Annotated in this window: 63 protein-coding genes, 1 tRNA gene and 2 pseudogenes (1 of these 66 running past the window's edge); 27 read left to right on the top strand and 39 right to left on the bottom strand. The window is 69.2% G+C overall.

The genetic code is table 11. The annotated features are described in order from the left end of the window. Window positions 1-103: 103 nt before the first annotated feature. Window positions 104-604, bottom strand: coding sequence for a YajQ family cyclic di-GMP-binding protein (locus ABN273_RS32350; RefSeq protein WP_349452936.1), 501 nt, complete (start codon window positions 602-604; stop codon window positions 104-106). Window positions 605-876: 272 nt separating this feature from the next. On the opposite strand from ABN273_RS32350, the gene ABN273_RS32345 reads away from it, so the two are divergent. Together ABN273_RS32345 and rpmE are read left to right on the top strand one after the other, a co-directional pair. Then, window positions 877-958 (top strand) — tRNA-Tyr (locus tag ABN273_RS32345). Window positions 959-1,286: 328 nt separating this feature from the next. Continuing rightward, window positions 1,287-1,415 (top strand): annotated as a pseudogene (rpmE, locus tag ABN273_RS32340) (50S ribosomal protein L31); the annotation flags it as partial. 182 nt (window positions 1,416-1,597) lie between these two features. Here the strand turns inward: rpmE and ABN273_RS32335 are convergent. From ABN273_RS32335 to ABN273_RS32320, 4 genes are all read right to left on the bottom strand, one after another. Next, the gene (locus ABN273_RS32335; RefSeq protein WP_349452864.1) at window positions 1,598-2,017 is read right to left on the bottom strand and encodes a DoxX family protein; all 420 of its coding nucleotides are present in this window, start codon (window positions 2,015-2,017) and stop codon (window positions 1,598-1,600) included. A gap of 1,132 nt (window positions 2,018-3,149) precedes the next feature. Then, window positions 3,150-3,431: a hypothetical protein gene (locus tag ABN273_RS32330; RefSeq protein WP_349452863.1), complete on the bottom strand. Its 282-nt coding sequence runs from the start codon at window positions 3,429-3,431 to the stop codon at window positions 3,150-3,152. Next, window positions 3,428-4,270: an NAD(P)H-binding protein gene (locus tag ABN273_RS32325; protein ID WP_349452862.1), complete on the bottom strand. Its 843-nt coding sequence runs from the start codon at window positions 4,268-4,270 to the stop codon at window positions 3,428-3,430. The genes ABN273_RS32330 and ABN273_RS32325 overlap by 4 nt, the downstream gene beginning before the upstream one ends. Before the next feature lie 61 nt (window positions 4,271-4,331). After that, window positions 4,332-5,522 carry an epoxide hydrolase family protein gene (locus ABN273_RS32320; protein ID WP_349452861.1) on the bottom strand — a complete coding sequence of 397 codons (1,191 nt, stop codon included), beginning with the start codon at window positions 5,520-5,522 and terminating at the stop codon, window positions 4,332-4,334. A gap of 56 nt (window positions 5,523-5,578) precedes the next feature. On the opposite strand from ABN273_RS32320, the gene ABN273_RS32315 reads away from it, so the two are divergent. After that, a complete protein-coding gene (locus ABN273_RS32315) occupies window positions 5,579-6,553 on the top strand; it encodes a helix-turn-helix transcriptional regulator (RefSeq protein WP_349452860.1) in 975 nt (324 codons plus the stop codon). A 605-nt stretch (window positions 6,554-7,158) separates the two neighbouring features. On the opposite strand, the gene ABN273_RS32310 is transcribed toward ABN273_RS32315, so the two are convergent. Beyond that, window positions 7,159-7,557 (bottom strand): VOC family protein, encoded by a 399-nt coding sequence (locus ABN273_RS32310; RefSeq protein ID WP_349452859.1) that lies wholly within the window; start codon window positions 7,555-7,557, stop codon window positions 7,159-7,161. A gap of 93 nt (window positions 7,558-7,650) precedes the next feature. On the opposite strand from ABN273_RS32310, the gene ABN273_RS32305 reads away from it, so the two are divergent. After that, window positions 7,651-8,640 (top strand): helix-turn-helix transcriptional regulator, encoded by a 990-nt coding sequence (locus ABN273_RS32305; RefSeq protein ID WP_349452858.1) that lies wholly within the window; start codon window positions 7,651-7,653, stop codon window positions 8,638-8,640. A 315-nt stretch (window positions 8,641-8,955) separates the two neighbouring features. On the opposite strand, the gene ABN273_RS32300 is transcribed toward ABN273_RS32305, so the two are convergent. Next, window positions 8,956-10,110, bottom strand: coding sequence for a DUF5685 family protein (locus ABN273_RS32300; RefSeq protein ID WP_349452857.1), 1,155 nt, complete (start codon window positions 10,108-10,110; stop codon window positions 8,956-8,958). A gap of 357 nt (window positions 10,111-10,467) precedes the next feature. Here ABN273_RS32300 and ABN273_RS32295 point away from each other — a divergent pair, with 357 nt between their 5' ends. From ABN273_RS32295 to ABN273_RS32280, 4 genes are all read left to right on the top strand, one after another. Beyond that, window positions 10,468-10,647 (top strand): hypothetical protein, encoded by a 180-nt coding sequence (locus tag ABN273_RS32295; protein WP_349452856.1) that lies wholly within the window; start codon window positions 10,468-10,470, stop codon window positions 10,645-10,647. Between the two features lie 66 nt (window positions 10,648-10,713). After that, a complete protein-coding gene (locus ABN273_RS32290) occupies window positions 10,714-11,019 on the top strand; it encodes a hypothetical protein (RefSeq protein ID WP_349452855.1) in 306 nt (101 codons plus the stop codon). A gap of 33 nt (window positions 11,020-11,052) precedes the next feature. After that, window positions 11,053-11,919 carry a hypothetical protein gene (locus ABN273_RS32285; protein WP_349452854.1) on the top strand — a complete coding sequence of 289 codons (867 nt, stop codon included), beginning with the start codon at window positions 11,053-11,055 and terminating at the stop codon, window positions 11,917-11,919. Then, window positions 11,852-12,970, top strand: a complete 1,119-nt coding sequence (locus ABN273_RS32280) for a serine hydrolase domain-containing protein (protein WP_349452853.1) — start codon at window positions 11,852-11,854, stop codon at window positions 12,968-12,970. Before ABN273_RS32285 ends, ABN273_RS32280 begins: the two co-directional genes overlap by 68 nt. A 135-nt stretch (window positions 12,971-13,105) precedes the next feature. Here ABN273_RS32280 and ABN273_RS32275 read toward each other — a convergent pair whose 3' ends face one another. Then, window positions 13,106-13,228, bottom strand: a complete 123-nt coding sequence (locus tag ABN273_RS32275) for a hypothetical protein (protein ID WP_349452852.1) — start codon at window positions 13,226-13,228, stop codon at window positions 13,106-13,108. A gap of 161 nt (window positions 13,229-13,389) precedes the next feature. On the opposite strand from ABN273_RS32275, the gene ABN273_RS32270 reads away from it, so the two are divergent. Beyond that, window positions 13,390-13,560, top strand: a complete 171-nt coding sequence (locus tag ABN273_RS32270; RefSeq protein WP_349452851.1) for a hypothetical protein — start codon at window positions 13,390-13,392, stop codon at window positions 13,558-13,560. 209 nt (window positions 13,561-13,769) lie between these two features. Here ABN273_RS32270 and ABN273_RS32265 read toward each other — a convergent pair whose 3' ends face one another. From ABN273_RS32265 to ABN273_RS32250, 5 genes and pseudogenes are all read right to left on the bottom strand, one after another. Beyond that, entirely contained in the window at window positions 13,770-14,642 is an 873-nt protein-coding gene (locus ABN273_RS32265; protein WP_349452850.1) for an alpha/beta hydrolase, read from the bottom strand. A 253-nt stretch (window positions 14,643-14,895) separates the two neighbouring features. After that, window positions 14,896-15,146, bottom strand: a pseudogene (locus ABN273_RS59700) (IS3-like element ISMyma3 family transposase); the annotation flags it as partial. A gap of 123 nt (window positions 15,147-15,269) precedes the next feature. Then, complete coding sequence (locus ABN273_RS32260; protein ID WP_349452849.1) at window positions 15,270-15,986, bottom strand: MOSC domain-containing protein; 717 nt, start codon at window positions 15,984-15,986, stop codon at window positions 15,270-15,272. A 25-nt stretch (window positions 15,987-16,011) separates the two neighbouring features. Continuing rightward, a complete protein-coding gene (locus tag ABN273_RS32255) occupies window positions 16,012-16,200 on the bottom strand; it encodes a hypothetical protein (RefSeq protein ID WP_349452848.1) in 189 nt (62 codons plus the stop codon). A 140-nt stretch (window positions 16,201-16,340) separates the two neighbouring features. Continuing rightward, the gene (locus ABN273_RS32250; protein WP_349452847.1) at window positions 16,341-16,739 is read right to left on the bottom strand and encodes a nuclear transport factor 2 family protein; all 399 of its coding nucleotides are present in this window, start codon (window positions 16,737-16,739) and stop codon (window positions 16,341-16,343) included. A gap of 101 nt (window positions 16,740-16,840) precedes the next feature. Between ABN273_RS32250 and ABN273_RS32245 the strand changes: the two genes are divergently transcribed. Next, window positions 16,841-17,209: a winged helix-turn-helix transcriptional regulator gene (locus tag ABN273_RS32245; RefSeq protein ID WP_349452846.1), complete on the top strand. Its 369-nt coding sequence runs from the start codon at window positions 16,841-16,843 to the stop codon at window positions 17,207-17,209. Window positions 17,210-17,310: 101 nt separating this feature from the next. Here ABN273_RS32245 and ABN273_RS32240 read toward each other — a convergent pair whose 3' ends face one another. Next, window positions 17,311-17,940: a TetR/AcrR family transcriptional regulator gene (locus ABN273_RS32240; RefSeq protein ID WP_349452845.1), complete on the bottom strand. Its 630-nt coding sequence runs from the start codon at window positions 17,938-17,940 to the stop codon at window positions 17,311-17,313. Window positions 17,941-18,014: 74 nt separating this feature from the next. On the opposite strand from ABN273_RS32240, the gene ABN273_RS32235 reads away from it, so the two are divergent. Both ABN273_RS32235 and ABN273_RS32230 read left to right on the top strand, forming a co-directional pair. Next, on the top strand, window positions 18,015-18,896 hold the full coding sequence (locus tag ABN273_RS32235; RefSeq protein WP_349452844.1) for an SDR family NAD(P)-dependent oxidoreductase: 882 nt from the start codon (window positions 18,015-18,017) through the stop codon (window positions 18,894-18,896). Window positions 18,897-19,269: 373 nt separating this feature from the next. Continuing rightward, window positions 19,270-20,049 (top strand): oxidoreductase, encoded by a 780-nt coding sequence (locus tag ABN273_RS32230; protein WP_349452843.1) that lies wholly within the window; start codon window positions 19,270-19,272, stop codon window positions 20,047-20,049. A gap of 111 nt (window positions 20,050-20,160) precedes the next feature. On the opposite strand, the gene ABN273_RS32225 is transcribed toward ABN273_RS32230, so the two are convergent. Then, window positions 20,161-20,466: a hypothetical protein gene (locus ABN273_RS32225; protein WP_349452842.1), complete on the bottom strand. Its 306-nt coding sequence runs from the start codon at window positions 20,464-20,466 to the stop codon at window positions 20,161-20,163. Between the two features lie 11 nt (window positions 20,467-20,477). Then, window positions 20,478-21,125, bottom strand: a complete 648-nt coding sequence (locus tag ABN273_RS32220) for a class I SAM-dependent methyltransferase (protein WP_349452841.1) — start codon at window positions 21,123-21,125, stop codon at window positions 20,478-20,480. 114 nt (window positions 21,126-21,239) lie between these two features. On the opposite strand from ABN273_RS32220, the gene ABN273_RS32215 reads away from it, so the two are divergent. Then, window positions 21,240-21,797, top strand: a complete 558-nt coding sequence (locus tag ABN273_RS32215; RefSeq protein ID WP_349452840.1) for a TetR/AcrR family transcriptional regulator — start codon at window positions 21,240-21,242, stop codon at window positions 21,795-21,797. On the opposite strand, the gene ABN273_RS32210 is transcribed toward ABN273_RS32215, so the two are convergent. The 3 genes from ABN273_RS32210 to ABN273_RS59695 form a co-directional block, all read right to left on the bottom strand. Beyond that, window positions 21,788-22,915, bottom strand: coding sequence for an MFS transporter (locus ABN273_RS32210; protein ID WP_349452839.1), 1,128 nt, complete (start codon window positions 22,913-22,915; stop codon window positions 21,788-21,790). The two genes, ABN273_RS32215 and ABN273_RS32210, sit on opposite strands and share 10 nt — an antisense overlap. Before the next feature lie 278 nt (window positions 22,916-23,193). Further along, complete coding sequence (locus tag ABN273_RS32205) at window positions 23,194-24,045, bottom strand: cadmium resistance transporter (RefSeq protein WP_349452838.1); 852 nt, start codon at window positions 24,043-24,045, stop codon at window positions 23,194-23,196. Next, window positions 24,042-24,467 carry an MFS transporter gene (locus tag ABN273_RS59695; protein WP_502911168.1) on the bottom strand — a complete coding sequence of 142 codons (426 nt, stop codon included), beginning with the start codon at window positions 24,465-24,467 and terminating at the stop codon, window positions 24,042-24,044. The genes ABN273_RS32205 and ABN273_RS59695 overlap by 4 nt, the downstream gene beginning before the upstream one ends. Window positions 24,468-24,499: 32 nt before the next feature. Here ABN273_RS59695 and ABN273_RS32200 point away from each other — a divergent pair, with 32 nt between their 5' ends. Beyond that, complete coding sequence (locus ABN273_RS32200; protein WP_349452837.1) at window positions 24,500-25,012, top strand: isochorismatase family protein; 513 nt, start codon at window positions 24,500-24,502, stop codon at window positions 25,010-25,012. Window positions 25,013-25,112: 100 nt separating this feature from the next. After that, the gene (locus tag ABN273_RS32195; RefSeq protein ID WP_349452836.1) at window positions 25,113-25,400 is read left to right on the top strand and encodes an ISAzo13-like element transposase-related protein; all 288 of its coding nucleotides are present in this window, start codon (window positions 25,113-25,115) and stop codon (window positions 25,398-25,400) included. 34 nt (window positions 25,401-25,434) lie between these two features. On the opposite strand, the gene ABN273_RS32190 is transcribed toward ABN273_RS32195, so the two are convergent. The 4 genes from ABN273_RS32190 to ABN273_RS32175 all read right to left on the bottom strand — a co-directional run bounded on the left by ABN273_RS32190 (window position 25,435) and on the right by ABN273_RS32175 (window position 28,796). Then, window positions 25,435-26,091 (bottom strand): MFS transporter, encoded by a 657-nt coding sequence (locus ABN273_RS32190; protein ID WP_349452835.1) that lies wholly within the window; start codon window positions 26,089-26,091, stop codon window positions 25,435-25,437. A gap of 759 nt (window positions 26,092-26,850) precedes the next feature. Beyond that, window positions 26,851-27,324, bottom strand: a complete 474-nt coding sequence (locus ABN273_RS32185) for a hypothetical protein (protein WP_349452834.1) — start codon at window positions 27,322-27,324, stop codon at window positions 26,851-26,853. A 57-nt stretch (window positions 27,325-27,381) separates the two neighbouring features. Further along, the gene (locus tag ABN273_RS32180) at window positions 27,382-27,924 is read right to left on the bottom strand and encodes an SMI1/KNR4 family protein (protein WP_349452833.1); all 543 of its coding nucleotides are present in this window, start codon (window positions 27,922-27,924) and stop codon (window positions 27,382-27,384) included. A gap of 281 nt (window positions 27,925-28,205) precedes the next feature. Further along, window positions 28,206-28,796, bottom strand: a complete 591-nt coding sequence (locus ABN273_RS32175) for a TetR/AcrR family transcriptional regulator (protein ID WP_349452832.1) — start codon at window positions 28,794-28,796, stop codon at window positions 28,206-28,208. An 80-nt stretch (window positions 28,797-28,876) separates the two neighbouring features. On the opposite strand from ABN273_RS32175, the gene ABN273_RS32170 reads away from it, so the two are divergent. Next, complete coding sequence (locus ABN273_RS32170) at window positions 28,877-29,842, top strand: oxidoreductase (RefSeq protein WP_349452831.1); 966 nt, start codon at window positions 28,877-28,879, stop codon at window positions 29,840-29,842. On the opposite strand, the gene ABN273_RS32165 is transcribed toward ABN273_RS32170, so the two are convergent. The 6 genes from ABN273_RS32165 to ABN273_RS32140 all read right to left on the bottom strand — a co-directional run bounded on the left by ABN273_RS32165 (window position 29,827) and on the right by ABN273_RS32140 (window position 35,688). Next, the gene (locus ABN273_RS32165) at window positions 29,827-30,618 is read right to left on the bottom strand and encodes an ABC transporter permease (RefSeq protein WP_349452830.1); all 792 of its coding nucleotides are present in this window, start codon (window positions 30,616-30,618) and stop codon (window positions 29,827-29,829) included. The two genes, ABN273_RS32170 and ABN273_RS32165, sit on opposite strands and share 16 nt — an antisense overlap. Next, window positions 30,615-31,544 carry an ABC transporter permease gene (locus ABN273_RS32160; protein ID WP_349452829.1) on the bottom strand — a complete coding sequence of 310 codons (930 nt, stop codon included), beginning with the start codon at window positions 31,542-31,544 and terminating at the stop codon, window positions 30,615-30,617. The genes ABN273_RS32165 and ABN273_RS32160 overlap by 4 nt, the downstream gene beginning before the upstream one ends. Then, window positions 31,541-33,088: an ABC transporter substrate-binding protein gene (locus ABN273_RS32155; protein WP_349452828.1), complete on the bottom strand. Its 1,548-nt coding sequence runs from the start codon at window positions 33,086-33,088 to the stop codon at window positions 31,541-31,543. The genes ABN273_RS32160 and ABN273_RS32155 overlap by 4 nt, the downstream gene beginning before the upstream one ends. 78 nt (window positions 33,089-33,166) lie before the next feature. After that, the gene (locus tag ABN273_RS32150) at window positions 33,167-33,982 is read right to left on the bottom strand and encodes a TIGR03943 family putative permease subunit (RefSeq protein ID WP_349452827.1); all 816 of its coding nucleotides are present in this window, start codon (window positions 33,980-33,982) and stop codon (window positions 33,167-33,169) included. Window positions 33,983-33,988: 6 nt separating this feature from the next. After that, on the bottom strand, window positions 33,989-34,672 hold the full coding sequence (locus ABN273_RS32145) for a TIGR03943 family putative permease subunit (protein ID WP_349452826.1): 684 nt from the start codon (window positions 34,670-34,672) through the stop codon (window positions 33,989-33,991). Beyond that, window positions 34,669-35,688, bottom strand: a complete 1,020-nt coding sequence (locus ABN273_RS32140) for a permease (protein WP_349452825.1) — start codon at window positions 35,686-35,688, stop codon at window positions 34,669-34,671. The genes ABN273_RS32145 and ABN273_RS32140 overlap by 4 nt, the downstream gene beginning before the upstream one ends. A gap of 169 nt (window positions 35,689-35,857) precedes the next feature. On the opposite strand from ABN273_RS32140, the gene ABN273_RS32135 reads away from it, so the two are divergent. Then, window positions 35,858-36,061, top strand: a complete 204-nt coding sequence (locus tag ABN273_RS32135; protein WP_349452824.1) for a hypothetical protein — start codon at window positions 35,858-35,860, stop codon at window positions 36,059-36,061. Here the strand turns inward: ABN273_RS32135 and rpsR are convergent. Together rpsR and ABN273_RS32125 are read right to left on the bottom strand one after the other, a co-directional pair. Continuing rightward, window positions 36,037-36,264 (bottom strand): 30S ribosomal protein S18, encoded by a 228-nt coding sequence (gene rpsR, locus ABN273_RS32130; RefSeq protein ID WP_349452823.1) that lies wholly within the window; start codon window positions 36,262-36,264, stop codon window positions 36,037-36,039. The genes ABN273_RS32135 and rpsR overlap by 25 nt on opposite strands. Beyond that, complete coding sequence (locus tag ABN273_RS32125) at window positions 36,261-37,403, bottom strand: CobW family GTP-binding protein (protein WP_349452822.1); 1,143 nt, start codon at window positions 37,401-37,403, stop codon at window positions 36,261-36,263. Before ABN273_RS32125 ends, rpsR begins: the two co-directional genes overlap by 4 nt. A gap of 73 nt (window positions 37,404-37,476) precedes the next feature. Between ABN273_RS32125 and rpmG the strand changes: the two genes are divergently transcribed. The 6 genes from rpmG to ABN273_RS32095 all read left to right on the top strand — a co-directional run bounded on the left by rpmG (window position 37,477) and on the right by ABN273_RS32095 (window position 39,713). Next, the gene (rpmG, locus tag ABN273_RS32120; RefSeq protein ID WP_349452821.1) at window positions 37,477-37,641 is read left to right on the top strand and encodes a 50S ribosomal protein L33; all 165 of its coding nucleotides are present in this window, start codon (window positions 37,477-37,479) and stop codon (window positions 37,639-37,641) included. Beyond that, complete coding sequence (locus tag ABN273_RS32115) at window positions 37,638-37,883, top strand: type B 50S ribosomal protein L31 (RefSeq protein WP_349452820.1); 246 nt, start codon at window positions 37,638-37,640, stop codon at window positions 37,881-37,883. Before rpmG ends, ABN273_RS32115 begins: the two co-directional genes overlap by 4 nt. Continuing rightward, window positions 37,883-38,119, top strand: coding sequence for a 50S ribosomal protein L28 (gene rpmB / locus ABN273_RS32110; protein WP_349452935.1), 237 nt, complete (start codon window positions 37,883-37,885; stop codon window positions 38,117-38,119). The genes ABN273_RS32115 and rpmB overlap by 1 nt, the downstream gene beginning before the upstream one ends. Continuing rightward, window positions 38,119-38,418, top strand: coding sequence for a 30S ribosomal protein S14 (gene rpsN, locus ABN273_RS32105; RefSeq protein WP_349452819.1), 300 nt, complete (start codon window positions 38,119-38,121; stop codon window positions 38,416-38,418). Before rpmB ends, rpsN begins: the two co-directional genes overlap by 1 nt. Before the next feature lie 2 nt (window positions 38,419-38,420). Continuing rightward, window positions 38,421-38,588 carry a 50S ribosomal protein L32 gene (gene rpmF / locus ABN273_RS32100; protein WP_349452818.1) on the top strand — a complete coding sequence of 56 codons (168 nt, stop codon included), beginning with the start codon at window positions 38,421-38,423 and terminating at the stop codon, window positions 38,586-38,588. 420 nt (window positions 38,589-39,008) lie between these two features. Continuing rightward, window positions 39,009-39,713: a GNAT family N-acetyltransferase gene (locus tag ABN273_RS32095; RefSeq protein WP_349452817.1), complete on the top strand. Its 705-nt coding sequence runs from the start codon at window positions 39,009-39,011 to the stop codon at window positions 39,711-39,713. Between the two features lie 17 nt (window positions 39,714-39,730). Here ABN273_RS32095 and ABN273_RS32090 read toward each other — a convergent pair whose 3' ends face one another. The 7 genes from ABN273_RS32090 to ABN273_RS32060 form a co-directional block, all read right to left on the bottom strand. Beyond that, window positions 39,731-40,879, bottom strand: a complete 1,149-nt coding sequence (locus tag ABN273_RS32090; protein ID WP_349452816.1) for a hypothetical protein — start codon at window positions 40,877-40,879, stop codon at window positions 39,731-39,733. Between the two features lie 167 nt (window positions 40,880-41,046). Continuing rightward, window positions 41,047-42,057 carry a protein kinase family protein gene (locus ABN273_RS32085; protein WP_349452815.1) on the bottom strand — a complete coding sequence of 337 codons (1,011 nt, stop codon included), beginning with the start codon at window positions 42,055-42,057 and terminating at the stop codon, window positions 41,047-41,049. Window positions 42,058-42,200: 143 nt separating this feature from the next. Further along, complete coding sequence (locus ABN273_RS32080) at window positions 42,201-43,193, bottom strand: tetratricopeptide repeat protein (protein WP_349452814.1); 993 nt, start codon at window positions 43,191-43,193, stop codon at window positions 42,201-42,203. A gap of 459 nt (window positions 43,194-43,652) precedes the next feature. Beyond that, complete coding sequence (locus ABN273_RS32075) at window positions 43,653-44,246, bottom strand: oxidoreductase dimerization domain-containing protein (RefSeq protein ID WP_349452813.1); 594 nt, start codon at window positions 44,244-44,246, stop codon at window positions 43,653-43,655. Between the two features lie 43 nt (window positions 44,247-44,289). Continuing rightward, window positions 44,290-45,057 (bottom strand): FAD-dependent oxidoreductase, encoded by a 768-nt coding sequence (locus tag ABN273_RS32070; protein ID WP_349452812.1) that lies wholly within the window; start codon window positions 45,055-45,057, stop codon window positions 44,290-44,292. 11 nt (window positions 45,058-45,068) lie between these two features. After that, on the bottom strand, window positions 45,069-46,175 hold the full coding sequence (locus tag ABN273_RS32065) for a flavin monoamine oxidase family protein (RefSeq protein ID WP_349452811.1): 1,107 nt from the start codon (window positions 46,173-46,175) through the stop codon (window positions 45,069-45,071). Between the two features lie 149 nt (window positions 46,176-46,324). Next, window positions 46,325-47,353 (bottom strand): alcohol dehydrogenase catalytic domain-containing protein, encoded by a 1,029-nt coding sequence (locus tag ABN273_RS32060; protein ID WP_349452810.1) that lies wholly within the window; start codon window positions 47,351-47,353, stop codon window positions 46,325-46,327. 129 nt (window positions 47,354-47,482) lie between these two features. Here ABN273_RS32060 and ABN273_RS32055 point away from each other — a divergent pair, with 129 nt between their 5' ends. Both ABN273_RS32055 and ABN273_RS32050 read left to right on the top strand, forming a co-directional pair. After that, window positions 47,483-48,364 (top strand): LysR family transcriptional regulator, encoded by an 882-nt coding sequence (locus ABN273_RS32055; protein WP_349452809.1) that lies wholly within the window; start codon window positions 47,483-47,485, stop codon window positions 48,362-48,364. A 250-nt stretch (window positions 48,365-48,614) separates the two neighbouring features. Continuing rightward, window positions 48,615-49,397 (top strand): SDR family NAD(P)-dependent oxidoreductase, encoded by a 783-nt coding sequence (locus ABN273_RS32050; protein ID WP_349452808.1) that lies wholly within the window; start codon window positions 48,615-48,617, stop codon window positions 49,395-49,397. A 105-nt stretch (window positions 49,398-49,502) separates the two neighbouring features. On the opposite strand, the gene ABN273_RS32045 is transcribed toward ABN273_RS32050, so the two are convergent. Further along, window positions 49,503-52,256: a helix-turn-helix transcriptional regulator gene (locus ABN273_RS32045; protein ID WP_349452807.1), complete on the bottom strand. Its 2,754-nt coding sequence runs from the start codon at window positions 52,254-52,256 to the stop codon at window positions 49,503-49,505. Between the two features lie 125 nt (window positions 52,257-52,381). On the opposite strand from ABN273_RS32045, the gene ABN273_RS32040 reads away from it, so the two are divergent. Next, on the top strand, window positions 52,382-52,846 hold the full coding sequence (locus ABN273_RS32040) for an SAM-dependent methyltransferase (protein ID WP_349452806.1): 465 nt from the start codon (window positions 52,382-52,384) through the stop codon (window positions 52,844-52,846). Window positions 52,847-52,858: 12 nt separating this feature from the next. Beyond that, on the top strand, window positions 52,859-52,916 hold the start of the coding sequence (locus ABN273_RS32035) for an FAD-dependent monooxygenase (protein ID WP_349452805.1). 1,370 nt of this gene lie beyond the right edge of the window; the window shows 58 of its 1,428 coding nt (coding positions 1-58); its start codon is at window positions 52,859-52,861; its stop codon lies beyond the right edge, outside the window.

Below are 52,916 nucleotides of genomic sequence, written 5' to 3'. Positions count from 1 at the left end.
GCACGCCGAGGCACCGGCAAGCGGCGTCGCCCGCGTTTCGTGGACAACGCGCCCGACCTCGTGCCCCTGGCGTGCCCCGCACTCGGCTCCGGCTCCATGCCGGTCAGCGGTAGTTCACAAACTGGAGGGCGATGTCCAGATCCTTGCCCTTCAGCAGCGAAATGACTTCCTGAAGGTCGTCCTTCTTCTTCGAGCTGACCCGAAGCTCCTCGCCCTGAATCTGCGCCTTGATCCCCTTCGGCCCCTCGTCACGGATCATCTTGGAGATCTTCTTGGCGTGCTCCTGGTCGATGCCCTCCTTCAGGCTGACCAGCATGCGGTATTCCTTGCCCGACAGCTTGGGCTCGCCCGCGTCCAGGATCTTCAGCGACAGTCCCCGCTTGACCACCTTCTCCTTGAGCACGTCGAGCACGGCATTCGCCCGCTCCTCACTGTTCGCCTTGATCTCGATATTGTCCTGCCCAGACCAACCGATCGCGGCCCCGGTCCCCTTGAAGTCGAAGCGGTGCCCGATCTCCTTGACCGTCTGGTTGAGGGCGTTGTCGACCTCTTGACGGTCGATCTTGCTGACGATGTCGAAAGATGAATCGGCCAAAACACCCATCCTCTCAGCTGCGAAAGCACTACCCGGACCCCGCTTTCCCGCCGTACGCGAAAGGCGAAGGGCCCAGCGACCGAGCCTAGCCAGCATCGGCCCGCCGTGCAGGACACCGCCCCTTGTGCGGAGGACCATCCAGCTTTGCACCCTCCACGCCCACGGCACCTCCACCATTTCGGCACGGCCCGTACCGTGGATCCGGCTCAGGACAAACCGGTGTCACGTACACCTCGGAAGTCCGCTATCCTTCTGTGTGTCGCCGCGAGAGCGGATGACAAGGCAGGTTGCCCGAGTGGCCAAAGGGAGCGGTCTGTAAAACCGTCGGCTCAGCCTACGCAAGTTCGAACCTTGCACCTGCCACACCAGCGGGAAGAGGCCCGTCACCAACGGAAACGCGGTGACGGGCCTCTCGCGTTGTGTCCGGCGGTCTACGGCTCACACTGGTCCGCTACGGGTGGCTGCGCTGAATACGCGCTGAAGATCATCGGTCATGGCTGAGGGAGCCCGGCGGCTCCGGTGGCGGAGTCCGTGGGAGTGCCGTCTCGATGCGCCGCATGGCCTCAGCCTGTCCGCCGGAGATGCACTTGGCGTAGACCCGTAGCAGTACCTCGACGCTGTGGCCGGCCCATGCGGCGACCTGGGGCGGGTTCACGCCGGCGTTGAGCCACGCGGAGACGCACGCATGGTCGTGATGTGGATGGATGGACCAGATAGAGCCGTCGTATCTGCTGGCCATCCCTTCTACGCCGGGCGCAGCCGCGTCCTGGACACCGCCGGTCGCGTCGAGCGGTTCCACCAGCGTTACGGGAGGGCCTGATGTCCGCGCACTGTCAGCTCACCGGCAGAGCAAGATCGCCGCGAACGAGCGGCGCAAGGCCGTGGTATAGCACTACGCCGCGCGGCGGGCCGAGCTGAAGGAGATCATCCGCACCGGCACACCGCAGGAGCGGGCGGCAGCTGCTCGTGCCCCGGTGCCTGGTCCGCGCCTACCAGCGGGGTTCATTTCCTGTCTTCTGCGAGGGCTCGCGACGGCGTCAGCAGTGTGGACAGTGCCCAGCGGCCGGGGCCGAGTACGGCGATGAGCAGGAAACCCCAGCAGAAGAGCGCGGCCTTCTCGCCGCCGTTCTCGATCGGGAACAACGCCTGCGGCTGGTGGACAATGAAGTAGGCGTAGGCCATGGTGCCCGAGCAGATGACGGCGGCGGCGCGGGCGCCCAATCCGAGCAGGACGAGGACGCCGCCGATCAGCTCGATGACGGCGGCCCACCATCCGGGCCATTGTCCGAAGCTGGGCGCCTGGCCCTGCGGACCTCCCAGCACGTTGAAGAGTGTCGCCGCGCCGTGGCAGGCGAACAACAGGCCTATCACGAACCGGTACAGGGCCAGAAAGAGGTCCCGATTCTTGGTCAAGATATCCACCGCACTGCCCTCTCAGGAATGGGCCGAAGGATATGGGAGCGCTCCCAAGCAGGTTCTTCATCCCTGTTGACTCTGTCAACGCCGCCCTGTTTTCGAGGAGCGTTCCAAAACGCGCGACATGGCCCAACGCCGGATGAGAAAATGTGCAGGTTCATGAAATTTTCATCATCTGCGGCGCGGACTATCATTTGGCTCACGCGCCGCCGGGCGTCGAAGGCAACTCGTCATTCTCACGAGTTCCTGGGGCCGGACGAACGCCCGCTGCCGGGCTCTCAGCGCGTGATCACGGCCAATGCGCGGCCACGTTGCGGCGGTCCGGGGAAAATCCCCAGGCCAACGCGTGATCGCGACGGGACTGTAAAACCGTCGGCTCAGCCTACGCAAGTTCGAACCTTGCACCTGCCACGCCAGCGGGAAGAGACCCGTCACCAGCGGAAACGCGGTGACGGGTCTCTCGCGTTGTGTCCGGCTGTCTACGGTGGTGACCGGGTGTTCTACGGTTACTCACGGCCAATACGCGGCCAAGTTTTGATGCTGGCCACGTCCCCCTGTCAACGGCCACTTTTACATGGCCACGGACACCCCCGTGATCCGCAAGGCCTCACCCATTGGCCGTAGATTCACTGGGCGCAGATACGCAGGTGGGGCGGAGACGGTGTGTCCGGCTCACCCGGCATTCTGGGTGTGGGAATCCCTGAGCTGCCGAGAACCAGGAAGATGCAGGCGAGAAGGGTCTTCGGAGTAATCCGGGGGCCCTTTCTCATGTCTGGAAGTCGATGGGAGCTAATCGGGGAGCCATCTCACTCGGACTCTCTACCCGTGTCGGCCGTTGCTGGGCGAACCGCTGCCGATCGAACTGGCCAACGCCACCTACGCGGTACGGGGCCGACTCGTCGACGGACTGCAGACGGTGGAGCACGTGGCTGCCTGGTTCCGGGACAACCGCACCCGCTTCGCCTCGCCCTTCGACGACCAGGACCTGCTGTCCGTGACCGAGCACAACCTGGCAGCCACACGGGCCCTCACGGTCGAGCGCAGGCTGCGCCCATGGCCGCAACGAGCGGTAGTCCGCCGTGGTGACCAGGTGGATGGTGCTGCGCATCAGCGCGACCCCGCACCAGGCGGCGCTCGGTCAGCGCGTCCGCCAGGTCGGCGGTGCCGCCAGGTCGGCGGTGCCGAACTTCCGCAACCTGCTCCAGAGCCCGAAGTAGGGCGCGTACGGCGCCTGCGCCTGCATGCTGACCAGCCGGGTGACCGCCTCCTCGGCGGTCGCGTCGGCCCGTTCAAGCAGCCACTGTCGGGCCGGCAGAGCTCGTCCTGGCTCCCGTCGCCTCAGCGCCTGTGCCACCGTGCCGTCCTTCCGTCCATACGGCAGCGCAGGGGCGGCGGATGCCGCCCCTGCCTCGTTGATCATCCGCCGAAGTCGGCCCGGTGATCCGCGGCCCACCGGGCGTAGGTGCGCGCGGGGTGGCCTGTGATCTGTTCGATGACGTTGTTGACCGGTGCGGGCTTGCCGACCGCCTGCGCCATGAGACCGAACAGCGCCGCCAGAAACTCAGGGTCCATGAACCGGCTCATCTGCGCCAGCACCGGCTCCGGGTCGAGGTCCTCGACGGTGAGCGGGCGCCCCAGCATCTCGCCGAGGATGCGGACCTGCTGTGCCTGGGTCAGCGACTCCGGGCCGGTCAGGTCGTATGCCTGCTTCGCGTGCCCGCCGCCGATCAACATCCGCGCGACCACCTCGGCGACGTCCCTCTCGTGCACGGCGCTGAAGGCCGCTTCGGCGTACGGCGCGCGAATGACGTCACCGCCCTGGAGCTGCATGGCGAACGTCAACGAGTTGATGGCGGGGAACAGTAGCCGCAGGAACGTCCACTCGATCCCGGACGCCTCGATGGCCCGCTCGACATCGCGGTGGTACTGGGCGATCGCGTCGGGCTGCCGCTCGGCGCCTGGGACGACCGCCCCCGAGGACAGGAACACCAGCCGCCGCACCCCGGCCTGGCCCGCGGCCGCCAGCAGCGGAGCGACATCCATCCCGTACTGCAGAACCAGGAAGGCGGCCTCGACGCCGGCCAGTGCCGCCGGCAGCGTCTCGGGCTTGGTCAGATCGCCCCGGACGACGTCGACTTCCTCCGGGAGCCCGGCCCTTTCCGGAGTACGGGTCAGCGCCCGCACCGGCGCACCCGCGGCAACCAGCTCCTCTACCGCCTGACGTCCGAAGTGAGCCGTGGCACCGATGACGAGATACATGAGTGTTTCCTTTCGCGCGAAGACGTGGGGGGTGAGGGGGGCCGCCGAAAACCGGCGGCGGTCAGCGAACCTTGCGGAAGAACTGCCGGATGTTGTGGACGAGCAGATCGGGGGCGTCGTGAGCGGCGAAGTGGCTGCCCCGGTCATAAACGTTCCAGGAGAGGATGTTCTTGTGGTCGCGGTCGGCGAACGTCCGGATCGACTGAAAGTCCCAGGCGAAATTGGCCAGGCCGAGGGGCACGGTGGTCGGCTCGGGCACGGAGGTGCCCCGGCCGTTCGACTTCTGCTGTACAGGGGCCGCCGCCGCGTCCTCGTAGTAGAACCGGGCGGCTGAAGCGGCCGTGTTGGTCAGCCAGTAGATCATCACGTTCGTGAGCACGAAATCCGGGTCGAGCGAAGCGCCGAGCAGTTGCGCGTGCCAGCCCAGCAGGCCGGCCGGTGAGTCGGCCAGTGCGTGCGCCAGATTCTGCGGCTCGGTGGACTGGAGCTTGTCATACGCGCCCCGGTTCTGGGTGAACCACTCGGCGAACGCGAGCTTTCCGCGCTCCTCCTCAGACAGACTGGCCGATTCGGCGGGGTCGCCCGACGGGAACGAGAAGACCTGCGTCACGTGCACACCACAGACGTGCCCGGGGTCAACCCGGCCCACCTCGGGCGAGATCAGCGATCCGCCGTCGTTGCCGGCCGCGCCGTATCGGCCGTACCCGAGCCGGCGCATCAGCTCGGCCCAGGCCCGGGCCACCCGGTACCGATTCCAGCCGCGCTCCCGGGTCGGCCCGGAGAAGCCGAAGCCTGGAACCGACGGAATGACCAGATGGAACGCGTCCGCCGGGTCGCCGCCGTGCGCCCGCGGGTCGGTGAGCGGGCCGATCACGTCCAGCCACTCGACCACCGAGGTCGGCCAGCCGTGGGTCAGGATCAGTGGCGTCGCGTCCGGCTCCGGCGACAGCACGTGCAGGAAGTGGATGTTCTGGCCGTCGATCTCAGTGGTGAACTGCGGGTAAGCGTTCAGCTTCGCCTCCCAGGCCCGCCAGTCGTACCCGGTGCGCCACCGCTCGACCAGTTGCTTGACGTAGCCCACCGGGACGCCGTACTCCCAACCGGGCGGCACCGGGCCGGCCGGCGCCGACTCGCTCGCGGGCAGCTCCTCCGCCCACCGAGTCCGGGCCAGCCTCTGCTGTAGATCGTCGAGCTCGGCCTGAGGGATGTCGATCCGGAACGGGGCAATCGTGCTGTCGTTCGTCATGGCCATCAGCGTAGGAACCAATTAGGTAAGAGCCGTTCCTAATGAACTGGCAGACTCGAAGAATGTTGGAAACCTCGGCGCGGCTGCTGCGCCTGCTCTCGCTGCTCCAGACGCCCCGCGAGTGGACCGGCGCCGAACTGGCCGAACGGCTGTCGGTCAGCACCCGCACCATCCGCAACGACGTGGAACGCCTGCGAAACCTCGGCTATCCGGTGCACGGCAACCGAGGCGCGGTGGGCGGCTACCGGCTCGGTGCCGGGGCCGCGCTGCCGCCGCTGCTGCTCGACGATGAAGAGGCGGTCGCGGTGGCGATCGGACTGCGCACCGCCGCCGGGGGCACAATCAGCGGAGTCGAGGAGACCTCGCTGCGCGCGCTGGCCAAACTGGAGCAGGTGCTACCGACCCGGCTCCGGCGCCGTGTCAACGCCCTCCAGCGGTACGCCGTCGCGGTACCCCGGGACGACCTGGGCCCACGGGTGGACGCGGACACGCTGAGCGCCCTCGCCGCCGCCTGCCGGGATCACGAGCGCCTGCGATTCGACTACCGAAGCCACGACGGCTCTGAGAGCCGGCGCGAGGTGGAACCATACCGGCTGGTCAACTGGGGACGACGGTGGTACCTCGTCGGGTTCGACATCGAGCGGGCCGGCTGGCGGACGTTCCGGGTGGACCGGCTCCACCCACGCACCCCGACGGGTCCCCGATTCACCCCCCGCGATCTCCCCGAGGAGGCCATCGACCAGGTACGCCGGGGCGTGTCGTCGGCTGCCTGGCGATACCGGGCCCAGGTCGTCGTGCACGTACCAGCCGAACAGCTCGCCGAACGGATCAACGCCGCCATCGGCACGATCACGCCGGTCGACGACACCCGCTGCCTGCTGGACACCGGCGCGGACAACATCGAGGCGCTCGTCGTTCACCTCGGCCTGCTCGGCGTCGATTTCACCGTGACGGAGCCCGCGGAACTCGTCGAACTCGTGCGTGCACTCGCCGACCGCTATCACCGCGCCACCGAGCCGCGGTCGCAGCACACCTGATATGGAGGGCGTCCTTGTCAGAGGGCGGGCCTGCAGACCGCCCTCTGAAGACACCGGACGACCCGAGCTGTGGCATCGCGCCGTGGACATCATTCGTCGCGCCCCCGGACTACCGCGCTTGCTTCCTGCACCGGGACTTCCACCCCGGAAACGTCCTTTTCGCCAAAACCAATAACAGCCTGCGGTCAGCGGCATCGTCGACTGGGCGGAGACCTCCTGGGGGCCAGCTGACCTGGACGTGGCTCACTGCTCCACGGCGCTGGCACTTCTCCATGGCGCCCCTGCCGGGACGCTCTTCGCCGATCGGTACGTCGCCGCAGGCGGTCGGCTGGCCACCGATCCCGTCGCGCACCTGTATTGGCGGGTATTGGACGCCCTGGCCTGAAGGTAGCCCTCCAACCGGGAGGTGAGGAGCGTCCCGGCCTCGGCAGCGATGTGCGCGATCGGACGTCCGGCGTCGATCCGCAGGCACACCCGCAGACGTCCCTCCGGGGTCAGCGGTGCGTTCCGGTGACCCCTGCTGGTGGCGCTCCTGCACTTGGCGGACGCGTTCATCGGGAGCCCTGGGATCTCAGGGCTCCCGCGTGAGCGGCTGTGCGTGGGCGTCAACGTGCGAACTTTTCGATGGCTGCCGGGGTGACGGGGGTGAAGAAGTTGACGAGGTTGCCGTCGGGGTCGCGGAACAGCAGCGACCGGTTACCCCAGGGCATCGTGGTGGGCTCGGTGACGAAGTCGGTGACGAAGCCGGTCAGGTTCTGGTGAATGCGGTCCACGTCGTCGACGAGGAACTCGGTGATCACGCTGTGGTTGTCCGCCGGGCGGGCAGAGCCCGGGGCGAACAGTGGGACGGTGCGGGTGCCGGCGATCGCGAGGGTGGCGCCCGCGGTCTTGAGTTCGGCGAAGTCCTCGGTGGCCCACGTCGCCCGCGCCCCTGTGGCTCGCTCGTAGAACTCGACGAGGCGCGCGACGTCGCTGGTGATGATGCGGATCGAGACGAAGTCCATGGGAATCTCCTTGGCTGTGCTGGAGGCGTGCACGTCGCAGGCTAGGAGAAATAGTGGACAGAATCGGTCCTGTATTCGCGTTAGGCTGCGAACATGCCTCGACCGACCGGCCGCGTGCTGACTCTCCTGGAGCTGCTGCAGTCGGGCGGCACCCGGACGGTGGCCGAACTCGCCGACCGGCTCGGCGTCGATGGGCGCACCGTGCGGCGGTATGTGGACCAGCTGATCGACCTGGACGTGCCCGTGGAATCGGTGCGCGGCCGCTACGGCGGGTACCGGCTCGCCCCCGGGTACCGCTTGCCTCCGCTCATGCTCAGCGACGACGAGGCGCTGGCCGTGCTGCTCGGCCTGGTCGCCGGCCGCCGAGCAGGGTTGACGACGACGGAGCACACGGCAAGCGAGACGGCCTCGGCGAAGATCCGGCGGGTGCTGCCCAAGCACATCGCCCGCCGGCTCGACACACTCCTGGAAGCTCTCGCCTTCACGGATCAGCCCGGCGAGTTCGACACCCCGGACGCCGAGGTCCTGCTCACCATCGCTGATGCGGTGCGCCACCGCCGACCGGTCTCGATCCGCTACACCGACCGCGACGGACGGCGCAGCGAACGCACGCTGCACGCGTACGGGATCGTCGCCCATTCCGGCCGATGGTACGTCACGGGCAAGGACGCCCAGATCGGCGAGGACCGAACCTTCCGGCTCGATCGCATCGCAGACGCGAGGACCCTGCCCGGCTCATTCGAAGCGCCCGTGGGTCCCGGTCCGGCACAGCGTGTGTTGTCAGCGTTCGCCACGGCCGAGTACCGGCATGAGGTGACCTTGCGGATCCACGGGACGGTTGAGCAGATCCGCGCCCGCCTTCCCGCCAGCGTCGCGAGCTTGGAGGAGTACGCGCCCGTGGCAGGCGAGGACCAGGCAACCGAGCGCTGGCTGCGCGTCGAGCTACGGGTGGAGCGGCTCGACTGGTTGCCTGCGGTACTCGCCTCACTCGACCGTCCGTTCGTCATCGAGCGCCCCGATGAACTGCGCAACCTCGTCATCGCGCTCGCCCAACGCCTCGCGTCCTACGCCCGCCAAGCCTGACAGCGAGGAACCAATGTCATGAGCTGGCACACCCTAGCCCACGCTGCTGTCGGGTAGGTGAGCGACTGCAGTGCCTAGGCGGTGCTGGCAGGCCATGTCGTTCCTCGTATGCCTCTCGCTTTTTGTCCGGCCGTCTACGGCGATCACCGGTGTCCTACAGCCACTTACGGCCAGTACGCGGCCAAGTTTCAGAGCATGACTCCGTCCCGATCCAGCCCGGCACGGTGATCCATCCAGGTCCCGGCGGGTTGGGAAGAGCATGGTGATCACGCCAGGCTTATCGCCCAGACTCTGCTGACGTGACTCCCACGGTGGTCAGTCGCAGCCGCAGCCGTCACAGCAACAGCCGTCCTCGCCCGGGCAGCAGGAGCAGCAGTTGCCGCAGCAGTCGTAGCCGGAGCAGTCGAAGCGCTCGCAGAAGGAGCCCTCGCGGTCCTCGTCCCAGGCGGGCCGGTACAGGCCGCACGTGCAGCAGGTCAGCGCGGCGCACGCCAGCGACAGCAGCCCGCCGGGATCCCGCTTCGGCGGCCGTCCTCCCGGCGGCGCGTCGGGATCGCCGGGCGCGGGTACGGGCGGGTGGCTGGTGCCGTAGGTTCCGGCGGTGGCGAAGGCTCGGGAGACGGCGCTGCCGGTCTCCCGCACCAGCAGGGCGCGTGTCAGGCCGGGGCGGGGCAGGTCCAGCTCGTCCACGGCGGCGCGCAGCTCGGCGTGCGCGGCGTCGCAGTGGCGGCGCGCCTCCTCCAGGCCGGTGCCGGTGGCGGCCAGCGGGTTGTACGCCCCGGACGCCCGGTCGCCGGCCAGATCCTCCACCGCGTCGATCAGGTGTGCCAGCTTCCCGAATCCGCGACCGGCCGCCTCCAGAGCCTCCCGGTTGTGCGGCTTCCCCGCGAGCACCGCGGTGTGCGCGAACGCGGCGGCGACGGCGTCCTCGGTGGGCCCCGTCAACTCTCGTAACCCGGGCGCCGCGCTGCTCCCCGGGGGCGCCTGGGCGGGGGCGCGTTCCAGGAGGTCCTGGCGGTCGGCCGCCGCCGTCAGCGGGGTGGGGTCGAACCCCAGCGTGCCGGCTGTGGCCGTGCCGGCCGAGGACCAGCGGCCCGCCAGGCGGGTGGCGCCGGTGGCCACCGGGCGGCGAGCGTACACGCCGTCCCCGTCCGCCACGTGGTCGCGCACCTTGCCGGCCGCCAGGAGCAGCGACACCGAGGCGGCCAGCCGTACCCCCTCGGACTCCACTACGTCGGCGCCCTTGAAGCCGCGTAGCGCACACGGGCCCGCCCGCCGGCGCGACGCGGACGTGGGCGACTGGGCCTCGGTGAGGACGGACGCGAGCAGGCCGTCGTAGTTGGTCACCAAGCGGGACAGGTGTCCATGCTCGTCGCGGAGCGCCAGGCAGAGCCCGCACAGGTGACTCATCCAGTCCGCATAGAGCACCTTGCACATGACGTGCCGACACGGGCGGACAATGCCGAACATACGTCCCCTTATATGCGTATTGGAGGCCAACCGTAGCACCAGGCCGCCGGAAGATACCGCCGCGGCGAACGGATCTCCAGGAAGGAGACGGTGTCCTCACCGACCGGCCTGGAGCACTGCGCTTGCCCGACCTAATAGGTCCAAAATCGTTGGACCAGGTACCCGCATGGCCATCGTTTGCCGTGATCCGATCCGGCTCGGTGCGCAGCAGTGCCGCTTGTCTGACCACCACCCGCGAGCAACTGCAGAAGCCGTTAGAAGCTCAGAACGGATGGCCAGCGGCAAGTCGTCACGTCTGGGCCCGCACCTGACCAACTTGGGGTCATCCACGGAGCAGATACACCCTGTGCCGACCTGGTGCAGGCTCGACGCGAGGGCGCCGAGCTCGGCGTGGTGTTGTCGCGCGACTGCGTCATCGCGGTGCGGCCCGACGGCACCGCGTCCTTCCTGTTCACCGACTTCGACCGCATTTTGCTGGACTCGGTCGAGTATGGATGCACGCCGAACCTCTACCTGCACCCCGTGACAACCCACTGACGATCCCCGCACCGCCAGGGCCAGCCCTGGCGGTGCGGGGCCTACATGGGCTGGTACAAATGGGGCATGAGCGGATCCGTCGGGTATCCCCCGCAGCCGAACGTGCCGTCGGCCCGGCGTGTCTACAGTCGGACGTATCGTGTGTGGGCCCGCGTGCTCCTGTGGACGCCGATCGCCCTCACGGTGGCCGGTGTCGTCCTCGGCCTGGGGCTCTTCGCGGCCGCTGACGCCGACCCGACGCACAGTTCGGCCGCGCTCGGCTATCTCGGCCTCGTTGTGTGGGGCGCCCTCGCGGTCCTGTCGCCAGTCCTGCTCGGGTCGTTCATCGCCGGGCTGGTCATGCTGAACCGCACGCGCAGCACTCGAATGTGACAGGCGGCAGCCCAGCAGGACGGAGACGAGCGCGTGGCCGGTTGGCGCGCGATGGCGGGGATGCACGACTTCGTCGTGCCCGACGAGGCGGCAGCGCAGGCGTTCGCCGAGCAGCTCGCGGAATACGGGTTCCCCTGCGTTTTCGCCCGTCCGCACCCGGACGGCGGCTGGCTGGTGATGGCGCTCGACGAGGGCCCCTATCCGGTCGACACCGTGGGTCACCGGCAGATCGAGGCGGTGAGCCGGGAAGCCGCGGCGATCGCGCGGATGCATGGCGGCCGGCCCAGTGGCGGCAGCCGGTTCGACGTCGGCAGGATGGCCGAGTATCGCAGCTGGACCGCCCCGATCGAGGTGAGGGGGACAAAGGCGCGTCCGCCGGACCCGGAGGTCACCGTCGTCCCGGCGCCACCTCTGGAACCACTGGCGCTCACACCGGACTTCGCCACCCCGGGGATCGTGGAGCTGGCCGGTCTCGACGACGTGCCGTGGGGTGACCTGGAGCACGCGCACGGTCCCGCCGCCGACGTCCCCGACCTGCTGCGCGAGCTAGCGGACGGGACGGGGGAGTGGGACGAGGTCCTCGACGAGTTGTTCGGCGACGATCTGCTGCACCAGGGCGACTGCTATGAGGCCACCGCCCCCGCGCTGCCGCGGTACCTGTGCTGCGATCGCTGCCGGGCTGGTGCGGCGGTCAGAGAAGCCGATCGGCCGATCGTCCAGCCAGGGTCAGTCGAACGGCCGATGTTGGTATGCGCCCCTGCCGCGATCGTGGAACGCGTCCGATCACGTATACCGACGAAAGAAAAAGATCATGTTCGTCACACATTTGGTCATGACCGCCGCGCTAACCGCAGCCATCAATGCCGCGCCCAGGTACGGCCAGCCGGACCTGCGGCGTGACGCTGAGAGGATCGTCGCCGGCGGAGCCACCGGGGTGCAGGTACGCGTCACAGGCGAGAGCAGGAGCATGGTCGCGACGGCCGGCGTCGCCGACCTGCGGACGAAGAGCCCGGTGCCGCCGAGCGGATATTTCCGGATCGGCTCCAGCAACAAGACTTTCGTCGCCACCGTGGTGCTGCAACTGGCCGGCGAGGGGAAGCTGTCACTCGACGACACCGTGGACAGGTGGCTCCCCGGGCTGATCAAAGGGCACGGCAACGACGGGCGGAAGATCACCGTCCGCAACCTCCTCCAGCACACCAGCGGGATCATCGACGACTACCCGTACCCGACCGCCATCGCGTCCTCCCGCGAGTACCGCCGCCACTGGCACGACACCTACACCCCGCAGCAGGTCATCTCGAGGGCGATGCGCCACAAGCCGGCCTTCGCTCCCGGAAAGGGCTGGCTTTACTCCAACACCGGGTACGCCGCACTCGGTCTGATCATCGAAAAGGCGACCGGCCGCCCCTGGCATGAGGAGGTGGAAAGACACGTCATCAAGCCGCTGGGCCTGAAGCACACGCGTTGGCCCGCAGGATCGGCCGAGCTGCCCTGGCCCCACGCGCGCGGATACAGCGTGTTCAAGACCAGCGAGGGATTTGTCGACACCACTCGGCATCGCGACGCGGACGCCTCGGGCGGGCTCATCTCCACCACAGCGGACCTCGATCGCTTCTTCGCAGCCCTGCTCAGCGGCAAACTCCTGCGGCCCGCGCAGCTCGCCGATATGCGCAAAACCGTTCCCGTCGCCACAGAACTGCAGCGGGTCTGGCCCGGCGCCCGCTACGGACTCGGCCTGATACAACGCCCGCTGCCTTGTGGTGGCACGTATTTGGGGCACGGCGGGGACATCCTCGGCTTCATGACCAGAACGGGAGTCACCGCCGACGGAAAACGCAGGATTGTGATCTCCGTTTCAACCGAGCGCTTCGATTCGACAGAACGCGCTCTCCGGCTTGAGGCCGCCGCCGACCGGCTTGTCAACCGAGCCCTGTGTAGGACGAGATAAGTCGGCGGACAACCCCGCCGACTTTCGACAGCCCGGCTTCTGCCTGCGTCCCCAAGTCGGCACAGGAACCCGCACGGACGAACTGCTTGCTTACCGCCCGGGTGTGCGGCTCGAAGGTGATCGGGTGCCGCTTGCTCAGTGGCCGGTGGTGCCATGCGGGTTGGCGGTCGTGCCCTCGGTGCTGAGCAGTACGACCACCGAGGTCGGGCCGAGTCCCAGTGCCGTACGGCGCTCTCCGGCTCCCTCTCCGGTGAGCACCGCGCGGACACCGGCGAGAGCGGCGGCCCCGCACGGGCCCGACGAGACGCCGAGTTTCGCGAGGTCACTGAGGGGTCCTCGCTGTGGGCCAGCCTGCCGTCGACCGTGGTAGGCATGACGAACGCGCAGGTTGCCGAGCCGTCGGCGTGGTAATTGACCAGGTGGGCGCGCAGAATGGTCTGGGCCACGGCGTCGGGGTGTCCATCGAGGCCGTCCGCCGCCCCGGCCACGCCTCCACCGAAACCACCCAGCTGTACGCTCTGCTGGACGACAGGGTCGCCGACGCCGAGACCCGCGCCGCCCACCGACGCCGCGACCAAGCGATCCACTGACGACAAACCGCTCAGGGCCCATCGCACCCTTTTGCACCATCAGCACAGGTGGATTTTCCGCGATTCTGAGACCCCGGCACAACGGACCATGTGGTACCGGCCGTTGTCCGTTTCCTGCTTACTTGATCTGCCCCCCTCTGAGGGTGTGGGAGAGCTGGAAGGCGAAGGGGACGGCTGGCGGCCCGACCGCCAGCCGTCCCGGCCCTCTGCTAGATCGCGGCCTCGTCCAGAATGGCGGCCACCTCATCGGCCCTGAACAGGAACCCCACGTGCGACGTGTCCAGGGTGCGCACGTCGTACGGGTTGCCGGGTGTCAGGGCGTCCGCTTCGGCGATCAGCCTGTTCTGCATGGCCACGGGGAGGGATCGGTCGCCGGTGAGGCGGATGTAGGTGCGGGCGATGGTGCCCCAGGTGTCGGCGCCGACGCGGGCGTCGGCCGTCATCACCGCGATCGATTCGTCCGGCTGCAGGATGTTGAGGAAGGCACGGAACTGTTCGTCGGTGACGTCCGCCATGGTCGCGGCCTTGAGTGCGTTGAGCAGTTCCGCGTCCGCCGTGCGGTAGTTGGCCCGGCCGACACCGAGCTGAGCGGGGTCGCCGACGTTGAACGCGTACAGCGGCCCCATCAGGTTGTCGGCGAACTCGGGTTCCTGCATGTACTCGATCGGGTTGGCGCGCTGCACGCACGACCAGGCGGAGATGTAGACGAGCCGGCTCACCAGCTCGGGGATCACGTTGCCCACGCCGGTGATGGTGAGGCCGCCGAGGCTGGCCGCCACCAGCACCACGGGCCCGTGCTCCGCCACGCGCCGGACCACGTCGACGACCGTGTCGACGTTGTGCTGCAGGGTGACGTTGGCCAGCGTCGACGGCTCGACCGCCCACGTGTCGAGGTCCTGGGGGGCCTGGTAGGCGAGCGGGTACTGGGCGTCGAGGCCGTGGCCCGGCAGATCGACGGCGTAGCTGCGGTGGCCGAGCAACGCCAGCTCGCGCTGGACGGGAGCCCACATGAAAGAACTCGTGCCGGAGCCGTGGACCAGCACGAACGTAGGCGACGACGAGCGGTTGAAGGTGGATCGCATGAAGAACAGTCCGTTTCGATTGAAGGCATGGCGAACATGCCTGCGTTGCCGGGAACGGCGTGCGGCTGCCGGGTGAGAACGCGACAGGACAAGCCGTGAAATGAAGCCGGCGGTCGGCTGCGGGCGGAACCCATGTGGTGCGCGGCTTGTGCCACAGCACCTATCTGTGGGATCGCCTCAAGCCCCACCACAAGAACCCCCGCACTGCCATGCGCTACGCCAACGAGCCTGCCCGTTGCCCCATTCCGGCTTACTTGATCTCCCTCTTCTCGGCCCGTAGTCGCTTGATCTCCTCCGCTCGGCCGTCGTGGTCCCGGGCCACTGCCCTGCGTCGATCCCCGCCCTGCGCACACAGCTGCGCACCGTCTCCGCCGTCCCGATGCCCAGCTTCGCTGCGACCGCCTTCATCGCGGCCCACTCGGTCGGGTAGTTCGGTCGGATCTCCGCGACCATACGGACCGCACGCTCACGACGCCCGGGAGGGTAAGGGGACGGACGTGCCATGACTCGATCCTCTCAAGGAATCGAGCCTTCACCAGACCAGTGAGAGCGGTTCAACTTGCACCCGCCGCGTGACCCGGGCGCTTCCTAGAACATCGATGACAAAGACCAATTCCGGACGGTGCATCAGGTCAGTTCGACGGTGTCCCCGAGTCGTACATGTCCCGGCTGTGCGACCGTGGCCAGGGCATCCAGCCTCATGTCGTGTGCCTGCGCAATGGCTCGCAGGATCAGTGGGGAGTGCGGCAGGTCCTGCTGGGCCTCGTTGGTCATCACGCATCGCTCGCTGGAGCGCTCGAAGCGTATGCACAGAGCTCCGCCGATCCGGGCGGTGCTGCCGAACCACTCGTCTTCCACGAACGGAGGTGTGCCCGGCGGTGTCCGTACCAGCAGGTTCGGCCGAAACCGGCGCTCGTCGACGGGCACGCTCGGAACCGCCGCGCGGACCCAGTCGAGGGTGGCGGTGGTCAGGACGCTGAGGGGGAGCTGGTCGAAGTGTGAGATCGCGCCCTCGCGGGCCACTTCGACGTCGTTCCGGTCCAGGTAGTGCTGCACATAGGAGGTTGGGTCCGGCACTGGCTCGCCGTCCGGGTCCAGCAGCTCGGGCACCTCCGTGGCTGCTCCCCCTGGATATCGGGACTGCAACTGCAACAGCCCTGGCATGCGCCGGAACCGGCGGGTGTTCTTGCCCGAGCCGAACTTGCCCTCGGCGTCCCGCACAGCGTAGAGCCGGTCGCCGACGAGGCCCCGGGCGTCCACGGCGACCTCGTCCAACAGCTCACCGCCGGTGGACTTGATGGGGTACCGCCAGATCCGCTCGATCGTGCCGAGCACCGTGTCCATGTCCGTTCCTCCTGCGAGTCGCTTGTCAGTTGGCTTCTGCGGCTACCCGCACCCCGAACCCGGCGGTCCGCGGCGCGGAGCGGCGGCTCTGCAAGAGGGCATGCAGCCCCAGGAAGACCAGGTATGCGGCGCCCAGGATCTTGACGACGAAGTACGCCTCCGCCGAGGCTGCGAGGATCGCCTCACCCGGTCGGCATGGCCCTCCTTGCGTCATCGCCCAGCTTTCCTGATCGGCGGGGCTCTGGGCGTGCGTCACCATCAGGCTTGGTGCTTCCGCCCTTCGCCGGCCATTCTCCCGTACTGGCTGGGTGTCGCTGGAGTGGCCGGCGACAACGGCGTCGACACGTTCTACGCTCAGCCGGCATTCCAGAAGGCGTCTTCGTCCTGCTGGATCGCAGAGAACAGCCAGACCTCTGCGATCCGGTCGCCCTCGACCCTCAGCACGTCGACGCCGTTCATCGACATCTCTGCGTCGTTGCGCTTGGCTGAGAAGTGGACGGGAAACGCGGCGAGTGAGTCGTTGATCATGGGTTCGCCGGTGATGGCGATATCGAGCGTCCCTTCGGTGGCGGCCATCTGGGCGCCGATCGCCTCGTTGACCGCGTCGCGGCCGCGGAAGGTGCCGGAGAAGCGGTGATTGCCGGGCTGGTGCCAAACGATGTCGTCAGAGAACAGGCTCGCGACTGTGGCGAAGTCTTTGGCGGCCATGGCGTCGGCGTACTGGCGGGCGACGGCGAGCGTGGTGGACCCCATGGTGGATCTTCTCCCTTGTGTTTCGGGTTCATCCTGGTAGGGCCCTATGCTCACCAATGGTAACCATTTACCTCAACGTAACTAATTGGGGACTGTGACGCATGTCACAATATCCGGACTTCAACGTGCTCACGGCCACATGTCCATCTCGCACATCGTTGGCCCGTATTGCCAACAAATGGACGGCAATGGTGGTGATCGCGCTCGCCAACGGCAGGATGCGCTTCGGCGACCTGCGCACCATGGTCGACGGGATCAGTGGGAAGGTCCTCACCGACACGCTGCGCGACCTGGAACGCGACGGGCTCGTCGCACGGCACGCGTACGCCGAGATGCCGCCCAGAGTCGAGTACGAGCTGACCACGCTGGGGCACACACTGCACATGCCCCTCCAGGCGCTGGGCCGCTGGGCCGAAGAACACATAGAAGAGGTGCTCGCGGCCCGCGAAACCTACGACGCCCGCCACTGACTCCTGCGAAGTTCGAACCTTGCACCTGCCACACCAGCGGGAAGAGGCCCGTCACCAGCGGAAACGCGGTGACGGGTCGCTCGTTTCTGGGCGGGTGGTGCTCAGGTGCCGGCCGCCAGGGCCCGCAGGAGTGGCTTGGTCAGAATGGTCATCTCGGTCGGTGTTCCCGGGCATCCGCGCTGCAGCCAGTCGGTGGCCACGCCAATGAGTGCGCCGGCGACGAACGCCGCGGCAACGTCGTGTGGGATGCCGGACGGATCCGCGGTGTCCGGCGGGGCGTCGTCCGTGGCGGGAAGCTGCCCGGAGGAGCGGGCGGCTGCGGTGGTGCGCAGGCGTACGTGCTCGATGACGCGTGCGCTTCCGGTCGGTCCGAGCAGGCTGCGGTAGAGGCCGGCGTGCTCGGCGAAGTGCGCGAAGAAGGCCGTCAGTGACGGGTCGGGGTCCTCCGGGGGATCGGAGGGGTCCGCGCGGGCGGGGTCGAGGGCGAGGATGACCCCGATCAGGTCGTCGATCATCGAGGTGCAGGCGGCTTCGGCCAGTTCGTGCACGTCCTGGTAATGGGCGTAGAACGTCGAGCGGTTCACCTCGGCCCGCTCCACAACGTCGGCGACGCTGATCTGTGAAAGGTCCCGCTCCTCGACGAGGCCGATCAGGGCGCGCTGCAGAGCCGCCAGGGTGCGCCGAACGCGTCGATCGGCCGGCAGGGCGCTGCTGCTGTTGGTCATGGCCATGTTCCAGAGCCTACCTTCTCTCGCACCATATATCCAACACATGTTGGTTTTCCGTTATTTGTTGGAAAACCGACATGTGTGAGTTAGTGTGGCGCTCGGAACGCCACCACTGCGGGCAACGGCCTCATGCATGCCGTGGACCGGACGGGAAGCGGTGCTCAGCGCACACAGGAAAGGGAAAGGGACATGAAGGGACTGCAGGGCAAGCGGATCGTCATCGCCGGGGTACCGCCGGGATCGGCGCGGCCACGGCCGAACGGCTCTCGGAGGAGGGCGCCTCGGTCGTCATCGGTGGCAGGAACCTCGACGCCGGGCAGATATTGGCCAAGCGGCTGAACGAGGCCGGCGGCAACGCGATCGCCGTGAAGTTCGACCTCGCCGACGAGAGCTCGATCCAGGCGCTCATCGACACGGCCGCCACCGAACTCGGCGGCATCGACGGGCTGTTCAACGTCGGCGCCGACCTCTCCCCCCAGCACCTGGCCCGGGACACGAACCTGCTGGACATGGATGTGGCCGTGTGGCGGCGCACCTTCGAGGTGAACCTGTTCGGCTACGCCATCGCTAGCCGTGCGGTCATCCCCCACCTGCTGGCCCAGGGCGGCGGCGCCATCGTCAACACCTCGGCGGCTGCGGCCTGGATCGGCGAGCCCCAACGGCTTGCCTACGGGTCGTCCAAGGCCGCCATCAACGCGCTGACCCGGCACATCGCCTCCGCCTGGGGCAAGCAGGGGATCCGCTGCAACACCATCGGCGCCGGAGTGACCATGACCGAAACCGCGGAAGAGCAGATCGGCGAGGAATGGAGGGCCAGGATTCTGGCCACGGTCCGCGGTCCGCGGCTGGGCAAGCCCGAAGATGTGGCCGCGGCCGCCGCCTTCCTGCTGTCCGACGACGCGGAGTGGGTCAACGGGCAGGCCTGGTCGGTCGACGGCGGCATGACCATCCGCGACTGAAACGCCCCACTGACCGGGGTTCCTCGGTGCGGTCGGCACGCCGCGCGGAGATCGTCGACGCGCTCACCAAGGTCGCCGACCAGGCCGGCACCACCCACACCATCCTCGATCGCCGACCCCCAGCAGCGCCGCCGCCGGGGCGCATAACACCCGGTCCGGCGCGCCGACCGCGACACCCATCCGTCGCCGGCCTGGCCCGGCACGATCGGAGCCGGCGTTCACGTCACCGACGTGGTCTTCGGCCGCGCCCGTACCGACGCGGGCCGACCGGTCTGGCGTCCGGTCGACGCCTGAGCCCGGCCCGGGGCACCGCCCCGACCCGCATGTCCACCATCCACGTTTTGTACCTACAGTTCCAAGAAGTTGGAGTGTCGTGAATCTCAATCTCACCGCCAAGACAGCCGTCGTCACCGGTGCCAGCCGGGGCATTGGACTGGCCACCGTCCGGACCCTGATCGGCGAAGGTGTCCGTGTCGTGGGCGCCGCCCGCACCATCACGCCCGAGCTGAAGGAGACCGGCGCGCATGCGGTGTCAGCCGACCTGAGCACAGCGGAAGGAGTCTCCGCCCTGATCGACAGCGCTCTCGCCGAGCTGGGCGGCATAGATCTGCTGGTGAACAACGTGGGAGGCGGGGACAAGGCGACCGTCGGCTTCCTCGATGTCGAGGACACCGAGTGGAGCCGCGCGTTCGACATGAACATGCTCAGCACCGTCCGTGCCGCGCGTGCAGCCTTGCCCAGCCTGATCGAGCGCCGGGGAGCGATCGTCAACATCTCGTCGATCATGGCTCTGATGCCTGGGGGCTTCCCACCCGCCATGAGTTCGGCCAAGGCGGCGATCACGGCGATCGGCAAGGCCCTGGCCGAGGAGTTCGGTCCCCGGGGCGTCCGCGTGAACACCATTTCCCCCGGTCTGGTCAACACCTCCGTCTACCGGGACCCCAACGGCGCGGTCGGCCAGTGGGCTGCCGCATCCGGCATGAGCCTTGCCGAATTCCGCCAGCAGATGGTGAAGGACCAGAACGTCACGACCGGCCGCATGACCGAGCCCGAGGAAGTGGCGGCCCTGATCGCGTTCCTCCTGTCCGACGTGGCCGGCAACATCACCGGCGCCGACTACGTCATCGACGGCGGCACCATCAAGGCGGTCTGAACCGGAAGTACACCGGAAGGAGCGGGCCCGACAAGGAGTCCGGGCCCGCTCCGGAGTCGAGCGAGATCACAGTCCGGCATGGGCTTTGCTGAGGCTCGACTGGACGTCTGATCAGCCCTTCGCCTGCTGATAGGCCAGCCAGGACCGGCCTGCGTCAGCGGCGCGGGCGCACCACCTCCTCCGGCGCGGAGGCTCGTACTCGGCGCATGAATGCTGTGAGGCCAGGACCTCCCACACCCGGGCGGCACGGGCGAAACGGCCCCTGGCGGGCACCCTCGGCGCCGGTGCGGAGGACGTCGACGCCCGCCTCGACCGGCTGGCTGCTCCCGCCAGGACCCCGCGCCCGCTGCGTGCCCTGCTGCCGGCGATCGCCCTCACCGTGGTCAGCACGCCGTTGAGCCTGTTCCTCCTGCCCATGTGATCCGGGATCATGGCCGCGTGGCGCGTACGTAGTAGAGCAGGTACGGCAGGTCGCCCTCGGACTCCACATGGAAACCGGCGTCGGGGATCAGGGGGCCGAGCAGGTCGCGCGGATCGTGTCGCATGGCGGGCCCGGACAGCGCGCCGATGATGTGCCTGGCCAGGGGGTTGGCCGGTGGGCGGAACTCGGCGATGAGCAGGCGGCCGCCGGGCCGGAGCACCCGGAACATCTCGCGCAGCGCGGCCGGCCGTGCGTCGGCAGGGATGTGGTGGACGGCCAGGCTGGAGATCACCAGATCGAACGAGCCGTCGGAGAACGGCAGGTCCTGGCCTTCGGCCTGCACGTAGGTGCAGTTTCCTGAAGCATGCCGGGTGGCGTACTCGATCATCGCGGGGGAGGGGTCGACGCCGGTGACGTGGCCGGTGGGCGTGACGACGGGGGCGAGGATGCGGCTGAGGTAGCCGGTGCCGCAGCCGACGTCCAGGATCCGGTCTCCCGCTCGCGGCTTGGCGGCCGTGGCCACGCGGGTGAAGGCGGCGCGGCGACTACCCGCGAAAGCGATCGAGGCGAAGACCTCGTAAGCGCGCGGACGGTCGATGGTGCCGCCCGCGTCGGCGTGCTCGTCGTGTTTGTGCAGCAGCTTTCCCAACCCCACGGCGTTCCCTCCACTATCGAACAACCTGTTCGGTTATGAATCATGTGTTCATAATGGAGGACCGTCAACGACCAGATCGGCCGTGGTGTGCGGTACTGAACAGTGGGTGAGGAAGTGTCCGGAGACAGGCGGGTACGGCGCACGAGGCGGATGGTCCAGGAGGCGCTCGTGGCGCTGATCCTGGAGAAGGGCTACGACGCGGTGACCGTCACCGACATCATCGACCGTGCGGACGTGGGCCGCTCCACGTTCTACTCGCACTTCGTGGACAAGCAGGACGTGCTGTTCAGCAACCTCGACGAGCTGGGCTTCCTCCATCTCGCGCCGCCTGCCCGATCCGGGGAGCTTTTCACGTTCAGCCTGCCGATGTTCGAGCACGTGCGCGAGCGGTGGCCGCTGGTCCAGGCGCTGCTGGGCCGGCGCGGTGGCGTGGGCCTGGTGCACGCGCGCGGCGAGCAGTTGCTGACCGCCGTCGTCAGGGACGAGTTGGTGGCCGCGGGCGCGCGGGTGTCCGCCTCGCTCGATCTGTTGGTCATGTGTGTGGTCGGCGCGTTCATGGGGCTGCTGCGGGCGTGGGTGGACGGCGAGACCACCGCTTCGCCTTCAGAGCTGGACGCCGCCTTCCGCGCGGCGGTCGAGCCTGGCGTGCGGGCGGTGCTGGGTCAGGAGTAGCTCAGGACGAGGGGCACCGCCAGGAAGGCGAGGGCCGCTGTCCAGAACGCGCCCGCACCCGGGGTCCCTGCGACGGAGCCGAACACGGCTACCAGGCCAGGGACCACGGGCTGGGCGACACCCCAGGACGATCCTTGGAAGGCGAACCAGCGCGGCCGTTCGGGCTCCGGAGCGGAGTCGGCCACGAAGGCCTGCCAGCGTCCGAGCAGCAACCCGTTGGCGGCCGTGAACGTGAGGTAGGCCGCCACGGTCAGCCACGCCTGATCCGTGAGCGCCATGGCCAGGGCGAGCAGCCCGAGCAGCACGGTGCCGCCGCCGAGCACTATCCCGTGACCGAGGCGCGCGAGGCGACGTCCGGCCACCCACAGCGCGAGCGGGCTGAGCACCGCCGCGCCGGCGAGCGTGAGCCCGGGTGTCCAGGCAGGAGCGCCACGTTCGAGCAGGGCCAAGGGGATGAACATCATCACGGCCAGATAGCCCATCGCGAACGCGGTGCTGGCCAGGGTCAGCCGGAGCAAGGGGAGAGAAGGGCGCCAGCGCCGTCTCGGCGTGACGGCTCGTTCCTCGCCACGGGGCAGGAAGGCCACGGCGATCCCGGCGGCCGCCAAGCAGGTGATCGCATCCGCGATCATCAGCCAGTGCACGCCCAAGGGAAGCAGAACCGCGGCGAGCAGACCCGCCACCGCCCCGGACGCCGACAGGCAGACCCCCAACAGGGCGTACACCTCTTGCCGCCGCGCTCCTGTGGCGACCCGGGCGAGAAGCTCTTGGGTGGCGGGCTCGTACAGCTCAAACGCCAGGCCCACCAGGACGACCGCGCCCAGGACGTGCGGCGGAGTCCGGGCGGACGCGAGGGCCAGCAGCGACAATCCGGTCAGCCCCAGGCCGAGGGCCAGCACGGTCCGCGGTGACAGCCGGTCCAGCAGGAACGCCCCGGCCCAGCGCGAGATGAGGGCGGCGATCCCGAAGCTCGCCAGCGCGGCGGGCGCCAGCTCCGGGCCGGTGAGCACCGCGAGGAAGGCCAGGGCGTAGGAGCCCAACTGGTTGAGCACTCGTATCCACAGCAGCGTTCGCGCCGCCGCCGGAATCGACCCCTTGTGCCCCGTCCCCGTGAACATCGATGCAGGTTAGCCGGCGCCTCCGACAAGAAAGCGCATGGGCGGCCTGGGGGCCGGTCCCGGCCGGCAGCAACACCCCACCAGCCATCCGGCCCCCAGCAACCGGCGAGGCCGCAGTCTCCGGCTAGAGATAGGTCTCCGGCATGCTATGAGCGATCATCTCGCCGGCCGCTCGGGAGCAAGCCTGCCGAAGCCTGATGGTTCCGGCACCGGGTTCCACCCGTCTCGCCCCCATTAGGCATGGAAGATGGGTCATTGATTGCGGCGAGGCCGGTTGATCAGAAGATCCTTCCGAGGACACCGGATTCGATGACGATGAGAGCGCCGATGCCCATGAAAACCCCGGGGACGATCCACTGTCCGTAGCGCTCGATGATCTCGATGACTCTTTTGTGGGAGCCGAGCCATGATCCGGTCAGACACCATACGGCGACCCCGATGGCGAAGACGCCGATGGTGACGGCGGTAGGCGCAGGACCGATGGTGCGGAAGACCGGGGTGTAGACGGAGATGTTGTCAGCGCCGTTGGCGATCGTGACTCCGGCCACCGAGATCAGGCCGGAGGCTACGGCAGGAGAGTGGTTCTCGCCGTTGTTCCTGGCTCGGAGGGCTGAGACGAGGCTGCGGACACCGAGCGCGAAGGGGATCAGGCCGAGCAGGCCGACCCACTCGTCGGGAACGATCGTCAGACCAAGGGTGGCGATCACGGACACGACGACCAGTACGGCGATCCCGGCGTACTGCCCAGCCCAGATGTGCGGCGCCTTCGGGCTTCCGGTGGCACGGGATGACAGGAATAGCACGGTGAGCACGATGATGTCGTCCACGTTGGTGCCAACGAACATGCCGGCGGCGGTGAGCGCGGTCCCTACGATGGCATCCACGGCGAGGAATCTACCGGTCTGGGCTAGGAAGTGACGCGGCCAGCGAAATGCCGTAGGTACCCGGAGGACGAGCACGAGCGACGGTGCGGCTTCTTCCACGCGGCAGCAAACGACAGCCGCCACCGTTAAGACCGGAACTCCAACGAGGATCGGCGCTCTCAACCCCCACTCAGCCGCAAGCAGGCCACCGAGGAGGGCGCCCAGCGGAGCTGCGCTCATCGCCGCGGTCATCGCCGCGCTGCTCACTCGACCGAGCATCTCGGCCGGCGTGAGCCGCTGACGAGTGGTCCGAGCCACGACGGCCCACACGCCGAACGCAGCACTTGTGATGACCAGACCCGCGGCCACCACGACGGCAGAAGCGGTAGGCCAATCATCAGTTGCCCGATCGCGGCGCAACCGAGGCACCCAGCCAGAGCTCCCGCGGGTCCGATCATTCGCGTGACCCGTGTCGCGAAGAACCCTCCGGCGAGCCCCCCGACGGCGCCGACGCCCAGCAACACGCCATAGCCCCAAGCCGGTAGGCCGAGGACCTGAGGCACGTAGAGCACGAGCACGGCGAACCAGGCACTGTCCATCGCCGCGAACACGGCACCCAAGGCCACGATCATTCGCAAGCGAGGATGTTTGATCAGCCACCGCAGACCGGCGCGAGTGTCACTCCAGATCTGAGGCGATGTTGACAGCTACCATGCCGATCATGGACAAACTGGATCCCCGTCGCACCGCGTTGCTCCTTATCGACTTGATGACTCGCATCGTCGAGCAGCCCACGGCACCACATTCCGGACCTGCTGTGGTCGCCCGCTCCGTCGCCCTGGCCGACGCAGTGCGAAAGGCGGGCGGTCTCGTCGTCTCCGTGCGGGTCGAACGGCCAGGCGTTGCGGAGCAGCCACTGGGCAGTGAGCTGGTGGAAGGGATCCTCGGCGACCTGGAGATCGTGAAGCGCACGTGGGGCGCGTTCCACAACACCGGGCTGGAGGAGGCGTTGCGTAAGCACGCCATCGACACCCTGATCATCACCGGGATCGCCACGAACTTCGGCGTCGAGCAGACCGCGCGTTTCGCCGACGAGTTCGGCTTCAAGGTGATCTTGCCCGAGGACGCGGTCACCGCATTCGACGCGCACGCCCATGAGTTCGCCTTCGACTACATCTTCCCGCGTATCGCTACTGTCTGCACGACCGACGAGGTCGTGACAGCGCTGGACTGAGATCAGTACAGACTCGAGGCTGATGCAGAGGGCACTGTGGGCCCAGATCCCATGGCTCGGATCAACCACTCTCCGAGGGGTTCTGCTCGGTGATCTCCCGGTGGAGTTGGAGGGCGTTGCGGCAGCCCTCGGCACCGAACTGGACACCGGGCAGTACGCCACCGGCGTCACCATCAGCGACGCTCAGCTGGCCGACCTACCCATCACCAGCCACTACTGGCACAGTGACTGGAACTACACGCTGTTACCAGCATGGCCGACACCCACCACCCAGACCGCCACTGAGGGCACCGCCACGGCGCCACCACGTGACCGAGACGACCACGCCTGGCTGATGCACCCCACCCCGACCGGCCTGCCGCAACGCGGCGCGTCATATCTCGGCTGAACCCGTAACATGCCGTTCGTGATCGCATTGCGATCTACGTCTCGGCCCATAATAATGATCTTGGAACGGCCGTGCTCCAGATCTGACCCTTGCTGCTGTACGAGCCGGCTTTCGGCGCGAACACGTCAGGCAGGCTGAAGATCAGAGCGGCCGCCAAAGCCAGGGCTCCGCCATTGACCGCGAACGGGAGCACCAGCGCTACGCCGAACAGATATCCACCGATCGGCGGCCCCACTAATTCGTTCCCCGCGACCTCGGCGTTGACCAATCCACCGTTGGCCCGATCGAGGTCGGCGTCTTTCACCCGAGGCGGAAGGAGCGTGGCCGTTGCGGTGTCGCGCAGCGTCTCACCTACACCACAGACGAACGCCACCAGGTAAAGCAGCGCGATCCCGGCAACATCCAGAGAAACCGAAACGACCAGGACGGCCAGCATCGACACCCGAACCACATCGACGGCCGCAGCAAGGCGACGCTGGTCAAATCGATCAACGATCGCCCCAGTGAACAGCCCGAACAACAACCACGGGCTCTGCCCAGCGACGGCGACACCAGCCACCGCAACCGGATCAGCGGTGATAGCGGCTGCCAACAACGGCAAGGCGGCCATCCGAATCCCATCGCCCAAATTGGACAGCGCCGTCGCCAGCCATAACCGGTGGTACGCCGGTCCCAATGACGCCGAAACCATCCGCTCCCTCTCCCGTAAATCTGATCATCCATGTGCAGGTAACCTGAGGCGGGCTTTGAAGATCAGATCACAATGCCGTTCGAGAGGTCTATCTTGCTCCACTCTCAGTGAACAAGCTGAAGTGGCGGCAGAAGCCTTTGGGGCCGACGCGGTGATAGGGGTTGCGATGCCGGGTTGCAATACAGAGAGGTTCCAGGAGGGCTGGCTCTGCCTTGCGGGACATACGCGGGATGATCTTCCCTGGTAGGGGAAGGGCTGGAGCCGTACCAGCTACTAAGTGCAGCTCAGAGGCCCGTCGGGGCCTCTGCTGCGTTTCCGGGGTGTGCAGCCGGATGTCGCTCTGAGCGGCCTGTTGTCGCCGTGGGCCGGGGGCTCTGGGGGCGGCTGGTATGTGGTCATGCCGCGAGTGCGTCGCCAATTCGCTTGTTCGCGATCTCCTGTTGGCCGTCGGTGCACTTGGCGTAGACCCTCAGGAGGACATCGACGCTGTGGCCGGTTCTTTCAGTCAGCACGTCCGGCGCTGAGACGCCCACGTTGAGCCAGAGCGAGACGGCCGCATGCCGGAGATCGTATGGGTGTTTGGAGAGAGAAGAACTGCCTGAGCGCTGTGCCATGAGCGGGCATCAGGGGCTGTCTCCAGATCTGGTTGTTGGTGTCGACATGTCGAGTGGTTGAGGGGCCGAGCGGTCATGAACCGATGGGGGCGCTCCTTGATCGACCGCGTGATCCCGCTCGGGAGTCTGATGTTGGGCTTGGGTGTCAGGCGTCGCGGAGATCGCCTGCACCGTCCTGCTCGGTCAGGAAATAGACAAAGTGGGAGACAACCTGCCGCTCCGATGTGGGTAGGTCGTCCGGCCCGTAGTAGTCGTTCAGCCGGCGCCAGAACTCTTCTTCTGTAGAGGCCGCGCCGATGATCGGATCGTCATCGATCACCGTCTCCCATACCAGCATTTCCCTCAAGCCCGGGCCGTCGAGTTCTTCCGAAATGGCCTCGTGTAAGACGTTCATCAGCCGGGACTCGTGTTCACGGCGGCACGCACGGGGCAACAGCCGGCGCTGCCACCAGGTCCGAAGGTGATTGGCCGCGGAATCCGCGAAATCCTCGGCCGCGTCTTCGGCCGACTGATCGTAGTTCGGATAGCTTGGCCGATTAACCCGGACCAGCAATTTGTGCTGACATTCTTCGGCGCACGTGTACCGATATAAACGAAACTGCGTGCGCTGGATACCCATGGCCTGATCCTAGTGGGGGTCTTCGAACCCGCATTCCAAAGGCCAAGTGAGTCTCACTCAGCGGCACATCGCGTCGATGAGATCCGAGAAATGCGGGAACTCTGCTCGTGCGGCAGTCACGATCTGGGTGGGAGAACGGCGGCGGCCGGGCGCGTGTCGCTCGGCGATGGTACGGAAGGCCTCGTTCGGCTGTGCAGGGGAGTCGGGGTCCCTGAAGGCCTCGGCAGGGCCCAGACCGGCGGCGAACAGCCAGAGGAGGTCGCCGAGATCGCGGGCGATCACACCGCACTCACCCTCGGAACCGATGTAGGCGACGGGCTGGTCGGTGATCGCCGCATCGGGCCGTACCAGCCAGAAGCCGGTGTAGTCACCCGCCCCGGTCGTGCCGAAGAAGCGGAACTCGCTGCCGTCGACCTCCTGGTTGCCGGTCCACAGGCGGAACCACCACGCCGTCCGGTCGGGCTCCTCGAACCGATCGTACGGCTCGAAGTCACAGCCGCGGGCCTCGTCGGTTTCCTCGTCCCACTCCCACTCGAAGCCGACCTCGGCCACCTCGGCCAGAGCAGTGGGCAATGCGAGATCTTCAGACAGGTTCGCCACCCCCGAAAGATTAGACGATCGCTGGAAGCCGCTGCCGGAAACGTGGTGATCAAGCACGGGAGCGTTTATCCGCTTGGGAACTTGCCGCCGGGCGGGGTGCTGAGGAGGCATGCAATATGCGGGCAACGATCAAGGCTGGCAGTGCTCATGGTGCTGGCCATGGGCGTCCACGCCTGCCGCAGGGGGACTGCAGGCCACCGTGCTCAACGCGGTCGTGCGGATCGCTGCGGTGTTCATCGCCTGGGGTCACTTGGGCGCCTGCGCTCGCCGCCCCTCGCGCGCTACGGCGCGCAGCCCCGCAGGACGAACGCCACCATGTTCTTCAGGCCCTGCTCGACGGCGTCGGCGCGAATGCCGCCGGCGACCGCGAGGGCGGCGAAGCCATGCAGCGCGGACACGACAGGCAGGCCGATCTCCTCTGCCGGACCTTCGCGGACCTCACCCTGGCGCTGCCCGTCCTCGATCAGCTGAGCGGCCAGGGTCGGCAGCCGCTGCGAGGCCGCGGCCAGCTCCGGGGAGGCCGCGGGATCGTACTTGACCGAGTACATCAGCTCCAGCAGAGCCGCGTTGCCGGCGGCGAAAGTCATGTAAGCGCGGGTGAGCGCGGTCAGCCGATCGGCGAACAACTCACCTGCCTCGTCCTGCGCCGCGATCAGCACCGCCCTCAGACGGTCGAACCCTTCCAGCGCCAACGCGTCCAACAGCGCCCGCTTGCTCTTGAAGTGGCGGCTGGGCGCAGCCGGGCTGACCCCCACGTCCCGTGCCAGCTCCCGTAGCGACAGCTCGTCCGGCCCCTTCTCCTGCAGCGCCTGCTCGGCGCGGGTCAGCAGGGCGGCGCGGAGATCTCCGTGGTGGTACGGGCGGCTCTTCATGCCATTCAGCGTATCCCGGTGTGAGCAATATCTACATTGTTAACGTTGACTACATTGTGATCGATGCATACATTGAAGGCGTGACAAAGAACGCCAACACCCCTCGCTGGACCGCAACCCACCTCCCCGACCTGACCGGCCGCACGGCCGTCGTCACCGGCGCCAACAGCGGCCTCGGCCTCGCCACCGTCGACGCCTTGGCCCGGGCCGGCGCACACGTCGTCCTCGCCGTCCGCGACCCGCGCCGCGGCGAGGCCGCCCTCGCGACCCTCACCGGCCCGCGCGCCGCCCTGGAGGTCCGCCGCCTCGACCTGGCCGACCTCGCCTCCGTCCGCGCGTTCGCCGCCGCCTGGCGCGGCGACCTCGACCTGCTGATCAACAACGCGGGCATCATGAACACCCCTGAGGCCACCACCAAGGACGGCTTCGAGATGCAGCTCGGCACCAACCACCTCGGCCACTTCGCGCTGACCAACCTGCTGCTGCCGCACATCACCGACCGCGTGGTCACCGTGTCGTCCAACGCACACAAGATCCCGAACAGCCCTCGCATCCATTTCGAGAACCTGAACCTGACGGGCGAGTACAAGCCGGTCACCGCCTACAGCCAGTCCAAGCTGGCCAACCTGCTGTTCACCTTGGAACTCCAGCGCCGCCTCGACGCGGCCGGCTCCCCGGTCCGCGCGCTGGCCGCGCACCCCGGCTGGTCGGCCACCAACCTCCAGGGCAACACCGCCAATCCGGTCCTGCGCGGGTTCGGGCACGTCGGCAACCGCTTCCTCGCCCAGGACAGCACGGCGGGCGCCCTGCCCACGCTGTATGCCGCGGTCCAGGACCTGCCGGGCGCCTCCTACGTCGGTCCCGACGGCTTCGGTGAGTGGCGCGGCAGCCCCACCCTGGTCGGCCGCTCAGCCGCCGCCAGCGACCCGGACACCGCTCGCCGCCTGTGGACCGTCTCCGAGGAGCTCACCGGCGTCACCTTCCCCGACCGACTGCTCCGGCAGGCCGATCGCCTTGACCTGCTCCAGTCTCAACCGGGAGTGTGACCCGGTTCGTGGCGGGCGTCGACCACGAGAGCGACGGCCAGTCCCGTGACGGCGAGCGCGAGGGCGGGCGCGATCGCCAGGCGTGGCGCGGCGACCAGCAGCGGCGTGGCCTCGCTCACCATGCCGCCCCAGTCGGTCTCGGGCGGCGGCAGCCCGATGCCGAGGAAGCTCAGCGAAGTGACGGCGACCAGTGCCCTGGCGAAGTCCGCGGTGGCGACGGTCAGGATGGGCCCGGCGATGTGCGGCCCGATGGTACGCCGGAGCAGGTAGAGCGGGGACGCGCCGATGGCCCGCACGGCCAGGACGAAGTCGGCGGAGACCAACCGCCGGGTCGCCGTGTGGGCGACGAGGCCGCAGTTGACCCAGCCGAGTGGAACGAGGGCGGCCAGGACGGTGACGTACCCGGGCGGCAGCGCGCCGGCCAGCGCGAGCGCCAGTGTGAGGCCGGGCAGGGCCAGTGCCATGGTGGCGGCCAGGCGCAGCAGTCGGTCGGGCATCCCTCCAGCGAGCCCTGCCGCGGTGCCGAACAGTGTGCCGAGGATCGTGGTGATCGTGGTGATGGCCAGCGCGAACAGCAGGGAGGTGCGCCCGGCCGTGGCGGTTCTGGTGAGGAGGTCGCGGCCGAGCTGGTCGGTGCCGAGCCAGTGTTCCGGGCTCGGCGGAAGGAGGGCGCGCTCCAGGTCGGGCAGGTACGGGTCGTATCCGGACGACATGGGGGTGAGCAGGCAGAACAGTACGACCAGGGTGAGCAGCGCGGTTCCGGCGCGGCCTGTCATCGGCGGCGCACTCTTGGGTCGGAGGCCGCCAGGCAGAGCTCGACCAGGGCCAGGACCAGCACGGTCGTGACCGCGGTGACCAGCACGTACGCCTGCACGACGGGCAGGTCCCGCTGCCTGATCGCCGACACCGCGAGCTGTCCCACGCCCGGCCAGGAGAACAGCGTCTCCACCACCACCGCCCCGGCCAGCAGCTCCGCGAGCACCGTACCGGCTGCCGTGATGGCGTTCGGCGCGGCCACGCGGAGCGCGTGCACCATGATCGCGCGCCGCGGCCGCACCCCCTTGGCGGCGGCGAGTTTGACGAACGGCAGCCGTAAGGCCCGGGCCAGGTCGGCCCGGAGCAGCCGCAGCAGCGTCGCGGCGCCCGCCAGGCCGAGGGTGAGGGCGGGGAGCACGACGGCGCCGGGACTGTCCGCGCCGCCCGTGGGCAGCGCGCGCAACCCGACCGCGACGATGCTGATCAGCAGGATCCCCACGATGTAGGGCGGGACGCCGGCGATCGCCACCGTCACGAGCGCGACGGCGCGGCTGTCCAGCGCCCTCGGCCTGAAGGCGGCCCTGATGGAGGCGAGCGCGGCGAGTACGACCGCGACCACTGCCGCCGCTCCCGCCAGCCGCAGTGTCGCCGGAAGCCGCGAAAGGATCTCGGCGGCGACGGGGGAGCGGTCGGTGTAGGAGTGTCCGAAGTCGCCACGCAGCACGGCGAGCAGCCACCGCAGGTACTGGGAGAACAGCGGCCGGTCGAGACCGAGTTCGGCGCGCAGTGCCGCCACGCTGCGCGCCGTCGGCTGGATGCCGCCGCGCCGCAGGATCTCCTCGGCCGGATCGCCTGGCGCCAGCGAGGTGAGCAGGAAGACCAGCACCGACAGCCCCAGCAGCACGAGCAGGAGCTCGGCGGCGCGCCGCAGGACGGTGGCCGTCACCTCAGGGGGGCCAGCTTGCCAAGGTCGACCACGTACGCCACGCTCTGTGCCACCCCGCCGACCTTACTCGTCGTCACGATGGGATTGTCCTGGTACGCGAGCGGGATCATCGGGCGATCGGCGGCGAGCAGCCGCTGAATCCGGTGGTAGAGGTCATGCCGCCGGATCGGGTCGGTCTGTGCCGCGGCCTGGTCGATCAGGCTGTCGAACTCGGCGTTGCGGTAGCCGAGCCGGCGGTCGATGTTCCAGGAGGCGTCGGAGCGCAGGAATCGGCGGAAGAGGTAGTCGGCGTCGCCGTTGGGCAGGCTGTAGGCGCTGAGGAAGATGTCGTAGTCCCCGGACTCCATGACGGACTTGGTGGCCTCCGCCACGGTCACCTTCGCGGGCAGGCCCGCCTTCTCCAGGGCCGCGCGCAGCACCTCGGCGATGTCGGTATAAGGGAACTGGCCGGTCTCGGCCGAGGAGATGAGGATGTTCACCGGCTGGGCAGGAGCTCCTGCGGTGGTGACCAGCTCGCGCGCCTTGCCTGGGTCGTACCTCACCGTTGAGCCGGGCTCGGCGAGGTCGCCGAAGACGGGTGACAGGAACCCGGCGCCCGCGCTGGCCGTGCCGGCGAGGAGTTTGCCGGCGATGGCCCGCCGATCGATCGCCAGGTCGGCCGCTTCGCGCAGGCGGGGATCGGAGAACGGCTCGCGCGAGGCGTTGAAGGTCAGGTAGTGCGTCAGCGCCGAGGGGCTGCGTACGACCCGGAAGCCGCTGTCGCCGGCGACCGCCGCGACCTGCCCCGGCAGCAGCGCGCCCTTGTCGATCAGCCCGTCCACCTCGCCGGCCCGCAACGCCGCGACCCGCGCGTTGGCGTCCGGGATCACCCTGACCACGATCTTCTTGTAGGCGGGGGCGGCGCCGTAGTAGTGGGGGTTGGCGGCAAGCTCGGCCTGCTGTCCCTTGACCCAGTTGACCAGCGTGTACGGCCCCGTCCCCACCGGCTTGCCGGCGAAGTCACCTGAGGACGTGAACGCCTTCGGGGACTGGACCATGCTGTAGAAGCCCGCCAACCTGCTCGGCAGGTCGGCCACCGGCCGGTCCAGGACGAACGTCACCTTGCCGCCCTCGGCCCGGACATCGCCGAGCCTGCCGTAGGCAGCCTCCATACCGGCGTCCAGGCTGAAGAACGCCGACTGGCGGGGCGCGATCCGCAGGAACCGCTTGATGTTGGCGACCACCGACTCGGCGGTCAACGGTGTCCCGTCGCTGAACCGTACGCCGTCGCGCAGCGTGAACGTCCAGCGCCGCCCCTCCTCCGAGCTGTCCCAGCCGGTGGCCAGCGCCGGAACCGGCCGCAGCTTGTCATCGACGGTCACCAGGGGCTCCCACACCCGTAACGTCTGGTGCGTGTAGTACGGATCCTCGGGACCGGCGACGAGGTCGCGCGGGGCAGCCAGAGTCAGTTGCCGGTCGTTCCGTCCCGGCGGCTCCTGGCCGCCGCACCCCGCGAGGAGCACCCCCAAGAGCGCCGCCAGCATGATCGCGGCTCGTTTTCGCATGCCGATCTCCGATCCAGAGGCCCGTATTCAGGTGTAAACGATAACCGTATTCATTCTGGAGTGGCAGGTCGAGGGGCGCTATTCATACGGCTCGACGGGTGGGGATACCGGGTGGACGTCGGAGGCGGTCACCGCCGGTACGTACGTGTCCGATGGCCGGCCCTTCCGGGGGATCCAGGTGCCGGTGACCCGTACCCAGGTGTCCGTTGCCGGGGCGGGGGCTCCTCTGACGATGACCTTCATGGTCAGGGCGTCGGCGGCGCAGCAGCTGATCCGCATGCGAGCGATGTACCACTCGCCCTCGTCGGGAGAGGGCAGGACGAACCCGGTCAGGCGGACGGTCTTGCCGGCGAGCGATCTGCTCGGCTCGTACCAGGCTCGGTCCGCGAATTCGGCCAGGCTCAGTACGTTCACGCGGTAGCTGTTGAGCGGTTTGACGGCTTGCGCGTCCACGACGCTCGGCGGCGGCGGGGGAGGGGCCGGCTGGGCCTGCTGGGCGGCGTACGAGCCGAGGGCGGGCGGAGCGATCAGCAAGATCGCGGCGACCGGAGCCGTCAGCAGCCACGCCACCCTGCCGTCTTTCCCATGTTCGTGGCCCGGCGAGCATGCCTGCACAGGGGTGGCGGGCTCGCGGCCGGTCAACCGTGCCAGGTGGGCGTCCTCGGCGAGGCGTGCGTGCGCGAGCCGCGCCTGACGCGCCTGACGCGCGGTGAGGACGCTCATGCGGCGTTCCTTGATCAGGGTGGCCACCGCCAGGATGACCAGCACCGCGCCCGCCGCGATCAGCAGCGGCCGGAAACCCGGCTTGACATAGTTGGTGAAGTCCGTGGAGAAGGCGGAGATCTTCAACAGCGCTCCGCCGAGCAGGAGGAGTAGCAGGCTCTGGCTCTTCATGGGGACCTATTCGTACGGTTCCGCTGGTTGCGCGATGGCGGTGACGTCGGTGGCGGTCAGCGCCGGCGGTTCGTAGTCATCGGGAACGCCCTCTTTCCAAGGGATCCACGTGCCGGTGACCTGCACCCAGGTGTTCTCCTTGGGCGAGGGTACGCCGTGCACGGCGACCTCCAAGGCCATCGCGTCGGCGGCGCAGCAGTTGATCCGCATCCTGGTGACGTACCAGCCGGTCTTGGACGGTACGGCGAAGCCGGTCAGCCTGACCTTCCTCCCCGTGAGCGAGGAACCTGACGGCGCGTAGGCCCGTCCGATGAACTCGCCCAGCGTCAGCTCCGTCACCCCACCGCGGCCGAGCTTCCCGTAGTTCGCGGTACGGGATGGCGCGGGCGCGCCGTCGTCGAGCCTGGCCGCGAACGAGCCGAGCGCGGGAGGCGCGATCATCGCGATCGCGAACACGGGTGCGGCCAGCAACCACGCCACCCGCGGAGCGTGGCCATGAGCGCCGGGCCTGCCCAGCCAGCCCTGGGCGACAGAAAGCAGGCCCAGACCCACCAGCACCGCACCGGCTCCCACGAGCAGCGGCCGGAAGCCGGGCTTGACGTAGTTGACGTACGTCGTGGAGAACGCGGAGATGGTCAGCAGCACGGCGCCGAGGATCGCCAGGAGAGCCCCCTGCGTCTGGCGGTTCACCGCAGCGCCCAGCCTGTGACGAAGCTGACGCCGATTGCCAGGGCTAGCGTGAGCGGCACGAAACGCCAGGTGAAGGCCCGTCCGAAGGTGCCCGCCTGGAGCGCGATGAGCTTCAGGTCCACCATGGGTCCGACCACCAGGAACGCCAGCTTGGCCGTCGGGGAGAACGCCGTGAGTGAGGCCGCCACGAACGCGTCGGCCTCCGAGCAGATCGACAGCAGCACCGCAAGCAGGGCCAGCACCAACACGGACACGACCGGTACCCCTGCCACCGCGGTCAGCCACGACCTGGGGATCACCACATTCAAGGTTGCCGCCGCCAGGGCGCCGACCACCAGGAATCCGCCGGCGTGCAACAAGTCGTGGCGCATCGCGTCCAGGAAGGCGTTCACCTTGCTCTGCCCGGCCTCAGCCGTGCGGCGAGGTGCCGGCAGCCATTCGCCGCGCCCGAACCGCGCCCAGATCCACCCGGCCAGCACGGCCACCGCCAGCGAGGCGGCGAACCGCGCGACCACCATCGAGGGGTCGTTCGGGAAGGCCACCGCGGTGGCCACCAGCACCACGGGATTGATCGCCGGCGAGGCCAGCAGGAACGCCAGCGCCGCGGGCGGTGCCACGCCCCGGGCCATCAGGCCAGAGGCCACCGGCACGGACGCGCACTCGCAGCCGGGCAGCACCGCCCCGGCCACCCCGGCGACGGGCACTGCCGCATAGACACGCTGTGGCAGCGCCTTGCTCCAGAACGACGCGGGCACGAACGCGGTGACAGCCGCCGACAGCGCCACCCCGAACACCAGGAACGGCAGCGCCTGCACGCACACCGCCACGAACACCGTCGCCCACGTCTGCAACGCCGGAGCCGTCAGGTAGGGCGCCAGCACGAACCGGCCGACCACCAGCAAGGCCACCAAAGCGATGAACGCCCAAGGCAGCCGGATGCCGGCGGAGTCATTCGCGGCAGGCGGCGGGGCGTGGCTCTCCTGGCCTGGCGGATCCGTCGTGCTCGGCTGCGTCATGGTCCTCCCCGCCTTGCCCGAACTCATGCTGGTACGCGGCAGCAGGGTAGCGGTTGCCGTGGGCCGGTGGGGCTGATGTGCAGGCCGTGTTCGGCGAGCTCAGCCTTGAGCCCGTCATGGCCGAGGACCCACCAGGTGTACTCGACCTCCACCGTACCGGCGCCGCCCGATGCGCAGCTCGGAGAAGCGGGTGTGCGGCAGAGTCGCGGACCACGCGCTCGACCCGGCCCGCGGCGACGGCGTGATGGATCGCGAGGGCGCCCGGATGGCGGTGCCGCAGCCGATCGACCGCGGCGGCCCGGGCGCTGCCGTACAGGCCCCCGACCAGCGCGACGGGAACGGGCTTGTTCATGCGCTGGGACGTGAGGCGTAAGGGAGCAGGGCCATCTCACGGGCGTTCTTGATGGCCCTGGCGATCAGGCGCTGCTGCTGCACGGTGACACCGGTGACCCGGCGGCTGCGGATCTTGCCGCGATCGGAGATGAACTTGCGCAACAGGGCGGTGTCCTTGTAGTCGATGCGGTCGACCTGCAGGAGCGGGTTGGGCTTCTTGCGCGGGGTGCGGCGGGTCTTCATGCGTTCTCCTTGATGGCGAGGATGGGGGCGAACGGGTCGTCGTAGCGGCTCCAGGCGTCCTCTCCGGCCTGTTCTTCCTTCTCGGTGAGCAGGCAGGAGTCGAGGAGCATACGGAAGCGGGCGGCGTCGAGATCGGGGCCGGTGAAGACCAGGTGCTGGACGCGGTCGCCGCGCTCGGGGTCCCAGTCCAGGTCGGCGGCCAGACGGCGGGCAGGGGAGACCAGGTCCCAGGCGGCTCGGGGTAGCGTGGCCAGCCAGGGGCCCGCGGCCTCGACCGAGACGATGCCGGCCACGGCGTCCCAGGCCAGCAGCTCGCCTGGGCGGTTGGCCAGCCAGAAGCGGCCGCGCGAGCGTACCGACTCGGTCACCAGCTCGTCGACGGCCTCGAACAGGCGGGCCGGGTGCAGCGGGCGGCGGCTGTGCCAGACGGCGGTCACGATCTCGCCGGCCTGGAGGTCGCCGGGCAGCTGGGCGGTGGCGGGGTCCACGCGTTCTGCCAGTTCGCCGGCGCATACCCGGGCGCCGGTGACCGGAGGCAGGGCCTCGACGGTGTGGACCGGGGTGAAGGGGGTGAGGTGGGTGAGCACCATGCGGGACAGCTCCTGGTCGTCCTCGTCACCGCCGTGCAGCACCAGGGCGGTCGGGTATTCGAGCTGCCGGGCCAGCACCTCGGCCAGGTAACGCTGGTCGCCGGCGGCCGCGGGCCTGCCGACCTCGGTGAGTCGTTCGCCGCGGGTGATGTCATCGGGCAAGGCCGCGGCGTCCAGCGCGGTGAGTACGGCGGCGAGTCGCAGGGTCTCCCGTGCCTCGTCGCAGTCGATCGCCTCGGCCACCGAGCGGGGCTCCACCGAGTCCCACAGGTTCACGATCAGCAGCGTCGCGCCCGGCGCCAGCATGACGAGCTGGGGAAGCAGGTCCTCGCGCACGGTGCAGGTGACGCAGCCGTGCGCGAGCCGCACCTCGGCCGTGTCGAGCATGCCCGTCCTGTCCCGAACGCTGCGGCGGACACGCCCGTGGGTGACCTGGCTCAGATCGTGGTGGACGGCGAGCGCGCCGGGATGCCCGGCGAGCAGCTGTTCGACGGTGGCGGTGCGAGCCGTGGCGTGCAGGCCCGCGACGAGGACGACCGGAGTGGGCACGGAGCCTCCAGTTGCTGAAACGAAAACCATTTTCGTTATCATGGCATATTGCCGCAAGTGGAAAGGAACCGTTTTGGCCAGAAATGAGGTGCGCCCCGTGATCAAGCTCAGATCGACGGCGGGCACCGGCTACACCTACGTGACCAGGAAGAACCGCCGGAACACACCCGACAGGCTCACCCTTCGCAAGTACGACCCGACCATCCGCCAGCACGTGCTCTTCCGGGAGGAACGATGAAGAAGGGCATCCACCCCGACTACCGCCCCGTCGTCTTCCGCGATCCCGGCGCGGACTTCGCGTTCCTCACGCGCTCCACGATCACCAGCGACAAGACGATCGAGTGGACCGACGGCAACACCTACCCGGTGGTGGACGTCGACGTGTCCTCGGCCAGCCACCCCTTCTACACCGGGCGCAGCCGCGTCCTGGACACCGCCGGTCGCGTCGAGCGGTTCCACCAGCGTTACGGGAGGACATGATGTCCGCGCACTGCCAGCTCACCGGGGCCAAGCCGGTCTTCGGGAACAACGTCTCTCACTCCCACCGGCGCACCCGGCGCCGCTGGAACCCCAACATCCAGCAGCGCCGCTACTGGCTTGAGAGCGAGGGCCGCCACGTCCGGCTCACGCTCAGCGCCCGCGCGATCAAGACCATCGACAGGATCGGCATCGACAAGGCCGTCGCCCAGATCCGTGCACGAGGAGAGAAGGTCTGATGGCCAAAAAGAGCAAGATCGCCGCCAACGAGCGGCGCAAGGCCGTGGTCCAGCGCTACGCCGCGCGGCGGGCCGAGCTGAAGGAGCTCATCCGCACCGGCACACCCCAGGAACAGGCGGAAGCGGTCCGGGCACTGGCCCGCCAGCCGCGCGACGCCAGCGCCACCCGCGTCCGCAACCGCGACTCCGTCGACGGCCGTCCTCGCGGGCACCTCACCAAGTTCGGCCTGTCCCGGGTGCGCTTCCGGGAGATGGCCCACCGCGGCGAGCTGCCGGGTGTCACGAAAGCGAGCTGGTAGCCATGGCCGTGCCGAAGCGTAAGACCTCCCGCAGCAACACCCGGCACCGCCGCAGCCAGTGGAAGGCGACCGCGCCCGACCTCGTCCCGGTCACCGTGAACGGGCGGCAGCTGCTCGTGCCCCGGCGCCTCGTCCGCGCCTACCAGCGGGGTTTGATCGCCGTCGATTGAGCTGACCCGGCCACCAGGCTCCTGCCGTGCATGGAAAGCCGGCGCGGCGGCACGGCAGAATGCCCGGTGGCCGGCACCCACCCCACCGGTGGCGCCACCGTCTCGCCGTCAGCCGTGGCGCCACCGTCTCGCCGTCGGCCGGGGCGACGGCGTTGAGGCTGTCCAGCGCCGCAGTGCCGGCCAGGCCCGGCGAGCAGCCCGGAACGGAGCGCCAGAGTGGGCGGATACACCCGATTGAGGCCCGCCACCCGTGCCCGCTCATCGCGATACGGGCAGCCGGACAAAGGCTGAGGCCCAACAGGCCCGGCTCACGAGGCTCGAGACGCGTGGCATGCTCTCGGTGCTGACCACAGGCCTGAGCGGCATAGCATCGGGCAACCGCCGACTCCCACGCGCGCACGACACGAGAGGCACAGCACAATGGCCAACCGCGACGCCGTCTCACTCGACGACCCGGTCGGTGAGTCGCTCCGCGGCCACCACGCACCTCTGGCCCGTCGGCTCGGCCAGGCGGCTGGTTACCTCCCGGAAGTCGCAACCTTCTCCGCGGTATCCACCGACCCGGACGCGGCAGAGTGGGCCGATCTCGCTCGTTTGCTCGGTCACGGCGAGCTCGCCGATCTGTTCAGCTGCCCGGCGACCCCGCCTGCGGACTGGGAGCCGGTCTTCACCCTCGACGGCCTTCAAATGATCGGTCCCGCCGGCCGCCACCTCGGTCACGTTGATGCCGAGCCAGACGCGGGGGTGGTCGAACTCGGCGTCGACGACGTGCCTGAGATGCTCGAGCTCACTGCGCGGACCCAACCAGGACCGTTCTGGTCCCGCACCCACGAACTCGGCACCTATCTCGGCGTACGCGACAACGGCACATTGGTGGCAATGGCGGGCGAACGGCTCCGGCCTCCGGGATGGACCGAGATCAGCGCTGTCTGCACCGCTCCCGAGGCACGTGGGAGAGGCCATGCCGCCCGCCTGGTCAGTGCGCTCGCCGCGCGCATCGCGGCTCGGAGCGAACGTCCGTTCCTGCACGTCGCCGAGGCGAACACCGGCGCGATCGCACTCTACGAGCGGCTCGGCTTCGAGGTCCGGAAACACGTGACCTTCCGCGGGTTCCGCACTCCGTGATGGCCTGAGCTTGTTCTTCAGGGTTCGAGATCGCGTTTGGCAGTGAGGGGCTTCCGGTCACGGTGCAGATCGGCCATGAACCGCAGCAGGTGGTCTGCAGTGAACTCCGGCGGGGCGTCGCCGAGCCCGACGCCGACGCCGCGGAAGTCGGTGAACGCGAGCGGCGGCCCGTCCGCCGTCTCCACCTCGACGCCCCACTCGTACTTGTCGCCCTGGTCACCGTGCTCGCGCACCGCCCGCATGTCCGCCCAGCGAACCTTGCCGCTCTTGACCTCCGAGAAGGCCGACTCCCGCGCCCACACCAGCTGCTCGGTCGTCAGCAGCAGCGCCACGTACCGGCCGATCTCGCCTGGGCGGGCGCAACGGCACATCGCCACCAGTTGCTCGTCGCCGCCGACCGCCCCGACCAGCGCCTCGAGCTGGCCCGGCCAGAGCGCGTTCTCAAACTCGCCGGCCCGGCTGCGCAGGGTGGCGTGGTTGCGCCGGGCCATCGCGTCCGCGACGGGCGTCCACAGCGGGTCCGCAGTCGCGCCGTCGAGAAAATCGAAGCCGCACTCAGAGCACCGCACCAGCACCGACTCATCCCGGAGAGCCCGGCATTCGGGACAGAACGTGATCGGCGTTCTGTCGAACTCGTCGCCGTCGCACCGGTCACAGGGCTCCTGCTCCTCGGCCGCGGGCTCCTCGGACCAGTCGACGTTGAGGAGGAGGTTGAGTACGGCGAGGAACGGGTGGTCGTCGTTGAACAACTCGGCGCTGTGCATCAGCGACTGGCCGGACGGTTCCGTCCGGGTGGCGTCGGCCTTCTTTGCGGTTTTCGCACGGCGCGCCGGGTCGAGGATGCGGTCGCTGCCGCACGCCGTGCAGACCTGCCGCAGCCGCAGTGGCAGCGTCTGCCGGATTGCCTCCTGGCACCGCACCAGCTCCAGCCACCGCTGTTCGCCGGCAGACAGTACGACCACAGGGGCGGACGGGCCGTTCTGGCCGAGGTTCACGGTCCGCGACAGCCGCGTGAGCGCCTCGACCTCGAGCGGCGGCCCCGCGACGGCCGGCCGGGCCTGCAGCTTGTCGAGCGTCTCGCCCAGGACGGCGAGCTCACCACCGGTCATGAACACCGCGCGATCTTGGGCGGCAGTCAGGTACACGGCACCGACGGACTCCGTCATGGCACTACCCCCACTGGGCGAGCGGGCGATCGAGCGGGTGACGGACTGATCGTATCGGCGCCGGCACCGTCGTGTCGGTCGCCGAACGGACTGCAGTATGTTCCGGTTTCCGTCGGCGGCGATGGTGGACGACGCGGTCGCGACGACTGCGCCGAGCAGGACCTCCATCAGGAGCGCATCCCGCCAAGCTGGTGAATCTCCTCAAGCGGGTAGGGGGCCCGCCTGCTCCGGCGTTGGAACGTGCGGTAGAAGTCGGACATCACGGCAGCGATCGGCGCGTGCCGGGCGATGATCGCTGCGGCCTCCTCCGGGATTCCTGTGGGGCGCTCGCCCTCCGCGTAGGCACGCACCCGCTTGTAGCGGCCCTCCCCGTCCCCTCTCCGCAGTCCGTACAGAGCGGTGACCAGCCAGTCCACCCGATACGTGGCGGAATAGCAGCGGTCGTAGGTCTGGTGCCGGCCGAAGAAGTCGGCCTCGTCCTGCGATAGTTCGAACCCGGAGGAAATCGCGAGGCCGTAGTCCGCGAAGTAGAGGCGCCGGCCGTCGGTCAGGATGTTCTCGAAGTGCGCGTCGAAGTGCAGGAGCCCGCGGCTGTTCATGAACGAGATGCCGGCTGCAAGTTCCCTCTCCACCATGGCGCAGGCTCGGTTGGCGGCCTGGTCGCCTGCTTCGACCTGGGCACCCAGCCACTGGTGCAGGTTCTGCGGAATGTACTCCAGGAACAGCGCGACGCTCGCCGAGGACTGCTGGAGAGCCTGGATCCGGCGGCGTACCTGCGATCCGCCGCCCCAGTAGGCGACCGCCCTGTCGATGTCGGCCAGTTCTTCGGGCAGGGACGTCGAGTCCGGCAGCACTCGCCAGTGGTACATCAAGGGGAAGCCCTCGTATTGCGCTGCGAGCACCCAGTTCGTCGTCATGGTGTGTACGGCGAGTTCCCTCCAGACCCCGAAGCCCGGCACGCCGATGGCGCCGACGCCGTAGTGGCAGAAAACGGGCAAGTCAAACAGATTCGCCGTGGACCGGACATGCTCGGGTTGCCTCTCCAGATCGGTGAGGGGCACCCGCTTCACGAAGACCGGGGCTCCGGCGACCTGGAGCAGGGCCGACTTCCCGCCGATGCCGGATCCGAGCGGCACGGCCGTGTCCACGAGTTCGCTCAGGGCGCGGTCACTGCACAAGGCCAGGGATGTGGAGACGGCACTATGGGCGGTAAGACGCGCAGCGCGCGACATGTCAGGGCACTTCACTGTGGCTTCCAACTGGGTGCCGACCTCGATTCTGCAATGGCCGCGCAGTCATGCAGTGGGGCAACGGGGCGACTTCACCGTAGCTCGATGTACGTCAGCGCGTTGCGATAGGGCGTCACGAACTTGCGGTCCACATATCGCGGCCCGGCCACGAGCCGGTGCGCCTCCTCGAAGCACGGGGCGGCCTCCCCCGCGCGCCCCAGCTTCCACAACGCCGACCCCAGCTCGTACGTGGTGCGGTGCCGCAGCCGGTGGAAGAACCTCTTGCGCATGCTGTCGTCGTGCCGGCGCAGCCGGCGCATCGCTTCGCGCAGGACGGCCTCGGCCTCGCGGGGCTGCTTCAAGGCCAGGTGGCACAGCGCCAGCGACAGGTCCACGTTGGTGTCGTCGATGGTGTCGTCGAGAGAGGCGTCGGGCCGCCGGCGCCGGTCGTTCCTGGCTGTGACGGCGGCCAGCAGCGGAGCCGCCCGGGCCGCCTCCCCTTGCTGGAAGAGGGTGTCGCCGACGAACCTCTCCACGAAGGCCAGCTGCTCCTCTTCGAGGCCCAGCCGGGTGCGCTCACCCATCAGCCGGTCGTAGGTGTCGATCATCTCGTCGTATCGCCCCGCGTCGAGGTAGAGCTGGGCGAGCTTGTCCATGGCGACCACCCACAGGCGGGTGGAGCCGGGGTCCTCGCGCAACCTCGCCATGTCCTCTTGGGCCCGGGCCAGCTTCCGCTCGTTCGGCTTGCCGGCCCTCGCCCCGGCCTGGGACCGGACCGTCCGCAGCCGGGTCATGAGGGGGTCGTCGGGGCCGTGCGTCTCGCCGGCCTGGTTGATCGCGGTCACGACGAGCCTGCGCAACCGCCCCGACTTCGGCCGAGCAGCGAGCAGGACGTCGGCGAAGCGCGCCCACACCTCGGAGAACAGGGGGTCGAGCCGCGAGATGCCCGCCTCGGTCAGGTTGACCGCGCGGTTGAGCATGACCACGCGGCGGCGGCCCGGGACCGTCGGCCCGATGATCCGGTCTTCCTCCAGGAAGTCGCGTAACCGCCTCGAGAGCTTGATGTAGTCATCCCGCTCGTTCATGCAGCCCCTCCGCAGCCGTGTCGTTGATCGTCACGATACGAGCAGCACGCGGGGAGGGCTCCCAGCGTGGCACTGATGGCCGAGCTGCGATGATTGCGCTTCACCCCGCCCGCCCACCGTTTCACCCCCTTTCCCCCTGACGAAGACTGCAGGAGGAGACGAAACGGCCGGGCTCGGGATCGGGCAGGAACGAGGCAGGGACGCCCGCGTTCCCGGTCGTACGCCTCGCGACTGCGGCAGTGGCAGGCGCAGCGCGAGGCTGAGGTCCGGGCCCGTCCAGCCGGTCATCGTTGCACGTGCCGAGGCGAAGCGGGCTGCAGCGCCGGGCCGAGCGTGCCGCAGGGAATGATCCTCCCGTCCGTGGACAGCTGTGGCCCCTGGCCGGCCGTACCTGGTCAGGAGCGCGGTGGCCCCGAGCACGGCCGGCCGGCACTGACTCGCACCGCCTCGAGGCGCCGATCAGTCGAGCGGGAGATCGAGCAGGGCGTTCTCGATCACCTCGGGCATGGCCGGGTGGATCCAGTACTGGCCCTTGGCCATGGAGCGGGCGTCCAGGCCGAAGGACATGGCCTGGATCAGCGGTTGGATCAGCGCCGGTGCCTCAGGGCCGATGATGTGCGCGCCGAGCAGTTCACCGGTGGTGGGGTCGGCCAGCACTTTGGCGAAGCTGGTGGTGTCCTCCATGGCCCAGCCGTACGCGATTCCGCTGTACTCCCGTGTCGCGGTCACGTACGCGCGCCCGGTGGCTCGGGCCTCCTGTTCGGTCATGCCCACTGAAGCGATCCTCGGGGAGGAGAACACCGCGTGAGGGACGTACCGGTGGTCGGAGGCACGGCGATCGCCTGGGTGCAGCAGGTTGTGCTGGACGGTGCGTGCCTCATGGTTCGCGACATGCTTGAGCCGCCAGGGGGAGGAGACATCACCGAGGGCCCACACTCCGGGCACCGAGGTAGCCTGCTGCCCGTCTACGACGATACGGCCGTCCGGGTGCAGTGCGAGCCCTCCTGCGGCGGCGTCCACGAGATCGGAGTTGGGCCGGCGGCCGGTGGCCACCAGCAGCTCGTCGGTCTCCAGCAGCTCCGCACCCTCGGGGCCCTCAAGGTCGAGGAGCAGCTTGTCTCCTTCTCTGCCGGCGCCCAGCAGTTTTGCGGTTCAGGCGCACGTCCCACCGGTTCTGCGCCAGTTCGGTGAAGCGTCGGGCCACGTCCGTGTCCTCGTGTCGCAGCAGTACGTCGCTGCGGGCGATCAGGGTGATCTCGACGCCCAGGGAGGAGAACACGTGGGCCATCTCGGTGGCGACGAAGCCTGAGCCCAGGATGGTCATGCGGCGCGGGAGCCGGTCCATGCGCATGACGGTGTCACTGGTGTGGTAGCCGAGCGTATGGTCCAGGCCGGGTACGTCGGGGATGTCCGGGCGGCTGCCGACTGCCACCACGACCTGGTCGGCGGTGATCGTGATGGGCCCCTCCGCCGTATCCACGGCCAGCCGGCGCTCGCCGGTGAAGCGGGCCGTGCCGCGGTAGAGGGCGACGTTGCCGTGCCCCGTCGCGCGGTAGCGCTCGCCGTCGGCCGCGAGGGGGTCGATGCGGCCGAAGACCCGGTCGCGTACGGCGGGCCAGTCGATGCCGCGCAGGGCCAGGTCGATGCCCAGCTCGGCGCCGTGCTCCGGCGCGCGGGCGGTGTCAGCGGTGTGCACGAACATCTTGGTCGGAATGCAGCCGACGTTGAGGCATGTGCCGCCGAAGCTGTCGAGCGGGCCGAGGCCCTTCTCGATGATGGCGACCTTCCAGTCGGCGAACCGCTTGTCGACGATCGAGTTTCCGGAGCCGGAGCCGATGACGACGAGATCGAAATGGTGGTCCATGGACGGGATCCCTATCGGCTGGTGGTGGTGACGGTGATGCTGCGGCTGTTCGGGACGGGGGGCGCCGCCAGTACGGCCAGTGCTGCGCGCTCTCCGGCAGCGATGGCGCCTTCGATGTGTCCGGCGTGGTCGGTCGCCGTCTCGGTCGACGCCCAGTGCAGCCGGCCGTCGAGCGTCGGCTGCTGATAGAGGGGGTGGCCGAAGAGCGAGTAGTCAGCAAGGTGCGGCACGGTGGACGGGGCGGTCCACTGCTCGGTGCTCCAGTTCTGCACGTGCAGGACGTCGGGGGTGGCCGCGGCCGGGCCGAATAGCGCCACGAGCTGGGCGGTGACGGCCTTGTCGAATCCCGGGCGGACGGTGCGCGCGTGTGCGAATCCGAAGAGCGCGGCGGGCCGGCCGTCGGGTCCTGACATGTCGTGTATCTCCTGGAGGGGGCCGGTTCTGCTGAACGCCGCACCGGCCAGCCCCTCCTCCCGCCAGAAGGCGGCGGGGTACTGGGCGACAACCTTCGCGACGGCGCCCATCCAGACGGGGGTGGATCGGGCGAGGCGCACGAGGTCGGCGGGGAGCGCGTCGCCGAAGTCGATGCGCTCCAGCGCCAGGGCCGGGGGGACGGCCAGGACGACATGCCCGGCGTGCCGGGTTCCGGCCGGGGTGCGCAGGTCAAGTCCGCCCTGGCCGTCCGGGTGGATGGCGGTGACGGGCGTGTTCAGCCGCAGGATGTCGGCGGGCAGGGCGGCCGCGAGGGCGTAGGCGAGGCTCTGGGATCCGTTGGCGAAACGGCGGGAGGGGGCATCGATCAGGTTGCCGGTAAGGCGGTGTGTGCCGGTGGTCTCCTGGAGGAGGGTGTCCCCCGCGAGATGCTGGTCGAAGGTCTCGATGCCGCTGCGTGCGGCCAGGGCCCGCACGCGCTCCTCTCCGTCCCAGAACCAGGTGGCTCCCAGGTCGAGGGCCCGGTCCGGATCCGATGTGGGGGCCGAGAGCAGGCGCCCGCCGATGCGGTCGCGGGCCTCCAGGCAGACCGTGTCGCGGCCGGCGGCGTGCAGAGCGGTGGCCGCGGCCAGTCCGGAGGCGCCGGCGCCGACCACGATCACGTCGTGGCTGTCCCGGTGGGACATGTGTGGCTTCCCTTTCTGATCAGGCCGAACCCCGGTGTCTTCGGGCAGTGTTTCGGCATCCGGCTTCCGGGTGTCCAGCCGGTGGTTCAAGGCAAGTCGGGATCGCCCCGCGGCCGAGGCGACGCGACGGACGGCCCGAGGGGGCCTGGTCACTCGCCGCCGGCGGTGTCCAGCACGATGCGGAAACGGGGAGCACCGGAGCGCAGCCGGGTCACGGCTTCGCCGGCCTGCTCCAGCGGCATGCGCTCGATCATGGGGCGTACGCCGTTGGTGACGGCGAACTCCATCGCCTCCTCCGTCTCGCGCGCACTGCCGGTCAGGTGTCCGGTGACGGTGTGGCCGTTCATGACGAGCTGGGCCGCCGGAACAGTCACAGATCCCGCGTCGACACCGACGAGGGTGAGCTGTCCGTGCACGTTCAGCCCGGTGAGCAGCTCGTCCACGGGGACGGTGGAGGAGGCGGTGTGGACGATGAGGTCGGCGCCGCCGAGTTCTTCCAGTGCGGCTCCGGGCGCCTGAGCATTGCTGTCGATGTAATGATGCGCGCCGAGGCCGCGGGCGAGTTTCTCCCGGTCGCCGCCCCGGGCGATCGCGATGGTCTCGTAGCCGAGCTTCGCCGCGAACTGGATGGCGAAGTGCCCCAGTCCGCCGATCCCGAACACGGCGACCCGTCCGCCCGCACGCGTGCCGGCCTTGCGTACGGCGTTGAAGGTCGTCACGCCCGCGCAGCCGAACGGGGCCGCGTCGAAGAGGTCGAGCTCGTCGGGGATGCGCGCGAGCGCATCGGCGGGCACGGTGATGCTCTGTGCCCAGCCACCCGGATAGGACAGGCCGGGCACCTTGCGTTCGGGGCAGTGGACGACGTCGCCCGTCCGGCAGAACGCGCAGTGCCCGCAGCTGCCACCGAACCAGCCGACGGCCACACGGTCCCCGACCGACCAGCTCTCGACCTGGTCGCCGAGTTCGGCGATGACACCTGCGACCTCGTGCCCCGGGGTGACCGGAAAGGAGGTGCCCGGACCGGCGGCAGCCGCCGTGCCGATGTCGGCGTTGCACACGCCGCTCGCCGTGACCGACACACGGACCCACTTACCCGTCGGCGACGTCGTCTCGGCCGCGGAGGGACGCAGAGGGCCTCGGGGCTCGGTCACGACCATGGTCACGGCAGAGTCTGACATGGTGCCTTCCATTCCGAACATGACGCTACCTATAGCTGCTGGTTATGCTCATCAGCAGGAGTCCCACCATAGGCGCAGGAGAACGAGCCGGGTAGGGGACATCAGTGAATGCAGCGATAAGGCATGGCTATGATGGATCGCCTGAATCTCGAAGGTCTCCGGTACGCTCAGGCAGTCGCCGAGACCAAGTCGTTCAGCGCCGCCGCGCGCGCTTACGGCGTCACGCAGCCCGCGCTGTCCAACGGGATCGCCAAGCTGGAGGAGCGCCTCGGCGACAAGCTGTTCGACCGGTCGCCGCGCGGGGTGACCCAGACCGCCTTCGGCGCCCGGATCCTGCCCCTGATCGAGCGGGCCGTGGTCGCGCTCGACGCCGTCGCGGCGGAGGCCAGGCGGCTGACCGAGCCTGGCGAGCAGAAGATCCGCATGGGCCTCTCGCCCCTGATCGGCTCACACCTGGTCGCCCGGGCGTTCAGCATGGTCCGCGACCTGCCAGTGCCCCGCGACCTTGTGCTGCGCGAGGCGAACATGCAGGACCTGCGCGAATGTCTGCTGGCCGGCCAGCTCGACATCATCCTGATCCCTGCTGTGGCCGCGATGCCGCGCTTCGAGCACCGGGTCATCGACGTCGAGCCGATCGTCGTCGTCAGCCCCGATTCCGGACAGGACGCTCCGGTCGAACTCGAAGAGGCCGGCAAGGAGCAGTTCATCCTCGTTCCGGACACCTGCGGCCTGACCACGTTCACCACGCAGCTCTTCCAGGCGTACGAGCTGCCCCTGCGGACGTATCCGGGGGAAGCCGCCAGCTACCAGGTCCTGGAGGACTGGACGAAGCTGGGCCTGGGCTCGGCGATGGTCCCCCGCTCCAAGCTCACCTCGCCCGACGTGCCCCATCGGCCCCTGATGAACCAGGGCCGCGAGGTGCAGATCTCCTTCGAAGCGGTGTGGAGCGCCGACTCCCCGCTCGGTGCGGACCTTCGCCACCTTGCCGACAACCTCGCAGCCGCCCGCTAGCTATACATACCGCTTATGGCTTGATTCAACGGCATCGTCTACCGAACCTCGTATGGAATGCCTATCTTGGCAGGCAGATCGCGGTATCTACCGCTCGACTCATTTCCTGCCGATCGAGTGAGGCATAACCATGGCGTATTTTGAGATCACCCTGCTCCATGGCTTCCAGACCGTGGCCGTCTGAACCCGCTCCGAACCCTCAGCCCCGGCAGCGCCCCCGCCCGGGCACTCACCGAAACAGGAGCACCACATGTCCAGCACCACCCTCGACTTCACCGGGCAGAAGGTCGTCGTCATCGGCGGCACCAGCGGCATGGGATACGCCGTCGCCCGCCACGTCCTCGACGCCGGCGGCAGCGCCGTCGTCACCGGCCGCACGCAGTCCAGCGCCGACGAAGCAGCAGCCGCCCTCTCCACCCGCGGCAAGGCCGTCGGCCTGGCGGCCGACCTGGGCGACCCCGCGGCCGTCGACCGTCTGCGCGCCATCCTCACCGACCAGCACGCCGACGCCACCCTCCTCGTCAACGCCGCCGGTGTCTTCGCCCCGAAGTCCTTCCTGGCGCACACACCCGAGGACTACGACCGCTACCAGGCCATCAACCGGGCCTTCTTCTTCCTCACCCAGACCGTCGCCGGCAACATGGTCGCCCGCGGCACGAAGGGAGCCGTCGTCAACATCGGCTCCATGTGGGCGCACCAGGCCGTCGCCGCGACGCCCTCGTCGGCGTACTCGATGGCCAAGGCCGGGCTGCACTCGCTCACCCAGCACCTCGCGATGGAACTCGCCCCGCACGGCATCCGCGTCAACGCGGTCGCCCCCGCCGTCGTGCGCACCCCGATCTACGAGGAGTTCATCCCCAAGGCGGACGTCGACTCCGCACTCGACGGCTTCAACACCTTCCACCCCCTCGGCCGTACCGGCACCCCCGACGACGTGGCCGCCACCGTCGCCTTCCTCCTGTCCGACCAGACCGACTGGGTCACCGGCGCCGTCTGGGACGTCGACGGCGGTGTCATGGCCGGACGCAACTGACCGGCCTCAGCCAGTCTCGGACACCGCGCGACCCAGCAGGAACTGGCCGAGACCACCATGATCGCGGCCGCGCTGCGAGCCGGCGGCAGCTACGCGCGCGGTGGTTCACCCCGGCGGGCCCAGGTCGATGCCCGCCAGCTCGGCTCGCGAGGAGACACCCAGCTTGGGATACGCCTTGTACAGGTGGAATCCCACGGTCCGCGGGCTGAGGAAGAGCTGGGCGCCGATCTGCCGGTTCGTGGCCCCGGTGGCGGCCAGCCGCACCACCTGGAGTTCCTGGGAGGTCAGCGTGCCGAGCGCCGTGCTCGCAGCGGGCGGCCTGAGCTCGGCGGCGTGAACACCGGCCGCGGCCAGTTCGGCACGGGCCCGTTCCGCCCAGGGCTCGGCTCCCAGCTCGGCGAAGCCCTCCAACGCGGCGCGCAGCTGTGCGCCGGCGTCGGCACGGCGCCGGGCCCGACGCAGCCACTCGCCGTACAGGAGGCGGGTCCTCGCCTGCTCGAAGGGGCGCCCGCCGTGTGGAGCCAGCGCGAGAGCCGCCTCGTAGTGCGCCTCGGCCCCCTCGCGTGGCGCGAGCAGCGCCCGGCAGCGGTGGGCGACCGCCGCCGCCCAGGACCGGCCGCTGGCCTCGGCCCACGCGTCGAACCGGGCGAACGCAGCGGCGGCCCGGGCAGGCTGGTCGAGGCGGGCGCAGGCCTCGACATAGTCGGCGACGGCGAAGGTGACGATCACCGTATGGCCGAGGGGGCCGTCGAGGATCCCCGCCATCCGCTCCGCCGCGGCGTCGTAGCGGGCCCGTACGAGATCGAGCAGGGTCAGCGCGCACCCGCCCCAGCCGGATCCGTTGCGTTCCCTGGCGGAGCCCTCTGCCTCGTGGGCGAGGCGTCGGCATTCGTCGTCCTCGCCCCGGATGGCGGCCAGGCGGGCGAGGACGCCGTGCAGGTGGCGCAGCCGTCCCTCCTGCCCCGTGTCCCGTGCGATCTGCCAGGCCTCCGCCCCCGACGCGGCCGCCTCGGCGTGCCGGCCGCGCAGGATCTGCGCCTGGGTGAGCAGTTGCAGGGCGTGCGGTAGCGCTCCGACGAGCCCGTGGCCGCGGCAGGCGGCCACCCGGGCGGCGGCCAGCTCGCAAGCGGCGTCGTCGTCGCCGGTCATGAGAGCGCCGAACACGGCGTAGGTGCCGGCGACCCGATCGCCCGCGCCGCCGCCCACCGCCTCTTCCCCGGGAAGGGCCGCGCGCAGGAGGGGCAGCCCGGTGGCCGGGTCGCCGGAGGCCACGCGCTCCATGCCGCGCACGGCCGCGGCCACGCCGGCCAGGCGTGCCTCCACGACGGGAGCGAGCGACTCCAGAAGGTCCGCGGCCCGCTCGAGCGCGCCACGGTCGCCGGCGAACCAGGCCTCACCCGCGGCCGTGGCGAGCAGGGACGCCGCGTCCGCGGGCGCGGTCCGCAGGATGCCCTCGGCGGCGGCGATCAGCGTGTACGCGGCCGGCGCCGGATCACCCTGCTCCGCCTCGACCGTGGCGCGCACGCTGGCCAGCCGGGCCAGCAGCAGCGGGTCCGCGGCCAGGCGGCGGCCCCGGTCGGCGGCGGCCCCGGCACGGGAAAGCTGCCCGGCGCCGAGTGCCGACTCCGCGGCGGCGGCCAGCCACTGGGCGCGTCGCTCCCGGTCGACGGTGAGCTGCGCCGCCCGCTCGTACGCGGTGGCGGCCGAGGCGTTGCTGCCCCGTTCTCCCGCGCGCTCGCCGGCCGCCGCGAGGATCGCCGAGGTCTCCTCGTCGGGTTCGAGCGCGGCCGCCGACAGCTGCCAGGCCCGGCGGTCGGCATGCTCCTCGCCGCCGAGGACCCCGGCCAGTGCCAGGTGGGCGGCCGTACGCCGGGCGAGCGGCGCCTCGTGGTAGGCCGCGGCCTTGACGAGCGGGTGACGGAAGCGCAGCCGGTCGCCGGAGACGTCGATCAGAGCGGCGTGCTCGGCCGGCTCCAGGTCCGCCGGCCCCGCGCCGAAGGCCTGCGCCGCCCGCAGGACGAGCCGCAGGCTGCCCGAGCCGTCGGCGGCGGCGACCAGGAGCAGCAGTCGGGTGCGCTCAGGCAGCCGCCGGATGGTGGCGCGCAGCGACAGCTCCAGCCGCCCGGCCACGGAGGCTCCCGGCGGTTGCAAGGGAAGCGGCGCCAGGTGCCCCGCCCGCTGCTCGGGTGTCAGGATCTCGGCGAAGTGCAGCAGCGCCAGGGGATTGCCCTCGGCCTCCTCGATCACCCGGTCGCGGGCCTCGGGGGTGAGCCCGGCCGCGTGCCCGGCGAGCAGTTGCTCGCAGTCGGCCCTGGTCAGGCCGGATATACGCATCTCGGGAATGCCGTTGACAGCCGGCTCGACGCCGTCACGGCCGGCGAAGATCATGGTGATCCGTTCGGCCGCCAGGCGGCGGGCGGCGAACGTCAGCGCGTCCAGGGACGCGCGGTCAAGCCAGTGCGCGTCGTCGATCAGGCACAGCAGCGGACGCTCTTCGGCGAGGTCGGAGAGCAGGGTCAGCACCGCGAGCCCGACGAGGAAACGATCGGGAGCACCTGCGTGCCCTTCGCCGAACGCGCCGCGCAAGGCCGCCCCCTGCCCGGGAGGCAGCCGGTCGATCAGGTGGCGAGCCGGGCGCAGCAGCAGGTGCAGAGCGGCGAAGGGCAGTTCGGACTCGGCCTCGACGCCGGTGGCACGCAGGACGAGCGAGTGTTCGCCGGCCCGGTACGCGGCCTCCGCCAGCAGCGCCGACTTGCCGATCCCGGCTTCACCGTACATCGCGACGGCGTTGCCCCGCCCGGCCCGTGACTCGGCGATCATCCGGCTGAGCTCGGCAATCTCCGCGTTTCGCCCGATCATGATGCGCCGACCCTACCTAATCCGCGCGCCGGGGCTCCACGAGGCTCAGGTCGCCGTGACTGATCCGGCCGGGACCGCCGCGCCGTACTGTCGGGAACCGCAGCCCAGAACATTGGAGGAGCACGATGGAGGAGATCATCGTCGAGGCCGTGGGGACGGTCATCGGCGGGCGGACGGAAGCGTTCGACGACGACTGGAACACCGAGCAGGCGCTGATCCGCCTCGACGCCACCCGCTACGGGCCGGGCAGCGTCGCCGGGCTGGACGCGTTCTCGCATCTGGAGGTGGTGTTCCAGTTCCACCGCGTGGATCCGGCTTCGGTGCACACCTCCGCCCGCCGCCCCAGGGGGAACCCGGACTGGCCGGAGGTCGGCATCTTCGCTCAACGCGGCAAGAACCGCCCGAACCGGCTGGGCGTCTCCCGGTGCCGGCTGCTCGCCGTGGACGGGCTGGACCTGCACGTACGCGGGCTGGACGCCATCGACGGCAGCCCCGTCCTGGACGTCAAGCCCTACATGGCCGAATTCGGCCCGCAGGGTGAGACGGTTCAGCCGGCCTGGGCGACCGAGCTCATGCGCGCCTACTACTAAGGAGCACAGGACATGTCCGAAGTGATCGTCGTAGGTGCGGGGCCGACCGGGTTGCTGCTCGCGGGTGATC

The sequence above is a fragment of the Nonomuraea sp. B19D2 genome, from assembly GCF_040137845.1.
Taxonomy (GTDB): Bacteria; Actinomycetota; Actinomycetes; order Streptosporangiales; family Streptosporangiaceae; genus Nonomuraea.
The sequence above is the reverse complement of the archived record's forward strand: the minus strand, read 5'-3'. Positions and strand labels throughout refer to the sequence as shown.

What these genes read in the sequence shown, in the direction of transcription:
- ABN273_RS32350 (WP_349452936.1), bottom strand. Translation starts at nt 604, where the DNA reads ATGGGTGTTTTGGCCGATTCATCTTTCGACATCGTCAGCAAGATCGAC.
- ABN273_RS32330 (WP_349452863.1), bottom strand. Translation starts at nt 3,431, where the DNA reads ATGATCAACGAGGCAGGGGCGGCATCCGCCGCCCCTGCGCTGCCGTAT.
- ABN273_RS32325 (WP_349452862.1), bottom strand. Translation starts at nt 4,270, where the DNA reads ATGTATCTCGTCATCGGTGCCACGGCTCACTTCGGACGTCAGGCGGTA.
- ABN273_RS32320 (WP_349452861.1), bottom strand. Translation starts at nt 5,522, where the DNA reads ATGGCCATGACGAACGACAGCACGATTGCCCCGTTCCGGATCGACATC.
- ABN273_RS32315 (WP_349452860.1), top strand. Translation starts at nt 5,579, where the DNA reads ATGTTGGAAACCTCGGCGCGGCTGCTGCGCCTGCTCTCGCTGCTCCAG.
- ABN273_RS32310 (WP_349452859.1), bottom strand. Translation starts at nt 7,557, where the DNA reads ATGGACTTCGTCTCGATCCGCATCATCACCAGCGACGTCGCGCGCCTC.
- ABN273_RS32305 (WP_349452858.1), top strand. Translation starts at nt 7,651, where the DNA reads ATGCCTCGACCGACCGGCCGCGTGCTGACTCTCCTGGAGCTGCTGCAG.
- ABN273_RS32300 (WP_349452857.1), bottom strand. Translation starts at nt 10,110, where the DNA reads ATGTTCGGCATTGTCCGCCCGTGTCGGCACGTCATGTGCAAGGTGCTC.
- ABN273_RS32290 (WP_349452855.1), top strand. Translation starts at nt 10,714, where the DNA reads ATGAGCGGATCCGTCGGGTATCCCCCGCAGCCGAACGTGCCGTCGGCC.
- ABN273_RS32280 (WP_349452853.1), top strand. Translation starts at nt 11,852, where the DNA reads ATGACCGCCGCGCTAACCGCAGCCATCAATGCCGCGCCCAGGTACGGC.
- ABN273_RS32265 (WP_349452850.1), bottom strand. Translation starts at nt 14,642, where the DNA reads ATGCGATCCACCTTCAACCGCTCGTCGTCGCCTACGTTCGTGCTGGTC.
- ABN273_RS32260 (WP_349452849.1), bottom strand. Translation starts at nt 15,986, where the DNA reads ATGGACACGGTGCTCGGCACGATCGAGCGGATCTGGCGGTACCCCATC.
- ABN273_RS32255 (WP_349452848.1), bottom strand. Translation starts at nt 16,200, where the DNA reads ATGACGCAAGGAGGGCCATGCCGACCGGGTGAGGCGATCCTCGCAGCC.
- ABN273_RS32250 (WP_349452847.1), bottom strand. Translation starts at nt 16,739, where the DNA reads ATGGGGTCCACCACGCTCGCCGTCGCCCGCCAGTACGCCGACGCCATG.
- ABN273_RS32245 (WP_349452846.1), top strand. Translation starts at nt 16,841, where the DNA reads ATGTCACAATATCCGGACTTCAACGTGCTCACGGCCACATGTCCATCT.
- ABN273_RS32240 (WP_349452845.1), bottom strand. Translation starts at nt 17,940, where the DNA reads ATGGCCATGACCAACAGCAGCAGCGCCCTGCCGGCCGATCGACGCGTT.
- ABN273_RS32235 (WP_349452844.1), top strand. Translation starts at nt 18,015, where the DNA reads ATGTGTGAGTTAGTGTGGCGCTCGGAACGCCACCACTGCGGGCAACGG.
- ABN273_RS32225 (WP_349452842.1), bottom strand. Translation starts at nt 20,466, where the DNA reads ATGGGCAGGAGGAACAGGCTCAACGGCGTGCTGACCACGGTGAGGGCG.
- ABN273_RS32210 (WP_349452839.1), bottom strand. Translation starts at nt 22,915, where the DNA reads ATGTTCACGGGGACGGGGCACAAGGGGTCGATTCCGGCGGCGGCGCGA.
- ABN273_RS32200 (WP_349452837.1), top strand. Translation starts at nt 24,500, where the DNA reads ATGGACAAACTGGATCCCCGTCGCACCGCGTTGCTCCTTATCGACTTG.
- ABN273_RS32190 (WP_349452835.1), bottom strand. Translation starts at nt 26,091, where the DNA reads ATGGTTTCGGCGTCATTGGGACCGGCGTACCACCGGTTATGGCTGGCG.
- ABN273_RS32185 (WP_349452834.1), bottom strand. Translation starts at nt 27,324, where the DNA reads ATGGGTATCCAGCGCACGCAGTTTCGTTTATATCGGTACACGTGCGCC.
- ABN273_RS32175 (WP_349452832.1), bottom strand. Translation starts at nt 28,796, where the DNA reads ATGAAGAGCCGCCCGTACCACCACGGAGATCTCCGCGCCGCCCTGCTG.
- ABN273_RS32165 (WP_349452830.1), bottom strand. Translation starts at nt 30,618, where the DNA reads ATGACAGGCCGCGCCGGAACCGCGCTGCTCACCCTGGTCGTACTGTTC.
- ABN273_RS32155 (WP_349452828.1), bottom strand. Translation starts at nt 33,088, where the DNA reads ATGCGAAAACGAGCCGCGATCATGCTGGCGGCGCTCTTGGGGGTGCTC.
- ABN273_RS32150 (WP_349452827.1), bottom strand. Translation starts at nt 33,982, where the DNA reads ATGAAGAGCCAGAGCCTGCTACTCCTCCTGCTCGGCGGAGCGCTGTTG.
- ABN273_RS32140 (WP_349452825.1), bottom strand. Translation starts at nt 35,688, where the DNA reads ATGACGCAGCCGAGCACGACGGATCCGCCAGGCCAGGAGAGCCACGCC.
- ABN273_RS32135 (WP_349452824.1), top strand. Translation starts at nt 35,858, where the DNA reads ATGCGCAGCTCGGAGAAGCGGGTGTGCGGCAGAGTCGCGGACCACGCG.
- rpsR (WP_349452823.1), bottom strand. Translation starts at nt 36,264, where the DNA reads ATGAAGACCCGCCGCACCCCGCGCAAGAAGCCCAACCCGCTCCTGCAG.
- ABN273_RS32115 (WP_349452820.1), top strand. Translation starts at nt 37,638, where the DNA reads ATGAAGAAGGGCATCCACCCCGACTACCGCCCCGTCGTCTTCCGCGAT.
- rpmB (WP_349452935.1), top strand. Translation starts at nt 37,883, where the DNA reads ATGTCCGCGCACTGCCAGCTCACCGGGGCCAAGCCGGTCTTCGGGAAC.
- rpsN (WP_349452819.1), top strand. Translation starts at nt 38,119, where the DNA reads ATGGCCAAAAAGAGCAAGATCGCCGCCAACGAGCGGCGCAAGGCCGTG.
- rpmF (WP_349452818.1), top strand. Translation starts at nt 38,421, where the DNA reads ATGGCCGTGCCGAAGCGTAAGACCTCCCGCAGCAACACCCGGCACCGC.
- ABN273_RS32095 (WP_349452817.1), top strand. Translation starts at nt 39,009, where the DNA reads ATGGCCAACCGCGACGCCGTCTCACTCGACGACCCGGTCGGTGAGTCG.
- ABN273_RS32090 (WP_349452816.1), bottom strand. Translation starts at nt 40,879, where the DNA reads ATGACGGAGTCCGTCGGTGCCGTGTACCTGACTGCCGCCCAAGATCGC.
- ABN273_RS32080 (WP_349452814.1), bottom strand. Translation starts at nt 43,193, where the DNA reads ATGAACGAGCGGGATGACTACATCAAGCTCTCGAGGCGGTTACGCGAC.
- ABN273_RS32070 (WP_349452812.1), bottom strand. Translation starts at nt 45,057, where the DNA reads ATGGACCACCATTTCGATCTCGTCGTCATCGGCTCCGGCTCCGGAAAC.
- ABN273_RS32065 (WP_349452811.1), bottom strand. Translation starts at nt 46,175, where the DNA reads ATGTCCCACCGGGACAGCCACGACGTGATCGTGGTCGGCGCCGGCGCC.
- ABN273_RS32060 (WP_349452810.1), bottom strand. Translation starts at nt 47,353, where the DNA reads ATGTCAGACTCTGCCGTGACCATGGTCGTGACCGAGCCCCGAGGCCCT.
- ABN273_RS32055 (WP_349452809.1), top strand. Translation starts at nt 47,483, where the DNA reads ATGATGGATCGCCTGAATCTCGAAGGTCTCCGGTACGCTCAGGCAGTC.
- ABN273_RS32050 (WP_349452808.1), top strand. Translation starts at nt 48,615, where the DNA reads ATGTCCAGCACCACCCTCGACTTCACCGGGCAGAAGGTCGTCGTCATC.
- ABN273_RS32045 (WP_349452807.1), bottom strand. Translation starts at nt 52,256, where the DNA reads ATGATCGGGCGAAACGCGGAGATTGCCGAGCTCAGCCGGATGATCGCC.
- ABN273_RS32040 (WP_349452806.1), top strand. Translation starts at nt 52,382, where the DNA reads ATGGAGGAGATCATCGTCGAGGCCGTGGGGACGGTCATCGGCGGGCGG.